This is a genomic window from Nocardioides sp. Root1257 (assembly GCF_001425175.1).
Taxonomy (GTDB): domain Bacteria; phylum Actinomycetota; class Actinomycetes; order Propionibacteriales; family Nocardioidaceae; genus Nocardioides.
Map to the genome: position 1 here is coordinate 1,011,735 of NZ_LMDV01000008.1, position 57,671 is coordinate 1,069,405.

The following is a 57,671-nucleotide window of genomic DNA, read 5'->3' on the forward strand; positions in this document are numbered from 1 at the left end:
GACGGCACCACCACGGCCACCGTGCTCGCCCAGGCGATGGTCCACGAGGGCCTGCGCGCCGTGGCCGCGGGTGCCAACCCGATGGGCCTCAAGCGCGGCATGGACGCGGCGGCCGAGGCCGTCGGCGACGCCCTCAAGGAGGCCGCCCGCGAGGTCGAGTCGGTGGAGGACATGGCGTCCGTCGCCACGATCTCCAGCCGCGACAGCGTGATCGGCGACCTGCTCTCGCAGGCCTTCGACAAGGTGGGCAAGGACGGTGTCATCACCGTCGAGGAGTCCAACTCGATGGGCACCGAGCTCGAGTTCACCGAGGGCATGCAGTTCGACAAGGGCTACATCAGCCAGTACTTCGTGTCCGACCCGGAGCGCATGGAGGCCGTCCTCGACGACCCGTACATCCTGCTGCACCAGGGCAAGATCTCGTCGGTCCAGGAGCTGCTGCCGCTGCTCGAGAAGGTCATCGCCGCCGGCAAGCCGCTCTTCATCCTCGCCGAGGACGTCGACGGCGAGGCGCTGTCGACCCTGGTCGTCAACAAGATCCGCGGCACGTTCAACGCCGTCGCGGTGAAGGCCCCGGCCTTCGGTGACCGTCGCAAGGCGATGATGCAGGACATCGCGACCCTGACCGGTGGTCAGATCGTCGCCCCCGAGGTCGGTCTCAAGCTCGACCAGGTGGGTCTCGAGGTGCTCGGCCAGGCCCGGCGCGTCGTGGTCACCAAGGACGACACCACCATCGTCGACGGTGCCGGTGACGGCGCCGAGGTCGAGGGTCGCGTCAACCAGATCAAGGCCGAGATCGAGTCGACCGACTCCGACTGGGACCGCGAGAAGCTCCAGGAGCGCCTCGCGAAGCTCGCCGGTGGCGTCTGCGTGATCAAGGTCGGCGCCGCCACCGAGGTGGAGCTCAAGGAGAAGAAGCACCGCATCGAGGACGCCGTCTCCGCGACGCGCGCCGCGATCGAGGAGGGCATCGTCCCCGGCGGTGGCTCCGCGCTCATCCACGCGGTGTCGGTCCTCTCCGACGACCTCGGCCTCACCGGCGACGAGGCGGCGGGCGTGCGCATCGTCCGCAAGGCCGCCGACGAGCCGCTCCGCTGGATCGCCGAGAACGGCGGGGTCAACGGCTACGTCGTCACGACCAAGGTCCGCGAGCTCGGCCTCGGCAACGGCTACAACGCCGCCACCGAGGAGTACGGCGACCTGGTCGCCCAGGGCGTGCTCGACCCGGTCAAGGTGACCCGCTCCGCGCTGGTCAACGCCACCTCGATCGCGGGCATGCTGCTCACGACCGAGACCCTGGTCGTCGACAAGCCCGAAGAGGAAGAGCCCGAGGCCGCCGGCCACGGGCACGGCCACGGCCACTGATCGACCCGACGAGTCGGCGCCGACCCACCCAGGTGGGGCGGCGCCGACTCGGCATTTCAGGGCAGCAGGCGGGCGATGAGCTCGCGCCCCGAGGCGCCCCAGGCGACGTAGTCCCCGGAGGTCAGCAGGGTGCTGGTCCCGGCCGTCGCCGTGCCACCGAGCCGGAGCAGCTCGCCGGAGCCGGTCTCGTAGGCGTAGGTGCCCGCGTCGTCACCGGCCGGGACCCGCACCACGATCGCGTCGTCGGTGACGTCGGCGAGCTCGACGTCGCTGCCCTCGACCGCCACGACGGGATCGCCGTCCGGGGTCTCGACCAGCAGCGCACCGTCGGGCTGTCGCGTCGCGACCACACCGGCTGCGCCGCTCGCGTCGTCGACGATGCGCCGCTCGTCGCGGACGTCGCCCGGGTTGGTGAGCGAGGCCGACCACAGGTCGAAGCGCTGCCAGCGTCCGGCATGCGGGAGCGTGATCCACGCACGGCCGGCCTCGACCCAGACCTCGCCGTACCCCACGGTCGCGACGCTCGCGGGCAGGGACGTCCACCGCACCTGCGACCAGGAGCGGGCGGCGCGGTCGAAGACGTCGACCGCGGGGGCGTCGACCCCGGCGGCCTGGAAGACGAGCCGGTCGGTGTCGGCGGCGAGGAGCCGCCCGAGGCGATGCATCCCGGGGAGCCAGCTGGTCCGGTCGGTCGACGGGTCGACCAGGCCGACGCGGCTCGAGGAGCTGCCGGGCCGGGGCGCGTCGAGGACGACCAGCAGGCCGTCGGCGCTGACTCCGGCCACGGAGCGCCCGCGGGTGCTTCCGTCGCGAGCCGGGTACGACGTGACCAGCTCGTAGTCGCGCCCCTCCACGGCCGGCCGGGCCTCACCGACCGAGACGACCGGCACCGTGCCTCCCGGTGCGGACGGTCCCGGCCCGCTGCCGGGACCCGTGCCGCCCACGGCGGCGACGACGGTGACGGCGGCGACGGCGAGCACTGCGGCGGTCGCGCCACCGCGCCGACGGCGTACGCGACGACGGCCGGCGGCCATCACCGCGGTGAGGTCGACGTGGTCGGACGGCGCGTCCGCGACGTTGTCGTGCAGCAGCTGCTTCAGGTCGGTCACCACGGCAGGTTCCCCTCTCCGATCACGGCGAGCTCGTCTCGCGACGCGCTCTCGAACATGGATCGCAGGGACGTGAGGGCTCGCGAGGTCTGGCTCTTCACCGTGCCCTCGCTGCACCGCAGCACCACCGCCGTCTCCCGCACGTCGAGGTCCTCGAAGTACCGGAGCACCACGCACGCGCGCTGCCGCTCGGGCAGTCGGGCGAGTGCGGCCATCAGCGCCGCACGGTCCGAGACCCGGGCGGCGACGTCCTCGTCGGAGCGCCGCTGGTCGTCGAGGTCGGCCGGCCGCTCGGTGCTCGACCGCTTCCGACTGGCGTCCAGGAACGCGCTGACCACGGCCCTGCGGGCATAGGCGAGCTCGCCGCCGCGCCGGGTGAGTCGCGGCCAGGCGACGTACACCCGGATCAGGCCCTCCTGGACGTGGTCAGCGGCGCGCTCCCAGTCGCCGCACAGCAGGTACGCCGTGCTGCGCAGCCGGCGGTGCGAGGCGGCGGCGAACTCCGAGAACTCTGCATCTCGATCCAGGGCATCTCGATCCATGCCCCCAGAACGAGGTGAGCCGCCGATCGGTTGCACGCGATCAGCAGTCCGGTGTCACGTGCGGGCGTTCGACACCGCGCAGGAGGTAGATCGGCTTGCCGGTGCAGGTGGTGCCGGCGTCGACGTAGTGCTCGTCGATCGCCGCCTGCAGCTCGGGCACGCCGGCGTCGGCCCAGGCGTCGAGGTCGACCCACTGGACCAGCCAGGTCGGCGCGTCCGGACCCGAGAGCAGCGCCGTGAGGTCGGCGTAGTCGGGGTCGCGGGTGCGCATCGGCAGGCTCCACAGGTAGGGGTACGGCGAGTCCAGTCCGCTCGTCAGCTGGAGGTCGGCGCGACCGCCGAAGACGACCAGCGTGTCGCCGGGCGCCGCCGCGTCGGCGATCGCCTCGCCGGTGCGCACCTCGTCGAACTCCTGGTGGCCGGTCGCGTTCCAGACGAGCCAGAACGCCATCGCCAGGACGGCGGACCCGATCACCGCGACGACCAGCCCGCGCATCGTGCGCCCCGAGCGGTCCTCACGCCCCGCGAGCAGTGCCGTGCACAGGGCCGCCGCCGGGATGAGGGGGAGCAGGTAGTCCTGCCAGTAGCTGCCGCCCGCGACGAGCGAGGCCACGTCCACGACGACGACGGCCAGGGTCGCGGCGAGCACGGGCGGGTTGTCGCGCCAGAGCTCCCGGACCCGCGCGAACGGGCCGGCCAGCACGACCAGCAGCCCGGACGCCAACGCGATCGCGAGCAGGATCCAGGCCCGCCGCTCGGGGGCGTCGGTCGTCCCGTCGGCGATCACCCGGGCGGCGTCGGCGCGGAAGCCGTAGACCGTCTCCCACAGGACCGACAGCCGGACGCCGGCCGCCGACGTCCAGGCGATGGTGCCCAGGACGGGCACCGCCGCGCCCGCCAGGCCGCCCGCCGCGAGCGCAGCGGCCGACCTGCCGGGGAGCCGTCCGGTCCGCCACTCGACGAGGAGGAGCACGCCGGCGAAGACCAGGCCGGTGGCGAGGTTCTGCTTCAGGCCCACCGCGAGCGCCGCCGCGACCCCGGCCGCGAACGCGAGCGGCCAGGCCCGTCGTCGTACGGCGAGCAGCGTCAGCAGGATGCTGCCCAGCACGCAGGGCAGTGCGAGCAGCTCGCCCTTCACGGCGACCACGTCGATCATCGGGTTGGACAGCAGTGCGGCGGCCAGGGCCGCGGTCCACACCGTCGCCCGCGGTCCGCTCACGGTGCCGGCGACGGCCGCGGCCAGCAGCACGGTCAGCCCGGCGACGAGTGCGCCCAGGATGCGCAGCGTCGTGACGCCGCCGAGGGCGTCGACCGCTCCGAACACGGCGATCAGCGGCGGCGGCCGATCCACCCAGTAGGCCCCGAAGAGGCTGCCCGGCTGCGGGTCCCACGCTCGCGCGACCAGGAGGAAGCCGGCCTCGTCGGCGCGGACCGGGCGGGTGAGGGCGGGCAGGCGCGCCAGCACGGTGAGCGCGACGGCGACCGCGACGGGGTAGCGCCCGAGGAGACGGAGCACGCGGTCAGTCGCGCCCGCGCAGCAGCGAGACCCGCATCTCGCGGAGCTCTCCGGTCACCACGCCATGCACGATCGTCGGGTCGGCCTCCATGACCGCGCGGGCCGCGGCCTCGTCGGGGGCCTCGAAGACGGCGATGCCGGTGTTGACCGTGCCGAGCGTCGGGCCGGCCAGCACGAGCACGCCGTCGGCGAGCAGCTGCTGCAGGTAGGCGAAGTGCTCGCCGAACACGGTCGACTCCTCGTCGGTCATGGTCGCCGCGAAGTCCGGCCGCGGCGGGTGGAGGAGGTAGATCCAGCTGGGCACCGGCCTAGCCTCTCAGGTCCAACCTCCCCGACGTAGCACCCAGGAAACACGCAGGTTGCGATCCGGCAACGTCGCACCCGCAGGCTGTGGCCATGTTGTGGAGGGTTCGTACGACGCTGCCCGATCGGCCCGGGTCGCTGGCCATGCTCGCGGCGACCTGCGGGGAGGCCGGGGTGAACATCCTGGGACTCCAGATCTTCCCGGGGGTGGAGTCGGTGACCGACGAGCTCGTTCTCAGCACCCCGGACGACTGGACCGCGGCGGACCTCGCCGACCTGGTCGGCCGCTCCGGAGGGCTCTCCGTCAGCGCCGGTCCGTGCACCGAGGCCGCCCTGACCGACCAGCCGACGCGCTACGTGCAGGCGGCCCGGACGATCCTGGCCCAGCCGGCCTCGTTCCCCGAGGTGGTGGCCCGCCTCTTCGACGCCGAGTCCGACCCCGGTGCGGGCGCCGACGGCACCCTCGACGTCATGGACATGACCGTCGGCGACGTGCAGGTGCAGGTCCGCCGCTCGGCGCCGTTCACCGCGACCGAGCACGCGCGCGGCTCGGCGATGGCCGACCTGGTCTCCGACGTCCTCGAGCGCACCCGCGAGAGCGCGATGTCGCCGAGCATGGGACGCCGCGTGGGCGGCGGGGCGACGCCCGACTACGTCGCGGAGGGGGACTCGGTCTCGGCCATGATCGAGGGTCAGGCCGTCGGGCTCGCCGTGGTCCGGCCGGCGGCCGAGGAGCCCGACGTACGACCGGTCACGCTGCGCGTCGACCCGGCCTGGCAGCGGCGCGGCATCGGCACCCGGCTGCTCGTCGACGCCGCCCGGCTCGCCAACGCGCTCGGGGCCACCGAGATCGTGCTGACCACGCGCTCCGACAACCAGGCGGTGCTTCCGATGGTGATGGCCGCCGGCCTGAGGGGACGCATCCGGATGGCGTCGGACACACTCACCGTGCGGGTGCCGGTGCGCGACCTCAAGCCGCTTCGTGTCCAGGGGTGAGCCGCCGGTAGGCTGAGGGTGTGGAGCTGCCGGAGAAGTTCGCCCCGCTGGGCCTGACCTACGACGACGTCCTGCTGCTGCCGGGTCACTCCGACCTGGCGCCCGCGGACATCGACATGACCTCGCGGCTGACTCGCGAGATCTCCCTGCGGGTGCCGCTGGTCAGCGCCGCGATGGACACCGTCACCGAGTCGCGGATGGCGATCGCGATGGCCCGTCAGGGCGGTCTGGGCGTGCTGCACCGCAACCTCTCGATCGAGGACCAGGCCTACCAGGTCGACCTCGTGAAGCGGACCCAGACCGGGATCATCTCCAACCCGGTCACGATCAGCCCCGACGCGACCCTGGAGCAGCTCGACAAGCTCGCCGGCGAGTACCGCATCTCCGGCTTCCCGGTCGTCGACACCGACAACCTGCTGATCGGCATGATCACCAACCGCGACCTGCGCTTCACCCCGGTCGCGGAGTGGGCGACGACCAAGGTCGACGAGGTGATGACGCCGATGCCGCTCATCACCGGTCCCTCCGACATCAGCCGCGACGACGCGACGGTGCTGCTGCGCCAGCACAAGCGCGAGCGCCTCCCGCTCATCGACGAGGCGGGCCACCTCACCGGCCTCATCACCGTCAAGGACTTCGTCAAGGGCGAGCAGTTCCCCAACGCGTCGTACGACGGGGTCGGCCGGCTGATGGTCGGTGCGGCCATCGGCTACTTCGGCGACGCCTGGCAGCGTGCCACAACCCTGATCGAGGCCGGCGTCGACGTGCTCGTCGCCGACACGGCCCACGGCAACGTGCGGATGCTGCTCGACATGGTCCAGCGGCTCAAGACCGACCCCGCCACCCGGCACGTGCAGGTCGTCGGCGGCAACGTCGCGACCAAGGAGGGCGCCCAGGCGTTCGTCGACGCCGGCGCGGACGCGGTGAAGGTCGGCGTCGGACCCGGCTCCATCTGCACGACGCGCGTCGTCACCGGCGTCGGCGTGCCCCAGGTCACGGCGGTCTACGAGGCATCGCTGGCCTGCAAGCCCGCCGGCGTCCCGGTGATCGCCGACGGTGGCCTCAAGTACTCCGGCGAGATCGCCAAGGCGCTGGTCGCCGGCGCCGACACCGTGATGATCGGCTCGCTGCTGGCCGGCTGCGAGGAGTCGCCCGGCGACCTGGTCTTCGTCAACGGCAAGCAGTTCAAGTCCTACCGCGGCATGGGCTCGCTGGGCGCGATGTCGAGCCGCGGCAAGAAGTCCTACTCGAAGGACCGCTACTTCCAGGCCGAGGTCGAGAGCGACGACAAGATCGTGCCCGAGGGCATCGAGGGCCAGGTCGCCTACCGCGGCCCGCTCGCCGCGGTCGCGCACCAGCTGATCGGCGGCCTCAGCCAGTCGATGTTCTACGCCGGTGCCGCCACCGTGCCGGAGCTGCAGGAGAAGGGCCGGTTCGTCCGGATCACCCAGGCCTCCCTCCAGGAGAGCCACCCGCACGGCGTCCAGATGACCGTCGAGGCCCCCAACTACTCCGGCCGGTAGACCAGCAGCGCGCCCTCGCCGCCCGGGCCCTCTGAGCGGACCTGGACGTCGTACGTGTCGCCGGCCAGCAGGACCCCCGCGCTCAGGGTCCCCGGACCCGTGCCCGGGCCGCTGCTCATGTACGCCGACCGTCCGCGGAGCAGGGCCCCGCGCCACGACGCGTAGACCATGTCGCCACGCGAGACCAGCACCAGGAGCCTGTCGCCGTCCGAGGTGTCCACCGTCGCGTGGTCGCTGTCGGTGACCCTCGCCAGGGTCCAGGTGCGACCGGCCTCCTCCACGACGGGGTCGACCGGCGTGCCCAGCGCGGTCCGCACGCTGCGCAGCCGCTCGTAGACCGCCAGCCCCACCACGGTCCGGGTGTCGGTGACCACGGGCCCGTCCATGCCGCGCGTGACGTAGGCGCGGACGACGTGGTCACCGGTGGTGTGCTCGTCGGAGGCCGAGCTGCTCGCCGCCGCGTCGACGTCGGCGACCGTGTGGCACTCGCCGGACTGCCAGAGCGAGCCGTCGAGCGTGATCTGCATCCAGAGACCCTTCTCGTCGGCGCGGCAGTAGTCGGAGATGCGTACGTCGGCCAGGTCGCCCGCGTGGGTCACCGTCACCTCGGGGCGCGTGCCCGAGAAGGCAGCGGTCAGCAGGCGCTGCCCGGCGACCTCGTCACGGAAGACGGCACGGTCTCCGTCGGTGGTCCCGGGCGCGAGCCCGGGCGTCGAGTGGTAGATCGCGACGGCCGCCCGGGCGTCGGACGACGCACCGTCGAGCCGGATGCGCAACCGGGTCGCGGCCGTCGGGACGGGCGCCTCGACGGCCTCGTCGCCGCGTGCCCGGGCGATCGGCTCGCCGTCGGCGAGGAGCGTCACCGAGCCGGATCCCAGGTCGCGTCCCACGAGGGAGACGGCGCGGTCGTCGTCCTGCTCCATGACCAGCGCCGGATCCGCCGCCGAGAGCTCGACGGTGCGCGAGAGCGTGTAGGGGAAGCCGAGGATCGCGAGGTCCTCGGGGACGTCGATGCCGATGACGGTCGGGCCGGCCGGCTCGACCGACTGCGGCGAGCGGAGCGTGCCGGCGGCGGCGACCACGGCCACGACGGCAACGGCGGCGACCGCGGCCACGGCGCCGGCCCGGCGACGGCGTACGGCGCGGATCCGCGCCCGCACGGCGACCGGGCGGACGTAGCGCTCGCTGTCGTCGAGGTCGTCGGCGTGCCGGTCCAGGGTCGAGCGGAGGTCGTGGAGCGTGTTCATGCGAGGTCCTCCGTCGTGGTGCTGGTGTCGGTCGCCAGCGCGGGGTCGATCCGCAGCTTCGCGAGCGCCTTGCTGGTCTGGCTCTTGACGGTGCCGACCGAGACGCCCAGCAGGTGGGCGGTCTCGGCCTCGGTCAGGTCCTCCACGTAGCGCAGCACGACCACCGCGCGCTGACGGCGGGGGAGCCGGCCCATCGCCGTCCAGAGGTCCTGGCGCTGGTCGGCGACGTCGTGCGCGCCCGGCCCGGGGTCCGGCTCCGGTGGCTCGGCGTACGCGTGCTCGCCGTTCCACTTGCGCCGCCACCACGTGGCGAAGGTGTTGACCAGGATCTTGCGGACGTAGGGCTCCGGGTCGCTCTCGATTCGGGACCAGGCGAACCAGGCCTTCGTCAGGGCGGTCTGGAGGAGGTCCTCGGCGAGCGCGTGATCCCGCGTGAGCAGGTACGCCGTACGCAGCAGGCGGCTGGAGCGCGCGGCGACGAACTCGTCGAAGTCCGTCTTCGCCGCCACCGCACCTCCCGAGATCGTGGTCGACCGGGATCCGGTCAGGGCTTCCATACCCAGTCCGACCACCTGGGCACCACGGATGGTTGCCCGCCCACCCGGATAGGCTGCACCGGTGACGGACATCGAGATCGGCCGCGCCAAGCGGGCCCGCCGCGCCTACTCCTTCGACGACATCGCGATCGTGCCCTCCCGGCGCACCCGCGACCCGGAGGAGGTCAGCACCGCCTGGCAGATCGACGCCTACCGGTTCGAGATCCCGGTGCTCGCCGCCCCGATGGACTCCGTGATGTCCCCGACGACCGCGATCGCGCTCGGTCGCTTCGGCGGGCTCGGGGTGCTCAACCTCGAGGGCCTGTGGACCCGGTACGACGACCCGGACCCGCTCCTCGAGGAGGTCGCCGGCCTCCAGGGCGTCGACGCCACCCGCCGGCTCCAGGAGATCTATGCCGAGCCGATCAAGGCCGAGCTGGTCACCGAGCGGCTCCGCGAGATCCGCGACTCGGGCGTCACGGTCGCCGGCTCCCTGTCGCCGCAGCGCACCAAGGAGTTCGCCAAGGCCGTGGTCGACGCCGGCGTCGACATGTTCGTCATCCGGGGCACCACGGTGTCGGCCGAGCACGTCTCCTCGCAGGCCGAGCCGCTGAACCTCAAGGAGTTCATCTACGAGCTCGACGTCCCCGTCATCGTCGGTGGCTGCGCCACCCACCAGGCGGCCCTGCACCTGATGCGCACCGGCGCCGCCGGCGTGCTCGTCGGCTTCGGCGGGGGAGCGGCGCACACCACCCGCACCGTGCTCGGCGTCGCGGTGCCGATGGCCTCGGCGGTCGCCGACGTCGCCGCGGCACGTCGCGACTACCTCGACGAGTCCGGCGGCCGCTACGTCCACGTCATCGCGGACGGCTCGATCGGCAAGTCCGGCGACGTCGCCAAGGCGATCGCCTGCGGTGCCGACGCCGTGATGGTCGGCTCGCCGTTCGCCCGCGCCAGCGATGCCCCCGGGCGCGGCTTCCACTGGGGCACCGAGGCACACCACCACGACCTGCCGCGCGGCCAGCGGGTGCAGTTCGAGACCGTGGGCACCCTCGAGGAGATCCTCTTCGGCCCGTCCCGGGTCGCCGACGGCACGATGAACCTGGTCGGTGCCCTGCGCCGCTCGATGGCGACCACGGGCTACACCGAGGTCAAGGAGTTCCAGCGCGTCGAGGTCGTCGTCGAGTGACGGACCCGTCCGGCGCGGTCGTCACGATCCACACCGACGGGGCCTGCATCCCCAACCCTGGTCCTGGCGGGTGGGGCGCGCTGCTGCGGTACGGCGAGCGCGAGCTCGAGCTCTGCGGCGGCGAGGCCGGCGAGACGACGAACAACCGGATGGAGCTCACCGCGCCGATCAAGGCGCTCGAGGCCCTCAAGCGTCGGTCGGTCGTGCACATCTACACCGACAGCACCTACGTCCGCAGCGGCATCACGAAGTGGTGCGCGGGCTGGGCGAAGAACGGCTGGCAGACCTCGGCGAAGCAGCCGGTCAAGAACGTCGACCTCTGGCAGGAGCTCGTCCGGGCGTGCGAGCAGCACGACGTGGAGTGGCACTGGGTCAAGGGTCACGCGGGCGACGAGGGCAACGAGCGCGCCGACCGGCTGGCCGCACGCGGACTGACCGAGGCGGTCGAGGCGGCCCGGGCGTGAGCACCCCACGACACTGGTCGCCTCCCCCGCTCCGCTCCTCCGACTCACGCTTTCGCGGGGACCCCGCATGACGACCCTGCTGGTCGCCGCCGGCCAGGCCGCGTCCGTCTCCGGCGACCTCGCCGCCAACGTCGCGACCGCCGCTCGGCTGACCGGCTTGGCCGCGACCCAGGGGGTGCGGCTGCTGGTGCTGCCCGAGGCGTTCCTGACCGGGTACGACGCGGCCGCGTTCGACAGGCCCCTGCTCGACGCCTCCGACCTCGGCTCGTGGCTCGACCCGGTCCGTGAGGCGGCGTCGGCGGGGACCACGGTCGTCGTCGGCACGGCGCTGCGGCGCGGGGGCGAGCGGCGGCTGTCCCAGGTCGTCGTGCGCCCGGACGGCACCGCCACCGCGCCGTACGACAAGCAGCACCTGGACGGCCTGGAGAAGCAGGTCTTCACCACCGGCGACCACGGTGCCTCGATCACTGTCGACGACGTCGAGCTCGGGCTGTCGATCTGCTACGACGGCTGCTTCCCCGAGCACGCGCAGGCCGCCGCCCGCGACGGCGCGATGGGCTACCTCAGCTCGTCGGCGTACTTCCCGGGCGGCGCGCACCGCCGCGACCTCTACTACGCCGCCCGCGCGGTCGAGAACGGGATGTACGTCGTGTTCTCCGGCCTCACGGGTCGGTGCGGTGCCTACGAGTTCATCGGCGGCTCCGCGGTCTACGACCCGGAGGGCCGGCCGCTCGCCCGGCTCGCCGACGAGGAGGGCCTGGCGATCGCGGAGCTCGACACCGAGGTCGTCGCCCAGACCCGCGCGGCCCACACGATGACCGCCGACCACCGCGACGACCTGGGGCCGCGCGTCCGTGGCTAGCTAGCCAGCTCGGGGAACCGCACCAGCCCCACGTCGTTGCGGGGGCCGAGCGGCTTCTGCGGGCCCTCCATGAGCTCGGGGTCGCCCTCGACGGAGCGGTTGCGGGCCAGCACCAGCTGGTCGCCGTCGAGGACCATCAGCGGTCGGCCGACGAGCCCCGCGTCCTGCGCGTCGTCGAGGGCCCACCGGCCGGCGACCTCGCCGGTCTCGACATCGATCGCCAGCAGGTCGCCGGACTGCCCGGACGACATGGACGTGTAGAGCAGGGTCCCGTCGGGACTGAGGCCGCCGATCCCGAACGACACCCAGTCGACGTCGCCGTGGCGCAGTCCCATGATGTCGACCCGCCGAGTCCAGACGTACTCGCCGGTCAGCGGTCGGTAGCGGCTGATGCCGTGGAAGTCCTCGAAGATGATCTCGTCGCCGACCACGACCATGCCGTGCGGGTTGCCGGACCCGAGGTCGTTCACCCCGATCCGCATCTGGTGGTAGTTCTTGCTGTTGGTGCTCGGCTTGGCCAGCTGGTGGGCGCGGATCTTGCCGGTGTCGGGGTCGAGCACCCACAGGTGGAGCATCTCCTGGGACTGGCTGTCCCACGCGTTGCGGGTGACGTAGCGCCCGTCGACGAGGCTGAGGTCGACGTAGTCGGCCCCCTGCCCACGGGCGAAGTCCGTGACGGGGTGCGTCCACAGGACCTTGCCCGTGGTCGGGTCGACGCCGGCGATGACGTCGGTGCCGATCACGTTGTTGGTGTTGATGGCCAGGCTCACGACGTCGCTGCCGTCGATCGGGGTGATGCCGACGATCTCCGGGTGCTTGCCCGGCAGCCGCTGCAGCCAGACGACCGTGTGCACGCTGCCGTCGTCGTTGACGACGCCCAGGCCGTCCTCGGTGGCGAGGTACTGGACGTCGCCGTCGCTGCGCATCGCCGTCGCGGCGCCGTAGCTGCCGAGCAGGATGTCGTCGACCACCTCGCCGGTCCGGGTGTCGATGGTGACCAGGCGGTCGCCCCAGGCGTCGAGGTCCTTGGCCGCGGTCTCCGGGTAGACGAAGCTCCACCGGTGGTCGCCGTGCGCGGACGTGCCCGTGTAGTCCGGCAGCTCGCCGTGCATGTCGACCGGGGACTTCCACAGCGTCGAGCCGTCGGTCATCGAGATCCCGAGCATGGTGTCCTGCGCCTGGTAGACCGCGACGTCGCCGTCGACGAAGAGCGCCTGCGACCGGACGTCGTAGTCGTCGGACTCGTCGGTCCTGGCGCTGCGGATCAGCCAGACGGGCTCCAGCAGCGGCTCCGTGATCGGGCCGTTGGTGTCGACCGGGTCCGGGAGGTCCGGGTTGGGTGGGAAGGTCGGGCTCGCCGATGCCTCGGCCTGGGGCCGCTTGTCGCCCTCCGGCTCCGAGCCGTCCCCGCTGCAGGCAGCGGTCAGGACGACGGTGAGCGCAGCGATCGTGGCGACCGCCGCCCGGCGGCGGGTCAGATCGTGGTCACCCATTGCTGCACCTTCCCGAAGAGCTCGTCGGCGTCCTGGAAGCCGAGCTGCATGGCGGCGTCCTGGGCCGTCTTGCTGTACGCCGTCCTCGCGAACCGGAGCACGGCCGCGCGGCCGCCCCGCGACTCGACGTACCCGTAGACGGCACAGGCGCAGCCGTAGTTGGTGCTGGTGGTCGCCGGATCCTGGAAGACGTCCGAGTCGACCCCGTTGGCCCCTCGCATGCGGGCCCGGAAGCCGCCGAAGCCCGAGCGGACCAGTGGCCAGTAGAAGCTGTCGGAGCGCAGCCCGGCCAGCCCACCGAGCTCCGCCCACATGGCCAGGCCCTCGGTCGGCCAGGGGTCGGCGTCGCCCCACTGGAACGCCAGCCCGTGGATGGTCTCGTGCAGCGCGACGCCGCGGAGCCGGTCGGCCGACTCGAGCGCCGCCGGGTGCAGGATGAGGCGCGCCCCGGCGTACGCCGCCTTGGACCCCGCGCCCTCGCCGGACTTGGCGGCCTGGGTCGGGTCGATGTAGCCGACGCGCATCGCGAGCCCGTCGCGCTCGCGGATGTTGCGACTGTTGTCGACCTGGCCGTAGAGGCGGCTGTCGGGGTCGGTGAACGCGAAGTAGGCCTTGGTCACGCCCGCCGGCGGAGCGATGACCTCCATCGCCTGCGCGACTCCCTCGTCGATGGTCGGCAGGGCCGCCCGGACCCGGGCGATGTCCTGACCGAGGGCGACCACGAGGACGTGGTCTCCCTCGACGACCTCCCAGTCACCCGGGAGGTCCCACGGGGCCGGACTGGTGGCGTCGGAGGGTGCGTTGTCGATCTCGGAGATCTGGACCGCGGCGTCGGGGTCGTCCTTGACCAGGGTGGCGCTGTAGATCTGCAGCGCCGGTCGGCTGTCGACCCCGGTGATCTGATGGGTCAGCGCCATGTAGGCGTCGACCTCGAGCCGACCGCCACTCGCGTTGATCTGGCGACCCAGGCTCTCGTCGAAGGCGAACCCGATGTCGTCCATCGGGTAGTGCGCCAGGTTGTCCAGCCGCTGCTGCCAGACCGGCCGTCGGATCGACGGCGCGATCGCCTTCAGCGAGTCGACGTCGGCACCACGGACGGCCGCGTTGAGCCGGCCGACGAGGTCGTCGATGTCGGCCTGGGTGATGACGGTGCCGGCGTCCTGCTCGTGGACGATCGGACCGCTCGCCGAGGCGCTGGGCGACGCACTGCCCTTCGTCGACGGCGTGTCACCACCGCCGCCGGAGCAGCCGGTCGTCACGAGCAGCCCACCCGCGCCGAGCAGGAGCGTGCGTCTGTCGAAGCGTGCAGAGTCCGTCGAGCGAGCCATCCCGAGTCCCCCGTGACTGTCTTGGCTACGTGGCCCGGATATACCCCGCCCGCCGTACGCCTGAAACCACGACTGCCGGTGGCGTCAGCGGGGTAGCCGCTCCTCGACGAGACCGCGGTTGCCTCCGACCCCGTCGACCGCGCTCCGCACCGAGGCGAGGTGCGCGCCGGTCGCGTCGACGATGCGGATCGGGTGGCCGGGCGCGTAGTGGTTCCACTGCGTCGGCACGTACGCCGCGCGGGTGACGACCCAGCGGCCGTCGGGCCGCTCGGTGAAGCCGAGGTCGACGGTGATGCCCTCGTAGGCGTCCGGTCGCTCGACCTCGTTCTGGGCGACCATGTTGCCCAGGCCGTAGACGACCCACTTGCCGTGGACCCGGGTGATCGGCTGGACGACGTGCGCGTGCTCGCCGAGCACGACGTCGACGTCCGGCGAGGCGGTCAGGGCCTCGGCGAGCGCGACCTGGTCGGCGTTCGGGAGGTGGTCGTACTCCGTGCCCCAGTGCACGTGCGCGACCACGATGTCGGCACCGGCTGCCCGGGCCCGGGCAGCCTGCTCGAGGAGGTCGTCCCGGGTCTCGGTGAGCTGCGAGACGGCCCACCACTGGTCCTCGGGGGTCACGAACCCGTTGAGGCTGTACGTCGCCGCCACCACGCCGATGCGGACGCCGTCGTCCGTGGTGAGGATGACCGGCCGACGCCGCTCGGCGGGGCTCCGGAAGGTGCCGACGTGCGGGATCCCGTTGGCCTCGAGGAGGTCAGCGGTCTCCACGACGCCGTCGTACCCCTGGTCCCAGCTGTGGTTCGACGCGGTGGTGCACGCGTCCCAGCCCATGCTGGCGATCCAGGGGGCGAACTCGCGCGGAGCGGCGAAGACGGGATAGCTCCGCGGGTGCTGACCGGGGGCCGCGAACGGCACCTCCTCGTGGCAGATCGCGACGTCGGCCCGCTCGATGAGCGGCGCGAGACGCGCGAAGGTCGGGTCGAGGTCGTACCTCGTGCCGCGGCCCGTGCGCGCGTGGTCCTCGGCCGCGCTGAACCAGACGGTGTTGTGCCACAGCAGGTCGCCGCCCATGACCAGGGACACCGTCCGTGGTCCGGGCTCGGCCGCGACCGGGCTCGTCGAGACCGAGGTGGTGCGCGCCGGGCCGCCGATGACCTCGGCCACCTCGTCGAGCGTGCCCGGCGAAGCGGAGCAGGCTGCAAGCAGCGCGATCCCGAGCGCGACGCCGCCGACCGCCAGGCGGCGTCGGATGATCACCCGACCAGTGTGTCGTGGCCGGGCCGGCGTGCGGGACACATTGCCGACATCCGCATTTGCAAGACTGCTCACATGACTCGCTCGAGCGCGCTCGGACCCGACGCCCGCGACCAGGCCCTGGCAGCGATGTCCGGCGTCGCGGGGCAGGGCGAGCTCGACGTCCTGGTCGTCGGCGGCGGGATCGTCGGCGTCGGCACGGCCCTGGACGCGGTCACCCGCGGCCTGAGCACCGGCCTGGTGGAGCAGCGCGACATCGCCAGCGGCACCAGCAGCCGCAGCAGCAAGCTGATCCACGGCGGCCTGCGCTACCTCGAGATGCTCGACTTCGGCCTGGTCCGCGAGGCGCTCCAGGAGCGCGGCCTGCTGCTCACCCGGCTGGCACCGCACCTGGTCCGACCGGTGCCCTTCCTCTACCCGCTGACCCACCGCGGGTGGGAGCGGCCGTACGTCGGCGCGGGGCTCGCGCTCTACGACGGCATGGCGATGCTCGGCAAGGCGGAGATGGGCGTGCCCCGGCACCGGCACCTCTTCCGGCGCCAGGTCGCCCGGATCGCGCCCGACTTCAAGACCGAGACGATCAGCGGCGCGATCCGCTACTACGACTGCCAGGTCGACGACGCCCGGCTGGCCCTGACCATCGCCCGGACGGCCGCCGCCCACGGCGCGCACGTCGCGACCCGCGTCCAGGTCGTCGGCTTCCTGCGCGAGGGGGAGCGGGTCGTCGGCGTACGCGCCCGGGACCTGGAGGCAGGCCCCGACAGCCCCGAGATCGAGATCCGCGCCCGCGTCGTCGTGAACGCTGCCGGCGTCTGGACCGACGAGATCCAGGAGATGGTCGGCGGCCGCGGCTCCCTGCACGTGCAGGCCTCGAAGGGCATCCACCTCGTCGTGCCGCGCGACCGGATCCGCTCGGAGGCCGGCTTCATCGTGCGCACCGAGAAGTCGGTGCTGTTCGTCATCCCCTGGGGACGCCACTGGATCATCGGCACCACCGACACCCCGTGGAGCCTCGACAAGGCGCACCCGGCCGCGTCGAAGGCCGACATCGACTACATCCTCAACCACGTCAACGCCATCCTCCGGGAGCCGCTGGACCACGAGGACGTCGAGGGCGTGTACGCCGGACTGCGTCCGCTGCTCTCCGGGGAGTCGGAGCCGACGTCGCGGATCTCGCGCGAGCACACGGTCGTCACGCCGGTACCCGGGCTCGTCATGATCGCCGGCGGCAAGCTCACGACGTACCGCGTGATGGGTCGCGACGCCGTCGACGCCGCCGCGCACTCGCTGCGCACCACGGTCAACCTCACCATCCGCGACTCGATCACCGACCGGGTGCCGTTGCTCGGAGCCGCTGACTGGGAGACGCGCTCGAACCAGAGAGTGTTGCTTGCGCGGCGCTCCGGATTGCACGTCGCCCGGATCGACCACCTCCTGGGGCGGTACGGCGGCCTCGTCGACGAGGTCCTCGAGCTCGTCTCGTCGCGTCGATCGCTGGGCGCGCCGCTCGAGGGTGCCGAGGACTACCTCGCCGCCGAGGTGGTCTACGCCGTCACCCACGAGGGTGCCCGCCACCTCGACGACCTCCTCACCCGTCGTACCCGCATCTCCATCGAGACGTTCGACCGCGGCGTAGGCGCCGCCCCGGGCGTCGCCGCCCTGATGGCCGGCGAGCTCGGTTGGGACGCCGCCCGCACCGCCGACGAGGTCGACCACTACCGCCGCCGGGTCGAGGCCGAGCGCCAGTCCCAGCTCAAGCTCACCGACCAGGAGGCCGACGAGGCCCGGGTGAAGGTCGCCGACATCGTCTGACGGTCGAATCGAGAGTTGTGACGGTCGAGTCGGGACTTTCGCGCGTTGAATCGGGAGTTCTGGACGCTCGGCGCGCCAGTTCTCCCGACTCGACCGTCAGAAGTCTCGACTCAACCTGCGGGCGCATCCGTTGACAACTAGAACACGTTCCACCGATGCTGGCTCCGTGTGAGATCGAGGTCACACCTGACCCTGGGGAGGGACTCGTGACGCAGGCGCCACCGCCGGCCGACATGAAGATGCAGCGCTCGAGCCGGGATGCGACGACGCTCCCGGGTCATCTCGCCGACTGGCTGGCCACGGTGCTGCCGGACGGCGCGGACCCGGTCGTCACGCTGCACAGCGGCATCGACGCGAACGGCATGTCGTCGGAGACGATCATCCTCGACGTCGACTGGACCGAGGACGGCCAGGCCCGGCACGGCGAGTACGTCGCCCGTGTCGCCCCGGCCGCGCACGACCTGCCGGTCTTCGCGCACTACGAGCTCCAGGACCAGTACGACGCGATGCGCATCGTCGCCGAGCAGACGGCGGTCCCGGTGCCGGCTGTGCGCTGGATGGAGCCGACCGGCGAGGTTCTCGGGACGCCGTTCTTCCTGATGGACCGCATCGAGGGCGTCGTGCCGCAGGACGTGCTGCCCTACAACTTCGGCGACAACTGGCTGCACGACGCGAGCCGCGAGGACCAGCGCCGCCTGCAGGACAGCTCGGCCCGCGTGCTCGCCCAGCTGCACGCGATCCCGGACGCCGCCACCACGTTCGACTTCCTCGACCCGGCCAAGCACGGCCACACCGGCGCGACGCTGCTCGAGCGCAACATCGCCCGGACCAAGGAGTGGTACGAGTTCGCGGTCGCCGACCTCGGTCGCTCGCCGCTCGTCGAGCGGGCGCTGGCCTGGCTCGACGCCCACATGCCGACCACCGACGAGGCCGTCCTGTGCTGGGGCGACTCCCGGATCGGCAACATGATGTACCAGGACTTCGAGCCGGTCGCGGTGCTCGACTGGGAGATGGCCGCCATCGGCCCGCGCGAGCTCGACGTGTCGTGGATGGCCTTCGCGCACAGCGTGTTCGAGTCGATCACCGGCATCATGGGCATGCCCGGCATGCCGCACTTCATGCACCAGGACGACCTCAAGGCCGAGTACGAGCGGATCACCGGGGTCACCCTCGGCGACCTGCAGTGGTACGACGTCTACAACGGCGTCCAGTGGTGCATCGTCTTCATGCGCACCGGTGCTCGGCAGATCCACTTCGGCGAGATCGAGCGCCCCGACGACATCGAGAGCCTCTTCCACTGCAAGCCGCTGGTCGAGCGCCTCCTGGACGAGGCGGGCGCGTAGTCATGAACGACATCACTCCGCTGGACGAGTTCCCCCTGCACCAGGCGCCGCTGCCGCTGGCGTACGCCAACAGCAGCGACCGCAACTTCTACGACCGCTGGTACTTCAACGCGCACGACCGCACGGGCGACATCTTCGTGATCTCCGGGATGGGCTACTACCCCAACCTCGGCACCAAGGACGCGTTCCTCCTGGTCGCCCGCAACGGCAAGCAGACCGCGGTCCACCTCTCCGACGTGATGGACCAGGACCGCCTGAACCCGCACGTCGGCAACTACCGCGTCGAGGTCGCCGACCCGCTCAAGAAGGTCCGGATCGTCCTCGACGAGACGGACGGGATCGCGGCCGACCTGACCTGGGACGGCACCTGCGACGTCATCCAGGAGATGCCGCACGTGCTGCGCTCGGGCAGCCGCGTCACCCTGGACGCCCAGCGCTTCGCGCAGCTGGGCACCTGGAGCGGCACGATCTCCGTCGACGGCGAGGAGATCGCCGTCGACCCGGCCACCTGGCTCGGCAGTCGGGACCGCTCCTGGGGGATCCGCCCCGTGGGGGAGGCGGAACCTCCGGGAGCCCCGGCCGACCCGCCCTTCGAGGGCATGTGGTGGCTCTACGTGCCCATGCAGTTCGAGGAGTACGCCGTCTGCCTGATCATCCAGGAGAGCCCGGACGGCCACCGCACCCTCAACGACTGCACCCGGGTCTGGAAGGACGGCCGCGTCGAGCAGCTCGGCTGGCCGCTCGTGAAGGTCCACTACGCGTCCGGTGGCCGTACGCCGACCGGCGCGACGATCCGCTGCACCACGCCCGACGGCACCCCGCTCGTCCTCGAGGTCGAGTCGCGCCTCGCCGTACCCCTCCACGTCGGAGGCGGGTACGGCGGCGACCCGGACTGGATCCACGGCACCTGGAAGGGCGAGAAGTTCACCGAGCGCGTCACCTACGACATGGCCGACGACGCCGTGAAGGGCCGCTTCATGTTCGGCTGCGTCGACCACGTCGGTCGCGCGACGGTGGACGGCCAGGAGGGCTTCGGCCTCTTCGAGCACTTCTGCATCGGCCGGCACGACCCGTCCGGCTTCGCCGACTTCTTCTCCGTCGCCCCCTAACCGCCTGCCATCCAGGAGACCAGCATGAGCCTCGACCAGAGCACGTTCTTCATCGACGGTGACTGGGCCGCCCCGGCCACCGGCGACACCCTGCAGGTCGTCTCGCCCCACTCCGAGCAGGTCGTCGCGACCGTGCCCGAGGGCAGCGCGGCCGACATCGACGCCGCGGTCGCCGCCGCGCGCCGCGCCTTCGACTCCGGCCCGTGGCCGCGGATGTCGCCGGAGGAGCGGATCGACGTCGTCCAGAACTTCTCGAACCTGTACGCCGGCAAGATGGGCGACATGGCCGAGATCATCTCGACCGAGATGGGCTCGCCGCTGTCGTTCTCGAACCTCGCCCAGGCCCCGGCCCCGTGGATGCAGATCGAGGCGTTCCTCGCCATCGCGCGCACCTTCCCCTGGGAGGAGGCGCGCGCCGGCTCCCTCGGCGAGGTCATCGTGCGGCACGAGCCGGTCGGCGTGGTCGCCGCCATCCCGCCGTGGAACGTCCCGCAGTTCACGATCATGTCCAAGCTGGTCCCGGCGCTGCTCGCGGGTTGCACGATCGTCATCAAGCCGGCGCCCGAGACGCCGCTCGACACCTACCTGATGGCCGAGCTGCTCCAGGAGGCCGGCGTGCCCGCCGGCGTCGTCAACATCGTGGCCGCGGGCCGCGAGGTCGGGGAGCACCTGGTCCGTCACCCCGACGTGGACAAGGTGGCCTTCACCGGGTCGACGGCGGCCGGTCGCGCGATCGGCTCGATCTGCGGCCAGCAGCTCAAGCGGGTCTCGCTGGAGCTCGGCGGCAAGTCGGCGGCGATCGTCCTCGACGACGCCGACCTCGCCGCGACGGTGGAGGGCCTGAAGTTCACCGCCCTGATGAACTCCGGCCAGGCCTGCGTGGCGCAGACCCGGATCCTCGCCTCGCGTGCCAACTACGCCAACGTCGTCGACGCTCTCGCGGCCGGCATCGGCGCGATGCAGGTCGGCGACCCGCTGGACCCCGCCACCGAGATCGGCCCGATGGTCGCGCAGCGCCAGCAGGAGCGCGTCGAGAAGTACATCGCGCTCGGCCAGGAGGAGGGCGCCCGCGTCGTCCTCGGCGGCAACGGCATGCCCGACGGGCTCTCGTCCGGGTGGTACGTGCGGCCGACGATCTTCGCCGACGTCGACAACGGGATGCGGATCGCCCAGGAGGAGATCTTCGGTCCCGTCCTGTCGGTGATCCCGTTCGACGACGTGAGCGACGCGGTCCGGATCGCCAACGACTCCGAGTACGGCCTCGCCGGCACCGTCTGGACCGGCGACGTGGAGGCCGGCCTCGACGTCGCCCGCCAGGTGCGCGCCGGCACGTACGGCGTCAACACCTACACGATGGACTTCTCCGCGCCGTTCGGCGGCTTCAAGAGCTCCGGCATCGGTCGCGAGTTCGGTCCCGAGGGGCTGTCGCACTACACGGAGCTGAAGTCGATCTACAAGCCCTGACGGGGCCGGTTGACATCGGGGCCCGGTGTGTAAAACCCCACACCGGGCCGCCAGTTCATGGTCTTCTGAGAGCCAGGTCACCTAGTCTCGGTCCATGAGCGCCCAGAACCCCAACCCTGCCGGCGATCCGGCCCTCGTCGGGCCCCCCGACCCGGAGCACGACCCGCGCGCGTCGTACGCCCTGGAGCCGGAGTACGTCGCGGCGCTCACCGCCCGCCTGGTGGCGACCAGCGGACGCACCGACGCGGTGCGGTCCCCGCTCAACGACGCCCCGCTGGCGCACATCCCGCAGTCCACGCCGCAGGACGTCGCCACGGCGTTCACGCGGGCCCGCCAGGCGCAGGTGGCCTGGGCGCGCACCTCGCTCGAGCACCGCCAGCACGCGCTGCTCCGGCTGCACGACCTCGTGCTGGACCGGCAGGACGAGATCACCGACCTGGTCGTGCTGGAGAACGGCAAGGCCCGCAAGCACGCGTTCGACGAGCCGCTGCACGTCGCGCTGACCGCTCGCTACTACGGGCGTACGACGCGTCGCCACCTCGAGACCCGGCGCAGTCCCGGTGTCTTCCCGGTGCTGACGCGGGCTGAGGTCAACCGGGTGCCCAAGGGCGTCGTCGGCATCATCTCGCCGTGGAACTACCCCTTCGACCTCGCGCTCATCGACGGCATCGCCGCGATCGCGGCCGGCAACGCCGTCGTCGCGAAGCCGGACGCCCAGACGATGCTGTCCGCGCTGCTCGCCGCCGAGCTGCTCGAGGAGGCCGGCTTCCCGCGTGAGCTGTGGCAGGTCGTCGCCGGCCCCGGCCCCGAGATCGGGGGAGCGATCATCGAGCGCGCCGACTACGTCTGCTTCACCGGCTCGACCGCGACCGGCCGCGTCGTCGCCCAGGCGTGCGCCGACCGGCTGATCGGCAGCTCGCTCGAGCTCGGGGGCAAGAACCCGCTGCTGGTGCTGCGCGACGCCGACCTGGAGAAGGCGGCCGAGGGCGCCGTACGCGCGGCGTTCTCCAGCTCCGGCCAGCTCTGCGTTTCCATCGAGCGGATGTTCGTCGCGGACCAGGTCTACGACCGGTTCGTGGAGCGCTTCGTGGCGCGCACCCAGGCGCTGACCCTCGGCGCGACGCTCGACTGGGGCAACGACATGGGCACCCTCACCTCGCAGGCCCAGCTCGACACCGTCGTCGCCCACGTCGAGGACGCGGTCGCCCAGGGCGCACGGGTGCTCGCCGGCGGCAACCACCGGCCCGACCTCGGGCCCTACTACTTCGAGCCGACCATCCTCGAGGGCGTCACGCCCGACATGACCTGCTTCGGCAAGGAGACCTTCGGCCCGGTCGTCTCGCTCTACCGCTTCCACGACGAGGCCGACGCGATCTCGCGGGCCAACGGCGGCCTCTACGGCCTGAACGCCTCGATCTACAGCGAGGACGGCGCCCGCGCCCGGTTCATCGCCCGGCACATCAAGTGCGGCACCGTGAACATCAACGAGGCGTTCGCGGCGACCTTCGCCAGCCTCGACACTCCGATGGGCGGCATGCGCGAGTCCGGCACCGGCCGTCGTCAGGGCGCCGAGGGCATCCTCCGGTTCACCGAGACCCAGTCGGTCGCGACCCAACGGCTGATGCGGATCGCCCCGTCGTTCGGGATGTCGGACGAGCTGTACGCCAAGGTGATGACCACCAACCTGCGCATCCTCAAGAAGCTGGGGCGCGCATGAGCCTCGACTTCGACGTCCTGGTCGTCGGCTCCGGCTTCGGCGGCTCCGTGACCGCGCTGCGGCTGACCGAGAAGGGCTACCGGGTCGGCGTGCTCGAGGCCGGTGCCCGGTTCGCGGACGAGGACCTGCCCGAGACCTCCTTCGAGGTGACGAAGTACCTCTTCCGGCCGGAGGTCGGGTGCTACGGCATCCAGCGCATCGACGCCCTCCGCGACTGCCTGATCGTCTCCGGTGCGGGCGTCGGCGGCGGGTCGCTGGTCTACGCCAACACCCTCTACGAGCCGATGTCGCCCTTCTACGAGGACCCGCAGTGGAGCCACATCACCGACTGGCGTGACGAGCTGGCGCCCTACTACGACCAGGCGAAGCGGATGCTCGGCGTGGTCGAGAACCCGCTGCGCACGCCGTCCGACGACGTCATGGAGAAGGTCGCGACCGAGATGGGCGTGGCCGACACCTTCCACCCGACCCCGGTCGGCGTCTACTTCGGCGACGAGGGTGCTGGCATGGGCCAGACCGTCGACGACCCGTTCTTCGGCGGCGCCGGCCCGGAGCGGAAGACCTGCATCGGCTGCGGCTCCTGCATGACGGGATGCCGCCACAACGCCAAGAACACCCTGGTGAAGAACTACCTGCACCTCGCCGAGAGCAACGGCGCCACGGTGCTGCCACTCACGACGGTCACCCGGGTCGCGCCCCGCGAGGGCGGCGGGTACGACGTACACGTCCGCTACACGAAGGCGAAGGTCGGCCGGCGCGCGGTCAAGCGCGTCCTCACCGCCGAGCAGGTGGTCTTCTCGGCGTCCGCGCTCGGCACCCAGCGGCTGCTGCACCAGATGAAGGACGAGGGCCACCTGCCCCGGGTCTCGGACCGGCTGGGCTACCTCTCGCGCACCAACTCGGAGTCGATCGGCGGGGTGATCGCCCCGAAGGGCGTCGACGTCGACTACAGCCAGGGCATCGCGATCACCTCGAGCTTCCACCCGGACGAGAACACGCACATCGAGCCGGTGCGCTACGGGCCGGGCAGCAACCTGATGTCGCTGCTGCAGTCGGTGCTCACCGACGGTGACGGCGACGAGCCGCGGTGGCGCACCTGGCTGCGCGAGATGTGGGCGCAGCGGCGCGACATCGCCAACCTCTACGACATGAAGCACTGGTCCGAGCGCACGGTCATCGCGCTGGTGATGCAGAGCCTGGACAACTCGATCACGACGTACACGAAGCGGATCCCGTTCACCCGCCGGCGCTACGTCACCTCCAAGCAGGGTCACGGCGTGCCCAACCCGACGTGGATCCCGGCCGGCAACGAGGCGATCCGGACGATGGCCCAGATCATGGGCGGGTTCCCCGGCAGCGCGGTCGGCGACGCGTTCAACAAGCCCCTGACCGCGCACTTCATCGGCGGCTGCGCGATCGGCGACTCGCCCGAGTCCGGCGTGGTCGACCCGTTCCAGCGGGTCTACGGCCACCCCGGCCTGCACGTCGTCGACGGCTCGGCCGTCACGGCCAACCTCGGCGTCAACCCGTCGCTGACGATCACGGCCCAGGCCGAGCGCGCCATGGCGTTCTGGCCCAACAAGGGCGAGCACGATGCGCGACCCGCCCTGGGCTCGGCGTACCGACGGATCGAGCCGGTCCGCCCGGTCGCGCCGGTCGTCCCGGACGAGGCGCCCGGGGCGCTGCGGCTGCCGATCGTCGGCGTCAGCTGACCGCTCGGCGCACACATCGGGCACGGGTCGAGAAAAGTCCGAAACCCCCGTGACCCACCCTGTGAGCCCTCGTTGAGCCAGCGGACCCGGCAAACATGCTCCCTCCCACCGCCGGGTCCCGTGCTCAAGCACTGTCCTGCAGTTGCATGGGCGGTCAGGACCCGGCCATCCCTCCCTCCCCGGCCGGGTCCTGACAGGAGGAGACTCGATAGGCTGCGGCCATGACGGCGGCTGAGCACGATCTGGTCCTGGTGGTCGACTTCGGGGCGCAGTACGCCCAGCTGATCGCCCGTCGGGTGCGCGAGGCGCGGGTCTACTCCGAGATCGTCCCGCACACGATGCCGGTCTCCGAGATGCTCGCCCGCAACCCGAAGGCGATCATCCTGTCCGGCGGCCCCTCGTCGGTGTACGCCGACGGGGCACCGGCGATCGACACGGCGGTCTTCACCGCCGGCACCCCCGTCTTCGGCATGTGCTACGGCTTCCAGCTGATGGCGCGCGGCCTCGGCGGCGAGGTCGCGCCGACCGGTGCGCGCGAGTACGGCCGCACCGCGGTCTCCGTCAGCCAGGGCGGCACCCTGCTGGCCGACGTCCCCGCCATGCACACGGTCTGGATGTCGCACGGCGACTCCGTGGTCGCGGCCCCCGACGGCTTCGACGTGCTCGCGTCGACCGCTGACACCCCGGTCGCGGCGTTCGAGGACGTCGAGCGCGGACTGGCCGGCGTCCAGTGGCACCCCGAGGTGCTGCACTCCGAGCACGGCCAGAAGGTGCTGGAGCACTTCCTCGTCGACATCGCGCACTGCCGCCAGACCTGGACGATGGTCAACATCGTCGACGAGCAGGTCGAGAAGATCCGCACCCAGATCGGCGAGCGGGGCAAGGCGATCTGCGGGCTCTCCGGCGGCGTCGACTCGGCGGTCGCCGCCGCGATCGTGCAGCGCGCGATCGGGGACCGGCTCACCTGCGTGTACGTCGACCACGGGCTGATGCGCAAGGGCGAGACCGAGCAGATCGAGCGCGACTTCGTCGCCGCCACCGGCGCCGAACTGGTGGTGGTCGACGCGGAGAAGCAGTTCCTCGACGCACTCGCCGGGGTGACCGACCCCGAGGAGAAGCGCAAGATCATCGGCCGCGAGTTCATCCGCACCTTCGAGGCTGCCGAGGCCGAGGTGCTGGGCGACGCCGTCACAGGTGAGCACGCCGACACCGTGGCCTTCCTGGTGCAGGGCACGCTCTACCCCGACGTCGTCGAGTCGGGTGGGGGAGCGGGCACCTCGAACATCAAGTCGCACCACAACGTCGGTGGGCTCCCGGACGACCTCGAGTTCGAGCTCGTCGAGCCGCTGCGCACGCTCTTCAAGGACGAGGTCCGCCTGGTCGGGGAGCAGCTCGGCCTGCCGGGCGAGATCGTCTGGCGGCACCCGTTCCCCGGCCCGGGCCTGGGCATCCGGATCATCGGCGAGGTCACCCGCGAACGCCTCGACATCCTGCGCGAGGCCGACGCGATCGCCCGCGAGGAGCTGACCCGCTCCGGGCTCGACCGCGACATCTGGCAGATGCCGGTGGTCCTGCTGGCCGACGTCCGGTCGGTCGGCGTGCAGGGTGACGGCCGCACCTACGGGCACCCCGTCGTACTCCGACCGGTCACCTCCGAGGACGCGATGACGGCCGACTGGGCGCGGCTCCCGTACGAGCTGATGGAGCGGATCTCGACCCGCATCACCAACGAGGTGCGCGAGATCAACCGGGTCACCGTCGACATCACCTCGAAGCCCCCGGGCACCATCGAGTGGGAGTGACGGAAAGTTTTCCCGAGGAAGCGCGGACAACGCGACGGTGAGCCGCTAACGTTCTCCACGAGCCGCCGGGGACCCGAGACCCCGGCGGTTCTTCAATTCCCGGGGGACGGCCCGTTGAGCGGCACCAGGACGTCGGCGGCGAAGCGTTCCATGGCCTCGAGCTTCTGCTCCAGGCTGGCGTCCAGCCCGTAGTAGTACGCCCACGGCATCGTCCAGCAGTCGGTGACCCCACCGGCGGCGGCCCGCTCGAAGTGCTCGGGCAGGAAGGCGTCGTTGAGGGCGGTGATCACCGCGAAGTCGCCCTCCGCGCCGATCTCCGCGCGGGCTGCTGCGAGTCGCGCGGCGATGCCGGTGGCCTCCTCGATCGAGTAGAGGTCGCCGACCCAGCCGTCGTGACGCGCGGCGCGGCGGAAGGCGATGTCGGACAGCCCTCCGATGATCACCGGGATCGGCTCGCTCGGCGTCGGCTCCATGACCAGCCGCGGCGCGGTGTAGAAGTCACCCTGGAACTCGGTCCAGCCCGGCTTCCACAGCTCGGCCATCAGCGCGAGGGCCTCGTCGGTGCGCTTGCCGCGGGTCGAGAAGTCGTGCCCGAGCAGCTCGAACTCCTCGCGGCACCAGCCGATGCCGACGCCGAGGCTGACCCGGTTGCCGGACAGCACGGCCGCCGTGCCGACGCTCTTCGCGACCTGGAACGGGCTGCGGATCGCCGGCACGTAGACCGAGGTGAAGAACCGCAGCCGTGTCGTGACGGCGGCCAGGGCGCCGATCAGCACCCACGGGTCCGGCCACGCGGCGTCGTGGTCCCAGCGACGGGCCCCGTCCGGCGTGTAGGGGTACGGCGTCGACAGCTCCTCGAGGTCGACGACGTGGTCGGGAACGGCGATCGAGTGGTACCCGAGCGCGTCGGCGGCCCGGGCGAGGGGGATCAGGTGGTCGACCGGCTGGAAGGCGGTGCTGATGGCGAAGCGCACCAGGCCACCCTAGAGCCAAAGTAGAACGTGTTCTCGCCCAATCCCCCTCGTGGGGCCGGCTACTTCGTGAAGAGGCTGACGCCGCCCGGTCCGACCAGCAGGCCGACGATGATCAGCACGATCCCGAAGAGCAGCTGGCCACGGAAGATCGTGACGATGCCGCTCACCACGAGGATGACGGCCAAGATCCAGAGAATGAATGCCACGGGTGTTCCCTCCCTTGGCGCGGTGTCTCCGCGCCGAGGGAACCCGTACCCACTCCTCGCGGAACTAACGCTCCGGTCCAGGCCACGTCCCTAGGGCAGGATCGCGTCGACGTACCCGCCGTCGACCCGCAGTGCGCCCCCGGTGGTGGCCGAGGACAACGGTGAGCTCAGGTAGGTCACGAGGTGGGCGATCTCCTCGGGCTCGATCAGTCTCTGGATCAGCGACTGCGGTCGATGCCGCTTCATGAACTCGCGCTGCGCCTCGTCCCACGGCAGGTCCCGGTCGACGAGCTGGTAGACGAAGTCCTCCACGCCGCCGGTGTGGGTGGGACCGGCGATCACCGAGTTCACCGTCACCCCGGTGCCGGCGGCCTCCTTGGCGAACCCGCGGGAGACCGCGAGCAGTGCGGTCTTCGACATGCCGTAGTGGATCATCTCGGCCGGGATCACCACGGCCGAGTCGCTCGCGATGTAGAGGATCCGGCCCCAGCCCCGGCCCGCCATCCGGGGCAGGTGGTGCCGGGTCAGTCGTACGGCGGCGAGCACGTTGACCTCGAAGAAGCGACGCCACTCCTCGTCGGTGATCTCCAGAGCCGGACGGGACTCGAAGATGCCGAGGTTGTTGACCAGCACGTCCACCTCGGGCAGCGCCGCGACGGCCGTCTCGAAGCCCTCCTCCGAGGCCACGTCGGCGACCACCGGGACGAGCACGGCGTCCGGCAGCTCGGCCCGGAGCTCGGCGATGCCGCGCTCGACCGAGTCGCTCGACCGCCCGTTCAAGCCGACGCGTGCACCCGCCGCGGCCAGGCCGCGGGCGATCGCGAGGCCGATGCCCTGGGTCGAGCCGGTGACGAGGGCGGTGCGGCCCCGGAGGTCGATCTGCACGAGCGCTCAGTCCTCGCGGTAGTCCTCGACGACGTGCATGGCTGCCTCCTCGGCGGACGCGGAGCCGTCATCGATCCCGACGTCGTCCCCGACGAGGTCCTTCTCCTGGTCCTCGCCGAGCCCCTCGTCCGGGTCGACGAGCCGGCCGGCGCGGACGTCGCCGACCTCGCCGTCCTCGAGGTCGTCGTCGGTCTCGGCGTACGGGTCGACGTCGGGCTCCTCCTGGGAGATCCGCTGGTCGATGCTCTCGCGGTGCTCCTCCTCCCAGGGCGTGTTGCCGTAGCCCTGGCCGGCGGAGTACTTCTCCGGCGGGGAGTAGCCGCGGTCCAGCTCGTCCTCGACGTCGGGGTCGCCGAGGTCGTCGATGTTGCCGGGCTGGTCCTCGTCGTCGACGCTGTAGTCGCCGTAGATCTCGCCGTCGTTTTCGCTCACGGGGCCACGCTACTGCGCCGGCGCAACCGGCGCCCCTCACCCGAAATGGCCGATTGCGGGTCGTGCTTCGGCGGGGGACCGTGGAGGCATGGACCCGGACTTCGCGACCCTGGACCGGTGGTGGCGCGCGGCGAACTACCTCTCGGTCGGGCAGATCTACCTGATGGACAACCCGCTGCTGCTGGAGCCGCTGCGCGAGGAGCACGTCAAGCCGAGGCTGCTCGGCCACTGGGGCACCACCCCCGGCCTCAACTTCGTGTACGCCCACCTCAACCGGGCGATCATGGCCCGAGGGCAGCGCATGATCTTCGTGACCGGCCCCGGCCACGGCGGCCCCGGGGTGGTTGCGTCGTCGTACCTCGAGGGCACGTACTCCGAGGTCTACCCGAACGTCGGTCTCGACCTGCGCGGGCTGCAGCGCCTGTTCACCCAGTTCTCGTTCCCCGGTGGCATCCCCAGCCACGCGGCGCCGGAGACGCCCGGCTCGATCCACGAGGGCGGTGAGCTGGGCTACGCCCTCTCGCACGCGTACGGCGCCGCCTTCGACAACCCCGACCTCGTGGTCGCGGCGGTCGTCGGCGACGGCGAGGCGGAGACCGGTCCGCTGGCGACCAGCTGGCACAGCACGAAGTTCGTCGACCCGCGCCGCGACGGCGCCGTGCTGCCGATCCTGCACCTCAACGGCTACAAGATCGCCAACCCGACGGTGCTCGCCCGGATCCCCGAGGAGGAGCTGACCTCGCTGATGCGCGGCTACGGCCACATGCCGCACGTCGTCTCCGGCTCCGACCCGGCCCAGATGCACGCCGACTTCTCGGGCGCGCTGGCGGCGTGCCTCCACGAGATCGCCGACATCCAGGGCGAGGCGCGCGCCGCGTCGGCACCGCTGCCGCGGCGGCCCTGGCCGATGATCGTGCTCCGCTCGCCGAAGGGCTGGACCGGTCCGAAGGAGGTCGACGGCCTGAAGGTCGAGGGCTACTGGCGCTCGCACCAGGTGCCGTTCGCCAACGCGCGCTCCGACAAGGGGCACCGCAAGGTGCTCGAGGAGTGGTTGCGCGGCTACGGCCCCGAGGAGCTCTTCGACGAGGCGGGCGCACCGGCCGCCGACATCGCGGCCCTGCACCCCGAGGGCGACCTGCGGATGAGCGCCTCGCCGCACGCGAACGGCGGCCTGCTGCTGCGCGACCTCCGGATGCCGGACTTCCGTGACTACGCCGTGACGGTCGACCAGCCCGGGACCGGCAGCGCCGAGGCGACCCGGGTGCTCGGCCAGTTCCTGCGAGACGTGATGGCCGAGAACATGGAGACCTTCCGGCTGTTCTCACCCGACGAGAACAGCTCCAACCGGCTCGGTGACGTCATGGAGGTCACCGATCGCACGTGGAACGCCGAGATCCTCGAGTACGACGACCACCTGGCGCCCGACGGCCGGATCATGGAGATCCTGTCCGAGCACACGTGCCAGGGGTGGCTCGAGGGCTACCTGCTCACGGGTCGACACGGCTTCTTCTCCTGCTACGAGGCGTTCATCCACCTCGTCGACTCGATGTTCAACCAGCACGCGAAGTGGCTGGAGTCGACCCGCAAGATCGCCTGGCGACGGCCCGTGGCATCGCTCAACTACCTGCTCACCTCGCACGTCTGGCGCCAGGACCACAACGGCTTCTCGCACCAGGACCCCGGCTTCATCGACCACGTCGTGAACAAGAAGGCCACGGTCGTGCGGGTCTACCTGCCGCCGGACGCGAACACGCTGCTGTCGGTCGGCGACCACTGCCTGCGCTCCAAGCACTACGTCAACGTCATCGTCGCGGGCAAGCAGCCTGCTGTGCAGTACCTCTCGATGGACGACGCGATCGTCCACTGCTCGAAGGGCGTCGGCATCTGGGACTGGGCGTCCAACGACGCCGACGGCGAGCCGGACGTGGTGATGGCCTGCGCCGGCGACGTCCCGACGATGGAGACCCTGGCCGCCGTCCAGCTGCTCCGCGAGGAGTTGCCCGACCTGCGGATCCGCGTCGTGAACGTCGTCGACCTGATGCGCCTGCAGCCGGAGAAGGAGCACTCGCACGGGCTGTCCGACGCCGACTTCGACGCGCTGTTCACGCGCGACCGGCCGGTGATCTTCGCCTACCACGGCTACGCGACGCTGATCCACCGGCTGACCTACCGCCGCACCAACCACGACAACATCCACGTGCGCGGCTACAAGGAGGAGGGCACCACGACGACGCCGTTCGACATGACGGTGCTCAACGAGATCGACCGCTTCCACCTGGCCATGGACGTCATCGACCGGGTGCCCCGGCTGCACGCGACGTCGGGCGCCGCGCGGGAGCGGTTCAAGGACGCGCTCATCCGGCACCGGCAGTACGTCCGGACCGCCGGTGAGGACCTGGCGGAGATCCGTGACTGGGAGTGGGCGGGCCACTGACGTGCGCACCTTGGTCGTCAACCCGGGCTCGAGCAGCCTGAAGGTCTCGCTGCTCAGCGACGGCCAGGACGTGCCCGACGATGGAGGCCCGTACGACGCGGTCGGGGTCCGCTTCGTGCACGGCGGCGCGCACACGTCAGCCGTGCGTCTCGACGACCGGGTGCTCGAGGAGCTGGCGGAGGTCTCCCACCTGGCGCCGCTGCACAACCCGCCGGCACTCGGCGCGGCGCGCGACCTGCTCCGGCAGCACCCGGGGGTGCCGGTGGTGGCCTGCTTCGACACCGCGTTCCACTCGACGCTGCCGCCGGCAGCATCGACGTACGCCCTGCCACGGGAGTGGAACGAGCGCTTCGGACTGCGCCGGTACGGCTTCCACGGCCTCTCCCACTCCTACGCCTCCCGCCGGGCCGCGCACGTGCTCCGGCGCCCGGTCGAGGAGCTGCGCATCGTGTCGTGCCACCTGGGAGGCGGAGCCTCGCTGTGCGCGGTGCGAGGCGGCCGCTCCGTCGACACGACCATGGGGATGACCCCGATGGAGGGGCTGGTGATGCAGACCCGGTCGGGGTCGGTCGACCCGGGACTCCTCTTCCACCTGCTCGACCGCGGAGTCGCCGCCGACGAGCTGGAGCGCGTCCTCGACCGCGAGTCCGGCCTGGCCGGGCTGACCGGCACCTCGGGCGATCTGCGCGAGGTGCGTGCCGCGGCCGATGCGGGTGCGGCCGACGCCGTCTCCGGGCTGGCGGTCTACGTGCACGCGCTGGTGCGCGGGATCGGCGCGATGGCTGCCGCCGCGGGCGGCATCGACGCCCTGGTGTTCACCGGTGGCGTGGGCGAGCACGCACCCGAGGTGCGCCGCGACGCCGGGCGCGCGCTCGCGTTCCTCGGGGTCGGTGTCGACGACCTGCTGAACGCGGAGGCGAGCTCCGACGCCGACGTCTCCGCGGCGGGGAGCACGGTCTCGACCCTCGTGGTGACGGCGCGGGAGGACCTCGAGATCGAGCGCGAGGTGCGCGGCGCGCTGGGGGTCTAGCGGACGCCGTACGTCGTGGTGCGCTCGCGGACCGGGCGGCCGATGCCGGCGCCGATCTCGACGAGCTCCGCCACGGTCTTGGCCGAGCCGTGCTCGGAGCCGGCCATCCGGGAGATCGTCTCCTCCATCAGGGTGCCGCCGACGTCGTTGGCGCCGGCCTGGAGCATCGCGCGGGTGCCGTCGACGCCGAGCTTGACCCAGGACGTCTGGATGTTGCTGATCCGCCCGTGCAGCATGATCCGCGCCATCGCGTGCACGGCCAGGTTGTCGCGCAGCGTCGGTCCCGGCCGGGCCACGCCGGCCAGGTAGATCGGCGCCGACGTGTGCACGAACGGCAGTGGCACGAACTCGGTGAAGGCCGCGCCCCCGGCCTCGAACGACGCGTCCTGGATCCGGGCGAGCACCTTGAGGTGGCCGACCCAGTGGCGCGGGTGGTCGACGTGGCCGTACATCATCGTCGAGGTCGTCGGCAGGCCGACGCGGTGCGCGGTCGAGACGATCTCGACCCAGGTCTTGGTGGGCAGCTTGCCCTTGGTGAGCACCCAGCGGACCTCGTCGTCGAGGATCTCCGCCGCGGTGCCCGGCAGCGAGCCGAGGCCGGCCTCGCGGGCCTTGATCAGGAAGTCCTCGATGGACAGGCCGGTGCGGGCGGTGCCGTTGACGACCTCCATCGGCGAGAACGCGTGCACGTGCATGTCCGGCACCCGCTGCTTCACCGCGGAGACGAGGTCGAAGTACGCCGAGGCCGGCAACTCGGGGTCGATGCCCCCCTGCATGCAGACCTCGGTGGCGCCGAGGTCCCACGCCTCCTCGGCCCGGTCGGCGACCTCGTCGAGGGACAGGGAGTAGGCGTCGGCGTCGGTCCGCCGCTGCGCGAACGCACAGAACCGGCAGCCGACGTAGCAGACGTTGGTGAAGTTGATGTTCCGGTTGACGACGTAGGTGACGTCGTCGCCGACGGTCTCCTTGCGCAGGTCGTCGGCCAGCCGGCACACCTCCCGGAGCAGGTCGCCCTCGGCGGTCATCAGCGTTAGCGCGTGCTCGTCCGACAGGTTGCCCGGGTCCTTCTCGGCCGCCTTGAGCGCGTCCCAACCGGTGGTTGAGGAAGGCGCGCCAGCGCCTGTCTCGAAACCCCCGGTGCGGTCAGCGGCGCTCTGGACCTCGTCCCAGTCGCCGTAGACGTTGGCGAAGTCGGAGCGCCGGTCGTCCGTACGGCCCTCGGAGTCGACGGCCTCGAAGAGGTCGGTGCGCCCGACGCTCGCGAAACCGCCGTCGGGCTCCTGCCACGGCAGCCCGCTCGGGCGTACGCCGGGGCGCGCCAGGCCGTCCTCGGTCGCGAGCGCGGCGACGTGACCCGAGACGCGAGGATCCAGCCACGGCTCGCCCGCTCGGACGTACTCGGGGTGCACGGTCAGCCGGGCCTGCAGGTCGAAGCCGCACTGCGCGGTGATCTCGCGCAGCCGCTCCAGCGAGGGCCAGGGACGCTCCGGGTTCACGTGGTCGGGGGTCAGCGGCGAGACGCCGCCCCAGTCGTCGACGCCGGCGCCGAGCAGGAGCCGGCACTCCTCCAGGTCGACCAGGTTGGGCGGCGCCTGCACGCGGGCCTTGGGGCCGAGCACGATGCGGGTGACCGCGATGGTGGCGCGGTACTCGTCCAGACCGAGGTCGTCGGCGTGCCGCATCGCGGTGTCCGGCTTGGCCCTGAAGTTCTGGACGATGACCTCCTGGACGGAGCCGAAGGCCCGGGAGACCTGGCGCAGCGCGAAGATCGTCTCGGCGCGCTCCTCGAGCGTCTCCCCGATGCCGACCAGCAGGCCGGTGGTGAAGGGGATCGAGAGCCGGCCCGCGTCCTCGAGCACCCGCATCCGGACGTCGGGGTCCTTGTCGGGGGAGCCGAAGTGCGCCTCACCCTTGGTCTCGAACAGCCGCCGCGACGTCGTCTCCAGCATCATCCCCATCGAGGGGGAGACCGGCTTGAGCCGGTTCAGCTCCTCCCACGACATGACGCCGGGGTTCAGGTGCGGCAGCAGCCCGGTCTCCTCGAGCACCCGCACCGCCATCGCGCGCACGTAGGCGAGCGTCGAGTCGTAGCCCTGCTCGTCCAGCCACGCGCGGGCCTCGGGCCAGCGATCCTCCGGCCGGTCGCCCAGCGTGAAGAGCGCCTCCAGGCAACCCATCGCGGCGCCCTGCGAGGCGATGTCGAGGATCTCGTCAGGGGAGAGGAACATGGCGTGCCCGGCGCGGGTGAGCTGACCCGGCGACTCGACGAAGGTGCAGTAGTGGCAGCGGTCCCGGCAGAGCTTGGTGACCGGGATGAAGACCTTGGGGGAGTACGTCACCACGGCCGGCCTGCCCGCGGCGACCAGACCGGCGTCGCGCACCTTCGCGGCGGCGGCCGTCAGGCGGTCCAGGTCGGCACCGGTGGCGGCGAGGAGCACCGTGGCCTCGTCGACGTCGAGAGCGGCGCCGCGCTCGGCGCGCGCGAGCGCCCGACGGACCTGCTGGGGCGTGGGCTGCTGCTCGTTCATCCCTGTCAGGCTAGCGTCACCGGCCAGGACCCCATGTCGCCCTGGCCAGTGACGCACGCCACGCCGGCCCCGGGTCCCCCGACATCGGGCCGGCGCATCGAGCGGCGGTCGACCCGGAGGCCGGCCCGCCCTTCATCGAGAGCGCCTTGTGTCCGAAATGATGCTGCATCCGTGACCGATATTCGTGTCCGAAACCGGCCATGGCAGAGATCGGACTGTCCGATCTTTGCCATGGCCGCTGACGGACACGCCGGGGCGGGAGCCGGCTGGTGTGCTGAGGCATGCGACGATCACGCGGTGGTCTCGGATGCCGGCTCTCGCGCGCCCCATCCGTCCGTGCAGCCGCCCCTGCAGCCCGCCGCGCTGGCAGCGCTGGACGTGCTGCGCATCGGGCTCCGTTCCCGTGTCGACTCGGTCGCCGAGCTGGCGGCGCTCGCCATGCGTGACGAGACCGAGGTGCGACGCGACCTGGCGCTCCTGCACGACGAGGGCTTCGTCGAGCTGCGCGGCGACCGGATCGGCTACTCGGCGCCGGACGAGGTCGTCGCCGACGTCGTACGTCGTCGCGCCGGCGACCTCGGCGCGGACATGCTGCGGCGACTCGCCGACCTCGCGGAGCTGGTCGGCCAGCTGCCGGCGCTGGCGCACGAGTGGGAGAGCGGGGCCGGTGACTCCCACCTGTTCGACGTCGAGGTCTTCCACGGTCCCGAGGCGGTCGTCGACCTCTGGCACCTCCGGCAGGGCCGCGAGACGGCGCGTCGTACGGACGTGGTCCTCCCCGACGCGGCGCGCCTCTACGTGGCCGACCCGGCCATGCAGCAGGTCTGGCACGAGGCGAGCAGGGGATCGGGGCGTCGCGCCCGGGTGCTCGCCTCGATCGCGGACGGCGTGCACCCCGCCGCCCAGCAGCGGATCGACGAGGAGCTGGCGGGCGGGGTCGAGATCCGGCTGATGGAGCGGCCGCCCGGCTGGTTCTGGGTCACCGACGACACCACCGTGGCGCTGCCGCTGGCGTGGGGCGAGAGCTGGCCGACCTCCGTCATCGCGGTCCGCAGTCGCGCGGTCGCCGGGATGGCGAGCTGGTTGTTCGAGCAGCTGTGGGACCGGGCGGTGCCGGTGCGCGCCGGCTCCGCCGCGTGGGACTCCCTGCTCACGCTGATGAACGGCGGCGCGACGCTCGAGGCCGCGTCGCGGGTGCTCGGGATCTCCGAGCGCACCGGACGCCGTCGCGTCTCCGAGGCGATGGAGCACTACAACGTGAGCTCCATGCTCGCGCTGGGCGTGGTGTGGGGCGAGGCCCGGCGCTCCTGAGCGCCGGGCCCGCACGCCACGGACCCAGACGGACTCAGACGGACACGGACTCCGGCTCGGTCGCCGGGTCGGCGCTGTCCTCCGGCGGCACCACCGGCGGCTTGCGGTCCAGCGCGCTGGGCCACCAGATCCGGCCGCCGAGGTCGAGGTTGATGGCCGTCACCAGCACCGACCGGACGATCATCGTGTCGAGCAGGACGCCCAGCGCGATGGCGGTGCCGATCTGGAGCGCGAACGTGAGCGGCATCGTGGCCAGCGCGCCGAACGTCGCCGCGAGGACGATGCCCGCTGCGGTGATCACGCCGCCCGTGGACGCGAGCGCGATCAGCGAGCCGCGACGCGTGCCCTTGGTCGCGGTCTCCTCGCGCACCCGGGTCATCAGGAAGATGTTGTAGTCGATGCCCAGGGCGACCAGGAACACGAACGCATAGAGCGGGAAGCCGGGATCCGTGTGCGGACGGTCGAAGACCAGGTCGAAGACCACTCCCGAGAGACCCAGGGCGGCGGCGAAGGACAGGATCACCGTCCCGATCAGGATCAGCGGCGAGGCGATCGCGCGCAGCAGCCCCATCAGGATCAGCATCACCGCGAGCAGCATGATCGGGATGACGACCTTGTTGTCGCGGGCCGAGGCGTCCTCGATGTCGATCGTGACCGCCGTCCAGCCGCCCACCTGGGCGTCGGCGCCGTCCACCGCGTGCACGGCGTCGCGGACCTCGTGGACGGCATCGATCGACTGGACGTCGAGGGCGTCGGCGGTGAGGTTGACCAGGATCAGCGCCGTGCCGTCCTTCTCGGCGGCGACCACCGGATCCGCGATGCCGTCGATCCCCTCCAGCGACGCGACGACCGCGTCGGCCTGGTCGGAGCTCGCGATGATCTGGACCGGCGAGCTCGCGTCGACCAGCCCGTGCTCGACCAGGAGCTCGTTGCCCGCCACGGACTCGACGTCGTGGCCGGCGACGTAGACCTCGTCGTTCGGGATGCCCGAGGTGTCGAGGCGCAGGGCGCCGAGCGCGACCACGAGCAGGGCGATCGTGGTGAAGATCCAGACCTTCCGGGGCCGCGGTGCGATCCGGTTGCCGGTGCGGGCCCAGAAGCCGGACTCGGTCGGCTCCTCGGTGCCGAAGCGCGGGATGAACGGCCAGAACACCCAGCGGCCACAGATGACCAGCAGCGCGGGCAGCAGGGTGACCATGACGAGGAAGGTGCAGGCCACCGCGACGGCGTTCGCCGGGCCGAGCCCGGCGGTGGAGTTGAGCTCGGCGAACATCAGGCAGAGCAGGCCGACGACGACCGTCGAGGCACTGGCGAAGATCGCCGGCGCGGCGCGGTGGAGTGCGAACGCCATCGCCTCGTGCCGGTCCTCGTGACGGCGGAGCTCTTCTCGATACCGTGCGACGAGCAGCAGGGCGTAGTCCGTCCCGGCGCCGATCACCAGCACCGTCATGATGAACTGCGTCTGCCCGTTGATCGTCATGTCGGCGTACTTCGCGAGCAGGTAGAGCACGCCCATCGCGATCCCGAGACTCACGACGGCGCAGAAGATCGGCAGCGCCCACAGGATCGGGCTGCGGTAGCTGACCAGCAGGATCAGGACGACCGCGCACAGCGTGATCAGGAGCAGCCGGCCGTCCATGCCCGCGAACGCCGCAGCCTGGTCGGCGGTCGTGCCACCGGCGCCGGCGACGTAGACCTCGACGCCCGGGATCGCGGTGATGTCACGGACCTGGTCGGCGACGTCGGGCATGTCCTCCCACAGCGCGTCACCCCGGTTGATCGTGAAGTCGAGCTTCGCGACCTGACCGTCCTCGGAGACGTACGGCGCGGGGATCCCCGCCGCCGTGGCGCTCTGGGGCGTGATGACGTTCGAGACACCCTCGATGTCGGCGATCTCGGTGGCGTGGGACTCGATCGCGGCGAGGTCCTCGTCGGTGAGCCCGGACGCCTTGTAGTAGACGACGGTCGTCACCAGGTCGTTGGGGTCCTGGAACGCCTCCAGCCGCTTGATCGCCTGGGTCGACTCGGCGCTCTGCGGCAGCCAGGACTCGGCCTCGTTGTTCTGGACGCTGGTGAGCTTGCCCGCGAAGGATCCGAAGATCCCGAGCAGCACGAGGACGCCCACGAGGACGAGCCACTTGGTCACGGGTCCGGTCAGCTTGCCGGCGATCTGACGGTGCATGGGAGAACTCTTTCAGAGGGCGGGGACAGGGGCATCGGGGTTTTCCCCTAGTCCGGATGGGCAGTTGGACCGGCGGCTGCGCCCGAACTCATCCGACGGTCCACGTCCCTATTCCGGGAGGGGCCCGTCGCGAGTACGTTCGGCGCATGTACCCCGGCACCCCTGGGCGGCTCGGACGCCCGACAAGCCCGCGCTGGTCATGGCCGGCTCCGGCCGCACCCTCACGTACGCCGAGCTCGACGAGCGGAGCCTGCGACTCGCCCACGTCCTCCAGGACGCCGGCCTCGGCGTCGGCGACGTCGTCGCACTGCTCTCGGACAACCGGCCCGAGGCGTACGAGGCCTACTGGGCGGCGCTGCGATCGGGTCTCTACATCACGGCGGTCAACCACAACCTGTCCGCCGAGGAGGTCTCCTACATCGTGCGCGACTGCGGCGCGAAGGCCCTGCTCGTGTCCCCGGCCAAGAGCGACCTCGCGGCCCACCTCGACGTCGACGTACCGACCACGCTGACGTTCGGGAGCGAGTACGAGGACGCCCTGGCGGCGGCGAGCAGCGAACCGCTCGCCGAGCAGCCGCACGGCGACGACCTGCTCTACTCCTCCGGCACCACGGGCCGGCCGAAGGGGATCAAGCCGCCGCTGCCGCAGATCGCCGTCGACGAGCCGGGCTACGTCTACCCGACGGTCTTCGGAGCCCTCTACGGCTTCGACGAGGACACCGTCTACCTGTCACCGGCGCCGGTCTACCACGCGGCGCCGCTGCGCTTCGGCGGCGTCATCCACGCGCTGGGCGGCACGCTGGTGATGATGGAGAAGTTCGACGCGGAGGGCGCCCTGCGCGCGATCGAGCGCCACCAGGTCACCCACACGCAGATGGTCCCGACGATGTTCGTGCGGATGCTCAAGCTCCCCGACGACGTCCGGGCGTCGTACGACGTGAGCTCGCTGCGGACGGTCGTGCACGCCGCCGCTCCGTGCCCGGTCGACGTGAAGCGCCGGATGATCGACTGGTTCGGCCCGATCATCCACGAGTACTACGCCTCCACCGAGTCCAACGGGGCGACCTTCATCGACTCCGCCGCGTGGCTGGAGAAGCCCGGCTCGGTCGGCACCGCGCTGATGGGCGTGATCCGGATCTGCGGCGACGACGGCAGCCTGCTCGGGCCCGGCGAGGTCGGCACCGTCTACTTCGAGCGCGAGGAGCGCACCTTCAGCTACCACAACGACCCGGAGCGCACGGCGTCCACGCAGCACCCCGAGCACGCCAGCTGGACGACCGTCGGCGACCTCGGCTACCTCGACGAGGACGGCTACCTGTTCCTCACCGACCGCAAGGCGTTCATGATCATCTCCGGCGGGGTGAACATCTACCCGCAGGAGATCGAGGACCTCTTCAGCCTGCACCCGGCCGTCACCGACATCGCGGTCATCGGCGTCCCCGACGACGAGATGGGGGAGCGGGTGGTCGCGTTCGTGGAGGTCGCCCCGGCAGCGACCCCGGGCGACGAGCTCGCCGCCGAGCTCACGGCGTACGCGCGCGAGCACATCGCCCACTTCAAGGTGCCGAAGGAGTTCCACTTCCGCGACGAGCTCCCGCGCACGCCCACCGGCAAGATGGTCAAGGGCAAGCTGCGCGAGGAGTACGCGGGCCCGTAGTCGGGCTCAGTGGTCGGGCTCAGTGGTTGTCGTAGTTGCCGACCTGGCCCTGGGCCTTCCACTTGGCGCGCCGGGCGTCGTGGCCGAGCTTCGCGCCGCCCTTGTCCTTGGCGGTGCCGCGCGGCCGTCCGAGCCAGGTGACGGTGGCGATGAACGCCACCACGACGATGATCGTGATCGTCCAGAACATGTGCGACTCCCCCGAGTAGGTGCTGGTCGGCAGAGACTACGCCGCGCGTCGCCGCTCCCACCGCGAAACGCCGATCATCACCAGCCCTGCCAGCAGGCAGCCGGCGATCGCGTCGACGACGTAGTGCTCGGCGAAGTAGGTCAGCGCCAGGGCCATGGCGAGCGGGTAGAGGAGCAGCAGCCACCGCCACGACGTGCGGAGCCGCGAGATGCCGTACAGCGCCACCAGGCAGGCGATGCCGCAGTGCAGCGACGGCATGGCGGCGACCTTGTTGGCCATGCCGAACATGACCATCGTCTGCCGGTGCAGGTCGAGGCCGCCCAGCTCGATGCCCGACCAGCCGCGGCTGGTGATCCGGTGCACCTCCGGCAGGTAGCCGTCGCGCGAGGCCATCCACGGCGGCGCCATCGGGTAGAGGACGTAGATCGTCAGCCCGGCGTACAGCAGCGTGATGTAGCGCCGCAGCCAGCGCACCCACTCGTCGCGGTTGCGGACCCACAGCACGCCGGCCAGCACCAGTGCGACCAGGAAGTGCGACGCGTAGACGGTCGTCAAGACGGCGTCGTGCCAGTGCGGGGGCAGGGTCTTGAGGCACGGGTCGCCGCACCATGCGTGCTGGAGGCGCACGGTCGGAGCGGTGCCGAGACCGAGCCACTCGTCGACGCGGATCGGCATCGAGTAGTGCGGAGCGATGCCGATCTCGTCGGCCAGTCCGCGGCCCAGCCAGTAGCCGACCATCAGCAGCAGCGGCTTCCACCAGTCGCGCCAGAAGTCGAGGTAGGGCCGGGGCTCCTCGGCGTACCAGGCGATCGTGCCGACCCAGATCCAGAGGATCACCCCGGCCGGGTCGTTGGGGATGCCGACCAGCAGGCACCACGCCAGCAGCACGACGACGTACGTCGCCATCGCGGTCCTGCGGGTCACTCGCCCCCCTGATGGATGGCCCGGTAGATCGTCCAGTCGCCGGTGCTGGCCCGCAGATCGTAGTGATCGGCGAGCACGCCGTCGGCGACCGAGGCGTCGATGCCCCACGAGCCCAGCGACGTGCCGGCCACGACGACCCAGGTCGGCCGGCCGTCGCCCGCGAGCAGCGCCGACAGGTCGTCCAGGTCCGGGTCGTGCACCCGCACCGGAAGGCTCCAGAGGTCGGGGTAGGGACTGCTCATCCCGGTCGCCTGGAGGATGTTGGGGCCGCCGAACGCGACCACCGCCGTGTCGCCCGGCCGGGCGTGGGCGTCGAGCCACGCGACGGCCGGCTCCTCGGGCCGCGCGATCGGCTGCACCGCCACCCAGACCAGCGCGGCGACGGTCGAGGTCGCGACGACCCCGTACGCCGCGGTGACCAGCCGCCCGGGGTGGGCGGCCCGCTGCGCGGCGGCGGCCGTGAGCAGCACGAGTCCGGGCACCAGGCCCATCAGGTAGTGCAGCCAGTAGCTGCCGCCACCGAGGACCACGAAGAGCTCCCAGGCGAGCACCGCCAGGGCCGGCCACCACAGCCAGGACCCGCGCGCCCGGCGGGCGAGCGCGATCGCCAGGAGCGGTGCGCCGGTGGCGACCAGCGCGAGCAGCATGCCGCCGAGCCGGGTGGTCGTCGACCCGGTCGCCGAGGCGGCGATGACCGCCGCCGCGTCGTGGCGGAACACCACGACGGCGTCCCACAGCTCGCCCGGTGCGGTCCCCAGGAGTGCGGCACCGGCTACGGCCACGGCGACCGTGACCAGGGCGCCCGCGGCGACCGCGCCCAGCGCGCCCCACCGCCGCCGCGCCACCAGGAGCACGATGGCCAGCACGAACACGTCCAGCAGGCTCTGCTTGACCAGCGCGCCGCCAGCGCCCAGGACGCCGGCGAGGACCGCCCACGGCAGCCAGCGCTCCGACCGGCTCGCGGCGACCACCGCGGCGCTGCCGCCGATCAGGAACGGCAGCCCGAGCAGCTCGCCGTTGACGACCGTCCCGCCGAAGAGAGGGGTGACCGTGAGGAGCGCGGCGGTGGCCGCGGTGAGCACCGGGGCCGCGGGCCGGTCCGGCGCGGCGAGCCGTCCGAGCAGCCCGCTCAGCAGCACCGCGGCGACGACGGCCACGATGCCGAGCGCCCGGAACGCCCACCCGCCTCCGGCAGCGTCCGCGAGCGCCGCCAGCGCGATCAGGCCCGGCGGCCGGTCGACGAAGTAGTCGCCGTAGAGCGACGACCCCGGCGACCACTGCCCGGCGAGCAGCAGGAGACCGCCCTCGTCGGGGCTGAGCGGGCGGCCGGCGTACGGGACCGCGGCGAGGCCGGCGACGGCAGCCAGCAGCCCGACCTGGACGCGCGGACTCACGCGAAGGAGAAGGCGAGCAGGACCGCTCCGACGAGCACCGCGCCGGTCAGCAGGAAGCCCAGGTTGAACGCCGGGAGCGGAGCACTGGTGCGCATCGCCCGCTCGACCCGGGCCCACCGCACCATCGCGAAGAGGGTGACGAGCCCGCCCAGCAGGACCAGCAGGATCGCGAGGACGTCGCGCACCCAGGTCGTCTCCGGCAGGCCGATGGCGTGCAGCGCGACGCCGCCGGCCAGCATCGCCAGCGCGGTGCGCACCCAGGCCAGGAAGGTGCGCTCGTTGGCGAGCGTGTAGCGGGGGTCCGGCTCGCTGCCGGCGTCGTAGACCCAGTGCGGCCGACGTTGCGTCATGGCCCTCATCCTTCCGTATGCCGGGCACCCTAGGCTCGCCGACGTGACTTACGAGTTCGACACCCACACTGCGGTCCACCCGAACGGCGACGGCACGTACGCCGCCGAGCTCGCCGCGGGCTGGGTGGTCGGCGGTGGCGTCAACGGCGGCTACCTGCTCGCCGTGATCGGTACGGCGCTGCGCGCGACCTTCCCGACGAAGCCCGACCCGCTGGCCGTGTCGGCCTACTACCTCGCGGCCGGGACGCCCGGGCCGGCCGAGGTCGCGGTCGACGTGCGCCGTGAGGGCGGCAGCGTGGCGACCGCCTCCGTCGAGCTGCGTCAGGAAGGCCAGGCGAGGATCGCCGCGCTCGCGACGTACGGCGACCTGGACCGTCTCGGCGACGACGTCCGGACCACCGCGGAGGAGCCGTTCCTGCCGCCGCCCGACGAGTGCGTCGCGAACACGCTGGCGCCGGAGGAGATCCTCACGATGGCGCCGATGATGGGGCGCTTCGACATGCGCTTCCACCCCGACCACGTCGGCTGGGCGGTGGGGCAGCCCAGCGGCAGGGGCGAGATCTCGGCGTGGTTCCGGCTCGCCGACGGCCGCGAGCCCGACCCCGTCACGCTGCTGATGGTCCTCGACGCGCTGCCGCCGGTGACCTTCGACCTCGGGATGATGGGCTGGGCGCCGACGCTGGAGCTGACCGCGCACGTCCGCGCCAAGCCCGCCCCGGGCTGGCTGAAGGTCCGGCACGCGACCCGCAACATGGCGGGCGGCATGTTCGAGGAGGACTGCGAGGTCTGGGACTCGACCGGCCGCCTGGTCGCGCAGAGCCGCCAGCTCGCCCGCCAGCCGCGCCCGATCCCCTGACCCGACCACCCCTCAGTCGAAGGACCGGCGCGGCACCGAGACGATCCAGCGACGGCGAGGATGCTCGGTGACGTTCCAGAGCCGGTCGGTGCGCTCGTCGTACGCGAGGTCCTCGGGTCCCATCGGCAGCGCCTTGCGCCGCTCGCGGAGGTCGCCGGGCTCGCCGGACCACAGCGAGCCGAATCCCCACGGACCGTGCGACGACGAGACGTAGAGCCGGCCGCGGATCCGGGCGACGCCCTGGGCGCGGACGACGTCGTGGTCGGACACGGTGACGGCACCGCCGTCGATCGGCATCTCGGCGATCCGCCGGGTCTGGCGGCGGCCGCCGTACTCCCCGACGACGAGGTTGGGCGGGTCGGTCGAGTCGTCGACGGTGAGGAACGAGAAGCGCAGCGGCTCGTCCCCCTCGTCGACCTCGGGTGACAGCCGGAACCGCACCGGCAGCAGGTGGTCGCCGTCAGCGCCGCGAACGACGTCACCGGCATCGCACACCCACAGGCCGGCGCGGGTGGCCGCGACGTACAGCTGCGACCCGTGCCAGCCGAGCCCACCGGCGTGGATGCGCAACGGCTCGTGCCCGTCGGCCGTGGGGAGCACGAGGCTGACGTGCTGGTAGCGGCGCCGACGCAGGTCGACGAGGGACAGCCGCGAGCCGCCGCCCTTCGCGTACCAGGTCGTCGCCACGAGCCCCCGGTCCGGCGACAGCGCGATGCCCTGCGGCCACCACTCGCGGTCGGCACGGTCGGCGCGGTCCCAGGTCCAGGCGCGGTGCCGCGACAGGCAGGGCGCCAGCGTGCGGCGCAGCCGTCGGTCGAGCGGGACCCTGGCCAGGCCGACCCGCCCGCCGTGGCGCGCCACGAGCGCGTCGACCTCGGCGGTCAGGTCCGGGGTGCGGGTGAGGTGCACCAGCGGAACGGTAGCCGGACCGATAGCGTCGGCGACATGGCCGCGGTGGTGGGTGCAGCGATCATCCGCGACGGTCGCGTCCTGGCCGCCCGTCGTACGGCGCCGCCCGCGACCGCCGGGCGCTGGGAGCTCCCGGGCGGCAAGGTCGAGCCGGGGGAGACGCCCGACGAGGCGCTGGTCCGCGAGATCCGGGAGGAGCTCGGCTGCACGGTCGCCGTGGTCGGGTGGCTGCCGGGCGCGGTGCCCATCGGCGAGCGGCACGAGCTGCGGGTCGCGGTCGTCGACCTGGTCGACGGCGAGCCCGAGCCGCACGAGCACGACGCCGTCCGCTGGCTGGCCGCCGACGAGCTCGAGGACGTGGACTGGCTCGAGCCCGACGTACCGTTCCTGGCGCACCTCCCGCTGGGATGAAGGCGGCTGGGATGATGACGTCGTGCGGGGCATCTTCTTCGGTGAGGACGACGCGGCGGCCGTGGTCGCGCGGCTGACGTCGGCCGGCTTCGAGGCGCGGCTCGAGCGCGAGCGCCTGGCCGGCGAGGACGACGACGAGGACCACCCCTGGGCGGTGCTGACCGATGCACCCGAGCTGGTGCTGGAGCTGCTGGTCGACGAGTTCGAGGGCTGGCTGGACACCGACCCGGCGGAGCAGGTCGCGAGCCCGCCGCTGCAGCTCCCCACGGGGCCTCGGAAGATAAAGCGCCCGCCCGGTGGTTGAGGGGGTGTCCGACCCCGACCCTAGGATTCCCTCATGAGCTTCGACCAGCGCCTCCTGCTCGTCCACGCGCACCCCGACGACGAGTGCATCGGCAACGGCGCCACGATGGCGAAGTACGTCGCCGAGGGTCGCGGCGTCACGCTGGTGACCTGCACCGCCGGTGAGATGGGGGAGATCCTGGTCCCCGAGCTGGAGCACCTCGCGGCCGACAAGGAGGACCGCCTGGGCGAGCACCGCAAGGGCGAGATCGCCAACGCGATGCAGGTCCTCGGCGTCACCGACCACCGCTGGCTGGGCGGCTTCGGACGGTTCCGCGACTCCGGCATGAAGTGGCACGACGACGGCTACGCCATCCCGGCCGATGACATCCATGACAACGCGTTCTGGGCGGCCGACCTGACCGTCGCGGCCGACTACCTCGTCGAGATCATCCGCGACGTCCGGCCGCAGGTGATGGCGACCTACGACCCGTTCGGCGGCTACGGGCACCCCGACCACATCCAGGCCCACCGGGTCGCGATGTACGCCGCGCAGCTCGCCGCCGTGCCGTCGTACCGCAAGGACCTCGGCGAGCCGTGGGAGATCGCGAAGATCTACTGGAACGCGATGTCCGAGAGCCGGATGCGGGCCGGGCTCCGGGCGCTGCGCGACGCCGGCGACTCCACGAGCTTCGAGGGCATGGACCCCGACGGTCCGCTGCCGCCGTTCGTGACCGCCGACGAGAACCTCGCGGCCGCCGTCGACGCGCAGGAGCACGTCGAGCAGAAGCTGGACGCGCTCCGGGCCTACCCGACCCAGGTCACCACCGACGGTCCCTTCTTCGCGCTGTCCAACAACGTCGGCAGCACCGCCTGGGGCATCGAGTACTACCGGATCGTCAAGGGCCAGCTCGGCGACCTCGGCGAGGACGGTCTCGAGACCGACCTCTTCTCCGGCATCTGATGCGGTTCGTCGTCGCTCTCGGCTCTCTGCTCGCCGGGGCCGCGACGGCGATCGCGACGGTCGCCCTCCACCAGCTGGTCTGGGGGCTGGCGCTGGCCGTCGTCGCCACGGCCGTCACCGTCCTGGCGCTGCCGCCGGGCTGGTCGACCCGGCTGGCCTTCGTCGTCGGTTTCGACGCCATGCTGGGCTGGCTGACCGTGCCGCGCGCGGAGGGCGACTACCTGATCAGCCAGAACTGGCAGGGCTACGCCGTGCTCGGCTTCGGCATGGTGCTGCTCGTCGTCGGGGTCTCGACCCTGCCCCGTCCGGGTCGGTCGGTGACGGACGCTCCTTAGGATGTGCGCGTGACGAAGACCCCCCGAGATGCCAGCGGCCGCGAGTCCGCCGGCGGCAAGGTCGTGGTCCTGCTCCTGGGCGGCCTGCTGGTCCTGGTCGGGGGCGCGTACGCCGCGGCGTACTTCGCGGCCGGCGACAAGGTGCCGCGCGGCACCACGGTCGCGGGCGTCGAGATCGGTGGCCTGACGCCCACCGCGGCCGAGGACGAGCTCACCGCCGGGCTCGAGGACCGGGTCGACCGGCCGATCCCGGTGAGCGTCGACGGCACGACGGCGACCATCGACCCGACCGACGCCGGCCTGACGGTCGACGTGGCCGCCACCGTCGACCAGGCCGGTGGCGGGAAGAGCTGGGCTCCCGGCGACCTCTGGGACTACTGGACCGGCGGCGACGAGCAGGACCCGGTCGTGACCGTCGACCAGGCGTCCTTCGACAAGGCGCTCGACGGCCTGGCCGACGAGGTGGGCACGGCAGCGACCGACGGCGCCGTGGCCTTCAAGAAGGCACGCATCGTCGTCACGGACCCGGCGCCCGGGGAGGGCTTCGACCCGGAGGCGGCGCGGACCGCGGTGCTCGGCTCCTACCTCTCGGAGGACGACGAGGTCGCCGAGCTGGAGACGACCGTGGTCCAGCCCGACATCGACGACGCCGACGTGCAGAAGGCCCTGGACACCTTCGCCAACCCGGCCATGTCCGGCCCGGTGACGCTGGTCTTCGGCGACTCGCCGGTCGAGCTCCAGCCGCGCGACTTCTCCCGGGCCCTGGCGATGAAGGCCGAGGGCGGCGAGCTGGTGCCGGACCTCGACACCGACCGGCTCACGAAGCTGGTCGAGTCGGACGTGAGCGAGAAGGACAAGCCGGTCGACGCCACCGTGGAGCTGGTCAACGGCAAGCCACGCGTCGTGCCCGCGAAGCCCGGGGTCACCTTCGACCCGGCCGACGTCAGCAGCGCCTTCCTCGAGCTCGTCAGCCGCAACGGCGACGACCGCAGGATGAAGGTCGAGGCGACGGTCGCCGAGCCCGAGTTCACCACCGCTGACGCCAAGGCCCTCGGCATCAAGGAGCGCGTCTCGACGTTCACGACGTACTACCCGTACGCCGAGTACCGCAACGTCAACATCGGGCGTGCGGCGGAGCTGATCGACGGCACCGTCCTCAAGCCGGGCGACACCTTCTCGCTCAACGACATCGTCGGCGAGCGCACGGTCGAGAACGGCTTCACCACCGGCTTCATCATCAGCAACGGCCTCTTCAAGGAGGACCTCGGCGGCGGCGTCTCGCAGATGGCGACGACGACGTTCAACGCCATGTACTTCGCCGGGCTCAAGGACATCGAGCACAAGCCGCACTCCGTCTACATCGACCGCTACCCCGAGGGCCGGGAGGCGACGGTCGCGTGGGGCTCGGTCGACCTCCGGTTCCAGAACGACACCGACCACGGCGTGCTGGTCCACGCCACCGTGCAGCCGGGCTCGAGCTCGTCGCAGGGGGTCGTGACGGTCTCGATGTACTCCACCAAGACCTGGGACATCACCAGCAAGACCTCGCCGCGCTACAACTACCGCTCGCCGGGCACCCAGACGCAGAACACCGAGGACTGCGTCCCCAACACGGGCTACGACGGCTTCGACGTCGACGTGACGCGCTACTTCCACCACGTCGGCGACGACGCGGTCGTGAGGTCCGAGAAGTTCCACACCAGCTACATCGCCTCCGACACGGTCATCTGCAAGCCGCCCAAGAAGGGCTAGGGCGCCACGGCGCCAGCACCCCGCGTGACCGTCGCCACGTCGCCTCGTTGACGGTGCATGCGACGCCTCCTCGGACTCCTGCTGGTCCCGTTGGTCCTCGGACTGCTCAGCCTCGCCGCGCCGACGTACGCCGCACCGCCGACGTTCCCGACGTCGCCCTTCGGCGAGCCGACCGGCGCGAACGACTGGGACTGCACGCCGACCGCGCAGCGACCGACGCCGGTGATCATCGTGCACGGCACCTTCGGCGACCGGAAGAGCCTGCTCGACGACCTCTCGGCGGCCATGGTCGACCGGGGCTTCTGCGTCTTCTCCCTCGACTACGGCAACCGCGGGACCGGTGACATCGCGGCGTCGGCGCGACAGCTGAAGAAGTTCGTCGGCAAGGTCCGCCGGGCGACCGGCGCTGCGAAGGTGTCGATGGTCGGGCACTCGCAGGGCGGCATGATGCCGCGCTACTACATCAGGTTCCTCGGCGGCGCGAAGGTCGTCGACGACCTCGTCGGCCTCTCACCCTCCAACCACGGGACCACGATCGTGGGCGATCCCGGCAACCCGCTCACCGGGGCGCTCTGCCCGGCGTGCGACCAGCAGGCCGCGGGCTCGCCGTTCCTGACCCGGCTCAACGCGGGCGACGAGACGCCCGGCACGGTGAGCTACACCCAGATCACCACCCGCTACGACGAGGTCGTGGTGCCCTACACCTCCGCCTACCTGGCCGCAGGTCCGCGCACCACCAACGTCACCGTCCAGGACCTGTGCGCGGCCGACCTCGCCGAGCACGTCACGATCCCGATGAGCCGGACGGCGATCGCGGTCACCCTGAACGCGCTCACCCGGCGCGGTCCGGCCGACCCGGGCTTCAGGCCGGACTGCTGAGCGCCCGCGCGAAGGCCGGCCAGACCGGCAGCCGCGGCACCAGGGTCGCCTGGATGGCGTGGTAGACGTCCGGCTTGCCGACCCAGGTGCCTGACGCCGGCCGGTTCGCCGGGTCGAGCTCGTGGTGCCACGACCCGTGCTCCCGGTCGACGAGGTAGCGCTCGGCGTACCCCCACCACTGCTCGGCGCAGATCTCGTAGACGCGGTCGCCGCTCACCTGGGCGAGCGTCGCCGCCGCGGCGATGGCCTCGGTGGCGACCCAGTGCATCCGCTGCCGCACCACGGGAGTGCTGTCCCAGTCGACGGTGTAGACGAAGCCGGCGGCGCCGTCGACCGCCCAGCCCTCGCGGACGCCCGCGTCGAACAGCGCGACCGCGTCGTCGAGCATCCAGGCCGGCGCGGCGTCGCCGAGCGCGGCCCGCAGCGCCAGCGTCAGCCGGCTCCACTCGAACCAGTGGCCGACCGTCGCGCCGTACGGCCGGAACGGGTGCGCGGGCTCGTCGCGGTGGTAGTCGGGCACAGGCCGCCACTCAGCGTCGAAGTGCTCGGGGATCCGCCAGTCGTGGGACCGCGCGAACCCGTGCACGACCCGGGTCACGATCCGCTCGGCACGCGCGACGTCGCCGACCGCGAGCAGCGCCTCGACCGTGTGCATGTTGGCGTTGACGCCGCGGTAGGCGTCGAGGGTCGTCCACGACTCGTCCCACTCCTCGACGACCATCCCTGCGTCCTCGTCCCAGAAGCGGGTGTCGAGCACGTGCAGGGCCTCGGCCAGCAGGTCCTCGCCGCCGGGGCGACCGGCGATCGCGGCCGACGACGCCGCGAGCACGACGAACGCGTGCTCGTACGCCGTCTTGGTGCGGGTCACCGGCCCGTCCGGCCCGACCGCGGCGTACCAGCCCCCGTGCGCCGGGTCGCGGAACCGCCCGGCGAGAGCGGCGATCCCGTGGTCGACGAGCTCCGCGGCGTACGGCCGCCCCATCAGGTGCGCCAGCGCGAACACGTGGGTCATCCGGCAGGTGATCCACAGCTCGACCGGCCGCTCCAGCTCCGGCCGGCCGTCGTCGTCGAGCCACGCGAACCCGCCGTCAGGGTGCACCGACGCGCGTGCGAACTCCAGCAGCCGGTCGGTCTCCTCCGCGAGCTTCATCGGTCGAGCCTCATGGGGTGAGCCTATGGAGGTCCCGGGGGAAGAGCGTCACCTCCCGGATGTTGGCGACGCCCGTCAGCCGCGCGGTCCAGCGCTCCAGCCCGATCGCGAACCCGCCGTGCGGCGGCATCCCGTGCTCGAACGCCTGCAGGTACGACGCGTAGGTCGCCGGGTCCTCGCCCCGCGCGCGGATCGCAGCGTCGTACGACGAGGGACGGTGCAGCCGCTGCCCGCCGGTGACCAGCTCGAGCCCGCGGAAGAGCAGGTCGAAGCTGTTCGACCACCGCGGCTCGGGCGACGGGTGGGTGTAGAACGGCCGCTTCGCCATCGGGTAGCCCTCGACGGCGAGGAAGTCGCTGCCGTGCTCCGCGAGCGCCCACGCGCCGAGCGCCCGCTCGTGCTCCGGGGCGAGGTCGGGCTCGTCCTCCGGGGCGCCGACCAGCGCGAGGGCGTCGCGGAAGTGGATCACCGGGATCTCGTCGGGCACCACCGGCAGCGCGGCGCCCGCGCGCTCGACCGCTTCCGGGGCGTGTTGGTGGATGCCCGCGACCATGCCGGCGAGCACCTGCCGCAGCACGGCGAGCACGTCGTGGTGGTCGTCGATGAACCCCAGCTCGACGTCGAGCGACACGTACTCGGCCAGGTGCCGCACGGTGTCGTGCGGCTCGGCGCGGAAGACTGGGCCGACCTCGTAGACGCGCTCGAAGACGCCGACGAGCTGCTGCTTGTAGAACTGCGGACTCTGCGCGAGGTACGCCGGCCGGCCGAAGTAGTCGACCTCGAAGACGTTGGCGCCGGACTCGGTGGCCGACGCCACGAACTTCGGGGTCTGCACCTCGGTGAAGCCGACTGAGTCGAGAGTCGACCGGAAGCCCCGGACCGACGCGGCGGCCAGCTCCCAGCGGGCCCGCTGTCCCGGGTGTCGCCAGGCGACCGGGGCGTGGTCGAGCAGCGTCGGCAGCGAGGCGTTCAGCTCGGGCCGCCACAGCTCGACCGGTGGGGTGGCGGCCGGCTCCGTGAGCAGAGTGATCTCCGGGTCGGTGACCTCGACCCCGCCGGGAGCCTGGGCGTTCGCGGCCAGGGTCCCGACGACCTCGACGGTCGTCTCCTCCGGCGGCAGCGCGGTGCCGCCGCGGACGACGACCTGGGCGAGGCCGGAGCGGTCACGCAGCACGAGGAACGCGACGGCCGAGAGCTCCCGGCGCCGGTGGACCCAGCCGCGGAGCCGGACGGTGTCGCCCGGGGTGGTGGTCGGCAGTGATGAGCAGAGAGTGCGTTGCACGGTTACCTCCAGTGGCAGGAAAGCCCTGGAGGTGTGGGCGGGGGCGAAGTCGCGGTGCCACCACACCTTTGCCAACGGATCGCTGGCCTCTCGTCGGCACGCCGGACGCGCGGGCGTCCGGATCTCCGCCGGCTCGCGGGAGGGTTGTCAGGCCTCGGGATACCGCGGCCAGCGTACGCTGCGCCGCGTGGTCGTGCACTTCCGATTGACGTCGCCTCCGGCGATCACCAAGCAGCTCGTGCACCTGCTCTCGGACCAGGCGTGGGTCACGAACGTCACGCTGCAGGAGGGGGCGGTCGTGCGGCCGCCGGGCGACCTCGTCGAGTGCGACGTCGCCCGCGAGAAGGCGGGGGTGCTGCTCAACCAGCTCCAGGGCCTGGGGCTGGACCGCTCCGGCGGCATCATCATCACGACTCCCACCGGCGCACCGTTCGACGCCGCCCGTCGGCTCGAGGCGGCCGCGCCCGGACACCCCGACGACGCGGTCATCTGGGAGGCGGTCGAGGCGCAGGCCGAGGCGGGGGCGGTCCCGACCGTCTCGTTCCACGTCTTCCTGGTGCTGGCGGTGGCACTGGCCTCGATCGCGGTCATCACCGACTCCGCGGTGCTGGTCGTCGGCGCGATGGTCGTCGGCCCCGAGTACAGCGCGGTGGCGGCGTGCTGCGCGGGCATCGCGCTCGGTCGGTGGAGCCTGTTCGCCCGTGGGGTCCGGCTCCTGGTGCTGTCGTTCCTCTTCGCGATCGCTGTGGTCGCGCTGCTCGCCCTGGCCGCCAAGGGGCTCGGGATGATCACGCTCGACGAGGTGACCCGCCCGCGGCCCAACACCGGCTTCATCTGGCACCCCGACCAGTGGTCCTTCATCGTCGCGCTGATCGCCGGCGCGGCCGGCGCACTGGCGCTGGCGCTGTCCAAGACGGCAACGCTGGTCGGCGTCTTCATCAGCGTCACCACGGTTCCGGCGGCCGGCAACCTCGCACTCGGCCTGGCGTTCTGGGACCGCGGCGAGATCGACGGCTCGGGGGCGCAGCTGCTCGTCAACATCGGCGGGATGGTGATCGCCGGTGCCGTGGTGCTCCTGCTGATGCGGTGGTGCTGGCCCTGGTTGACCTCCGCGTCCGAGCGGGTCTTCGGGCGGCAGTCCGACCTCGCGAACGACTAGCCGGGCGACCGGGGCAGCGCCAGGTAGCGGTAGGCGTGGTGGGTGACGAACCCCAGTCCCTCGTAGAGCGCCAGGGCGGGGGCGTTGTCGCCCAGCACCTGGAGGTACGCCGTGGTCGCGCCGTGCACGGCGCCCCACTCCAGCAGCTCCGCCATCACCGCGACGCCGAGTCCCTGGCGCCGGTGCTCCGGATCGACCTCGATGCCGCGGAACCCGACCCAGTCGTCGGCGTACGCCGCGATGCCGCTGGCCCGGTCGCCGAGCCGGACGGTCACCAGCCCACCGTCCTCCTCGTACGACACCGGTGGTGGGGGTGTGAGCGCAGCGAGCCTCGAAACCACCCGACGGCTGGCCTGCGCCACCGACGCGACCTGGAAGAGCGTGTCCGCGTCGTTGCTCTCCGGCACCCAGCCGTGGCCGCGGAAGAGCGCGTCCTCGGCGGAGTCGGGCAGCACCGCGGCGATCGGCCGGCCGGTGCGGGTCGCGTAGAACTCGACGACGCGCTCGTAGTCCCCGTCGGCACCAGACGGCGCGACGGCCAGCACCGAGTTCGCGCGACGGGCGGTCGACGTGGGGGAGTGCCGCAGGGTCCAGTCGCCGAGCGGCTCCGTGGCCAGGTCGGGGAAGAGGGCCAGGGCGCGGCGCTGGGCATCGAGCGGGGTGACCCGGTGCCGGACCGACGGACGCGGCGGCACCGGCTTGCCGGAGACGATGTCGGCGATCGCGATCGGCACCGCCGGACCGCTCTCGGGCTGGACGACGCAGGTCCCGTCGGCCCACGACAGGCAGGTGCCGAGGACGTCGGTGAGCGCCGGTCCGCCGGACGGCCCGGTCTCGCCGCGGAGCACCCGCCGCACTACGACGCGCTGCCCGACGACGTGTGGACCAAGCATGTGCTTGGTCACATCGTGAGGCGGGTCCACGGACGACACGGTCGGGATACTAGGCTGTCCCCGAACGCGTGCTCCCGTCATGTCTCCAGGAGGAATCGGTGACCTACGTCATCTCCCAGCCGTGCGTCGACCTCAAGGACCGGGCCTGCGTTGACGAGTGCCCCGTTGACTGCATCTACGAGGGCAAGCGGATGCTCTACATCCACCCCGACGAGTGCGTCGACTGCGGTGCCTGCGAGCCGGTCTGCCCGGTCGAGGCGATCTTCTACGAGGACGACGTCCCCGAGGAGTCCAAGGGCTACTACGACGCCAACGTGCACTTCTTCGACGACCTCGGCTCGCCGGGCGGCGCCGCCAAGATGGGCGAGATCGACCACGACCACCCGATGATCGCCGCGCTGCCGCCGCAGGAGACCGGCCACTGAGCTCGCCGGAGAAACTCGGTGGTTGAGGAGGCGCGCCAGCGCCGTCTCGAAACCCGCGTCTCCAGCAGGCTCCCCGACTTCCCCTGGGACGCCCTGGTCGAGCACGCGGAGCGTGCCCGCGCCCACCCGGACGGGATCGTCGACCTCTCGATCGGTACGCCGGTCGACCCGACGCCCGCGGTGGTCCAGGACGCGCTGCGGGCGGCCGCCGACTCGCCGGGCTACCCCCTGACGATCGGCACGCAGGCGACCCGCCAGGCGTGCATCGACTGGCTGTCGCGCCGCCACGGGGTGACCGGACTGGGCCTCGACGGCGTGCTGCCGACGATCGGCTCGAAGGAGCTGGTCGCGGCACTGCCCGGCCAGCTCGGCATCGGCCCCGGTGACCTCGTCGCGTGGCCCGAGCTCGCCTACCCGACGTACGAGGTCGGTGCGGCGCTCGCGGGTGCCCGCGGGGTCGCGACCGACTCCCTGACCTCGCTCGGACCCGAGACCCCGGCGCTGCTGTGGATCAACTCGCCGTCCAACCCGACCGGGCGGGTGCTGCCGCCCGAGCACCTGAAGAAGGTCGTCGACTGGTGCCGCGAGCGCGGCACGATCCTGGTCTCCGACGAGTGCTACCTCGAGTGCGCCTGGGACGCGACGCCGATGTCGGTGCTGCACCCCTCGATCAGCGGCGGCTCGCACGAGGGGATCCTCGCGGTCCACTCGCTCTCGAAGCGCTCCAACCTCGCGGGCTACCGCTGCGCGTTCGTGGCCGGCGACCCCGCCCTGGTGGGCGAGCTGCTCGCGGTCCGCAAGAACCTCGGCCTGATCATGCCCGGCCCGCAGCAGGCCGCGATGGTGGCCGCCCTCGACGACGACGAGCACGTGGTCGAGCAGCACGCGCGGTACGCCGCGCGCCGCGCCAAGCTCCGCGAGGCACTGGAGACGGCCGGCTTCCGCGTCGACCACTCGGAGGCGTCGCTCTACCTGTGGAGCACGCAGGACGAGGACTGCTGGACGACGATCTCGTGGCTGGCCGAGCGCGGCATCCTGGCCGCGCCGGGCTCCTTCTACGGCTCCGCCGGCGCGCGGCACGTCCGGGTCGCGTTCACCGCGACCGACGAGCGCGTCGACGCCGCGGTGGGCCGACTGGCTGGCTAGCTCGCCAGCCCGATGGTGGCGTCGTGCCCGTCCGGCGTCAGGTAGTGCCCGTCGTCGAAGAGGATCACCCCGTTGCACAGCCGGCACCAGCCCTGGTCGCCGTGGTGGTCAGAGGTCACCTGGGCGGTGCAGCAGTCGGCTGAGTCGCGGTCCGGGCAGGTCGGTGAGTGGGTGCACATCGTCGGTCTCCAAGGGAACGTGGTCTACGTCTCCATCGGCACAGTGTCGGTGAAGCCTGAGCGGTTGTGTCCGCTCACTCCCAGCATGCGCCTGCCCACGGACATCCGCAGGTGCTTCTCCACACCCGGCGCGTCGTGGCCTAGGGATAGACGTCGACGTGCACGTGGTCGCGGTGCTCCAGGACGGCACGGTCGCCCGGCCCGTCGGGCGCCACGTAGCGCCGCCAGCCGTCGCCGGACTTCGAGCCCGCCGTCCAGATCCGGCCGTCGAAGATCACGGTCCTGATGTCGAGCCGGTCGGCCTGCGCCACGAGGTACTGGGCGATCGCCCAGCCGCGGATCTTGTTGTCCGCGCTGATCGGGCGGACGAAGATGTCGACGGCCCGGCCCTCGTAGTGGGCCGAGCCCGGCATGTGGCCGCTCTGGACCCCGCCGGGCGCGAACCCGCCGAGCGGCGGGTCGTCGAAGACCTCGGAGACCTCGCGGCGCACCACCTCGGCGCGGTGGGTCAGCCCGGTGCGGGTCAGCCGCACCGACGCGCCGTCGGGGGTGCCACCGAGCCGGCAGCTGAAGGCGTGCCGCGAGTTGCCGGTGAGGGCCGAGGCGAGCACCCGCGCGTCCGCCTCGTGGTCGGCGTACGCCTCCGGGAAGCCGGAGCGCTGCACCCGCTGCGCGGCGACCGTGACCCGCATCGACTCGTAGCCGTCGAGCTTCGCGAGCTCGTCGTAGAACCTGTTGGTGGCGTAGTAGGGGTCCTGGATCTCGGCGCGGGTGCCCCAGCCCTGCGACGGCCGCTGCTGGAAGAGGCCGAGCGAGTCGCGGTCGCCGGACTCCAGGTTGTAGAGCTTCGACTCCTGGTACGCCGTCGCCAGGGCGATCGTCGCGGCCCGGGCGGGCATGCCCCGGTCGACCGCGACGGCGGTGATCAGCGCGGCGTTCTCGGCCTGCTCGAGGTCGAGCGTCACCGTGCGCCCGCCGACGCTGGCGGTGCACTCATCCGGCTGGAAGAGGGGGGTCACCTGGCGGACCAGGCCGTAGCCGACGACGGCGGCGACCCCGACACCGGCGAGGCCGACCACGGCCACGCCCGTGCGGAGCTTCATGGAGACAGTGTGCGGAGGCGGGCCAAGCGCCTGGAAATCCTCAGCGCAGTCCTCAGTTGGCGTGCAGGGCCGCGTTGAGCTCGACGCCGTCGCTCTTCCACGGCACGGCCTCGATGGCGCCGGTCACCGAGTTGCGACGGAAGAGCACGTTGCTGGCGCCGGAGAGCTCGAGCGCCTTGACCACCCGCGTCCGGCTGTGCGCCGGGTCGAGGTCGGGGACCGTGACCTTGGTGCCGGCCGTGACGTAGCAGCCGGCCTCGACCACGCAGTCGTCGCCGAGCGAGATGCCGATGCCGGCGTTCGCGCCGAGCAGGCACCGCTCGCCGATCGAGATCACCTGCTTCCCACCCCCCGAGAGGGTGCCCATGATCGAGGCGCCGCCGCCGACGTCGGAGCCGTCGCCGACCACCACGCCGGCGGAGATCCGGCCCTCGACCATGCTCGCGCCCAGCGTGCCGGCGTTGTAGTTGACGAAGCCCTCGTGCATCACCGTCGTGCCCTCGGCCAGGTGCGCGCCGAGGCGGACCCGGTCGGCATCGGCGATCCGGACGCCGGCCGGGACGACGTAGTCGACCATCCGGGGGAACTTGTCGATGCCGAAGACCGTCAAGTGGCGGCCGTTGGCCTGCAACCGGGCGCGGGCGCTCTCGAAGCCGGCGACCGCGCACGGGCCGGCGCTCGTCCACACGACGTTCGCGAGCAGCCCGAAGATGCCGTCCAGGCTGACCGAGTGCGGCGTGACCAGGCGCGAGGAGAGCAG

53 protein-coding genes (2 of these 53 cut by a window edge) are annotated in these 57,671 nt (G+C 71.9%); 27 read left to right on the top strand and 26 right to left on the bottom strand.

Features of this window, described 5'->3' with window-relative positions; genetic code table 11:
* Window positions 1–1,365: the 3' portion of a chaperonin GroEL gene (gene groL / locus ASC77_RS12895; protein ID WP_056153159.1), read on the top strand. The gene continues 255 nt to the left of window position 1, outside the view; 1,365 of the gene's 1,620 nt are visible here — the last part of the coding sequence; the start codon falls outside the window, past its left edge; the stop codon is at window positions 1,363–1,365.
* Window positions 1,366–1,421: 56 nt separating this feature from the next.
* On the opposite strand, the gene ASC77_RS12900 is transcribed toward groL, so the two are convergent.
* Genes ASC77_RS12900 through ASC77_RS12915 form a run of 4 tightly spaced genes read right to left on the bottom strand, consistent with a single transcriptional unit; the run spans window position 1,422 to window position 4,836 of the window.
* Window positions 1,422–2,474: a hypothetical protein gene (locus tag ASC77_RS12900; RefSeq protein ID WP_156391057.1), complete on the bottom strand. Its 1,053-nt coding sequence runs from the start codon at window positions 2,472–2,474 to the stop codon at window positions 1,422–1,424.
* A complete protein-coding gene (locus ASC77_RS12905; protein WP_056153165.1) occupies window positions 2,471–3,016 on the bottom strand; it encodes a SigE family RNA polymerase sigma factor in 546 nt (181 codons plus the stop codon). The genes ASC77_RS12900 and ASC77_RS12905 overlap by 4 nt, the downstream gene beginning before the upstream one ends.
* Before the next feature lie 40 nt (window positions 3,017–3,056).
* Entirely contained in the window at window positions 3,057–4,532 is a 1,476-nt protein-coding gene (locus ASC77_RS12910; RefSeq protein ID WP_056153167.1) for a hypothetical protein, read from the bottom strand.
* A gap of 4 nt (window positions 4,533–4,536) precedes the next feature.
* Entirely contained in the window at window positions 4,537–4,836 is a 300-nt protein-coding gene (locus tag ASC77_RS12915) for a YciI family protein (RefSeq protein WP_056153170.1), read from the bottom strand.
* 92 nt (window positions 4,837–4,928) lie between these two features.
* Here ASC77_RS12915 and ASC77_RS12920 point away from each other — a divergent pair, with 92 nt between their 5' ends.
* Window positions 4,929–5,831 carry a GNAT family N-acetyltransferase gene (locus ASC77_RS12920; protein ID WP_056153173.1) on the top strand — a complete coding sequence of 301 codons (903 nt, stop codon included), beginning with the start codon at window positions 4,929–4,931 and terminating at the stop codon, window positions 5,829–5,831.
* A gap of 20 nt (window positions 5,832–5,851) precedes the next feature.
* Window positions 5,852–7,354: an IMP dehydrogenase gene (guaB, locus tag ASC77_RS12925; RefSeq protein WP_056153176.1), complete on the top strand. Its 1,503-nt coding sequence runs from the start codon at window positions 5,852–5,854 to the stop codon at window positions 7,352–7,354.
* Here guaB and ASC77_RS12930 read toward each other — a convergent pair.
* Complete coding sequence (locus ASC77_RS12930; protein ID WP_056153179.1) at window positions 7,339–8,601, bottom strand: hypothetical protein; 1,263 nt, start codon at window positions 8,599–8,601, stop codon at window positions 7,339–7,341. The genes guaB and ASC77_RS12930 overlap by 16 nt on opposite strands.
* The gene (locus ASC77_RS12935) at window positions 8,598–9,158 is read right to left on the bottom strand and encodes a SigE family RNA polymerase sigma factor (RefSeq protein ID WP_082574670.1); all 561 of its coding nucleotides are present in this window, start codon (window positions 9,156–9,158) and stop codon (window positions 8,598–8,600) included. Before ASC77_RS12935 ends, ASC77_RS12930 begins: the two co-directional genes overlap by 4 nt.
* Window positions 9,159–9,219: 61 nt before the next feature.
* Here ASC77_RS12935 and ASC77_RS12940 point away from each other — a divergent pair, with 61 nt between their 5' ends.
* The 3 genes from ASC77_RS12940 to ASC77_RS12950 all read left to right on the top strand — a co-directional run bounded on the left by ASC77_RS12940 (window position 9,220) and on the right by ASC77_RS12950 (window position 11,652).
* The gene (locus ASC77_RS12940; RefSeq protein ID WP_056153182.1) at window positions 9,220–10,326 is read left to right on the top strand and encodes a GuaB3 family IMP dehydrogenase-related protein; all 1,107 of its coding nucleotides are present in this window, start codon (window positions 9,220–9,222) and stop codon (window positions 10,324–10,326) included.
* Window positions 10,323–10,790 (top strand): ribonuclease HI, encoded by a 468-nt coding sequence (gene rnhA / locus ASC77_RS12945; protein ID WP_056153186.1) that lies wholly within the window; start codon window positions 10,323–10,325, stop codon window positions 10,788–10,790. Before ASC77_RS12940 ends, rnhA begins: the two co-directional genes overlap by 4 nt.
* Before the next feature lie 67 nt (window positions 10,791–10,857).
* On the top strand, window positions 10,858–11,652 hold the full coding sequence (locus ASC77_RS12950; protein ID WP_056153188.1) for a carbon-nitrogen hydrolase family protein: 795 nt from the start codon (window positions 10,858–10,860) through the stop codon (window positions 11,650–11,652).
* Here ASC77_RS12950 and ASC77_RS12955 read toward each other — a convergent pair.
* From ASC77_RS12955 to ASC77_RS12965, 3 genes are all read right to left on the bottom strand, one after another.
* Window positions 11,649–13,145: a PQQ-binding-like beta-propeller repeat protein gene (locus ASC77_RS12955; protein ID WP_056153192.1), complete on the bottom strand. Its 1,497-nt coding sequence runs from the start codon at window positions 13,143–13,145 to the stop codon at window positions 11,649–11,651. The two genes, ASC77_RS12950 and ASC77_RS12955, sit on opposite strands and share 4 nt — an antisense overlap.
* A complete protein-coding gene (locus tag ASC77_RS12960) occupies window positions 13,127–14,473 on the bottom strand; it encodes a hypothetical protein (RefSeq protein ID WP_056153194.1) in 1,347 nt (448 codons plus the stop codon). The genes ASC77_RS12955 and ASC77_RS12960 overlap by 19 nt, the downstream gene beginning before the upstream one ends.
* Before the next feature lie 84 nt (window positions 14,474–14,557).
* On the bottom strand, window positions 14,558–15,733 hold the full coding sequence (locus ASC77_RS12965) for a CapA family protein (protein ID WP_056153197.1): 1,176 nt from the start codon (window positions 15,731–15,733) through the stop codon (window positions 14,558–14,560).
* Window positions 15,734–15,805: 72 nt separating this feature from the next.
* On the opposite strand from ASC77_RS12965, the gene ASC77_RS12970 reads away from it, so the two are divergent.
* From ASC77_RS12970 to guaA, 7 genes are all read left to right on the top strand, one after another.
* Complete coding sequence (locus ASC77_RS12970; protein WP_056153200.1) at window positions 15,806–17,542, top strand: glycerol-3-phosphate dehydrogenase/oxidase; 1,737 nt, start codon at window positions 15,806–15,808, stop codon at window positions 17,540–17,542.
* Window positions 17,543–17,748: 206 nt separating this feature from the next.
* Window positions 17,749–18,885 (top strand): phosphotransferase family protein, encoded by a 1,137-nt coding sequence (locus ASC77_RS12975; protein ID WP_156391058.1) that lies wholly within the window; start codon window positions 17,749–17,751, stop codon window positions 18,883–18,885.
* 2 nt (window positions 18,886–18,887) lie between these two features.
* The gene (locus tag ASC77_RS12980; RefSeq protein ID WP_056153201.1) at window positions 18,888–19,994 is read left to right on the top strand and encodes a hypothetical protein; all 1,107 of its coding nucleotides are present in this window, start codon (window positions 18,888–18,890) and stop codon (window positions 19,992–19,994) included.
* A 24-nt stretch (window positions 19,995–20,018) separates the two neighbouring features.
* Entirely contained in the window at window positions 20,019–21,458 is a 1,440-nt protein-coding gene (locus ASC77_RS12985) for an aldehyde dehydrogenase (RefSeq protein WP_056153204.1), read from the top strand.
* Window positions 21,459–21,552: 94 nt separating this feature from the next.
* Entirely contained in the window at window positions 21,553–23,175 is a 1,623-nt protein-coding gene (locus ASC77_RS12990; RefSeq protein WP_056153207.1) for a succinic semialdehyde dehydrogenase, read from the top strand.
* Window positions 23,172–24,887 (top strand): GMC oxidoreductase, encoded by a 1,716-nt coding sequence (locus ASC77_RS12995; RefSeq protein ID WP_056153210.1) that lies wholly within the window; start codon window positions 23,172–23,174, stop codon window positions 24,885–24,887. The genes ASC77_RS12990 and ASC77_RS12995 overlap by 4 nt, the downstream gene beginning before the upstream one ends.
* A 221-nt stretch (window positions 24,888–25,108) precedes the next feature.
* Window positions 25,109–26,689, top strand: a complete 1,581-nt coding sequence (gene guaA / locus ASC77_RS13000) for a glutamine-hydrolyzing GMP synthase (protein ID WP_056153214.1) — start codon at window positions 25,109–25,111, stop codon at window positions 26,687–26,689.
* A gap of 92 nt (window positions 26,690–26,781) precedes the next feature.
* Here guaA and ASC77_RS13005 read toward each other — a convergent pair whose 3' ends face one another.
* The 4 genes from ASC77_RS13005 to ASC77_RS13015 form a co-directional block, all read right to left on the bottom strand.
* Complete coding sequence (locus tag ASC77_RS13005) at window positions 26,782–27,663, bottom strand: TIGR03619 family F420-dependent LLM class oxidoreductase (RefSeq protein WP_056153218.1); 882 nt, start codon at window positions 27,661–27,663, stop codon at window positions 26,782–26,784.
* A 59-nt stretch (window positions 27,664–27,722) separates the two neighbouring features.
* Window positions 27,723–27,869, bottom strand: coding sequence for a GPGG-motif small membrane protein (locus ASC77_RS27225; RefSeq protein WP_200944975.1), 147 nt, complete (start codon window positions 27,867–27,869; stop codon window positions 27,723–27,725).
* Window positions 27,870–27,959: 90 nt separating this feature from the next.
* Window positions 27,960–28,754, bottom strand: a complete 795-nt coding sequence (locus ASC77_RS13010) for an SDR family NAD(P)-dependent oxidoreductase (protein ID WP_056153221.1) — start codon at window positions 28,752–28,754, stop codon at window positions 27,960–27,962.
* A gap of 6 nt (window positions 28,755–28,760) precedes the next feature.
* Window positions 28,761–29,186: a DUF5709 domain-containing protein gene (locus ASC77_RS13015; protein WP_056153224.1), complete on the bottom strand. Its 426-nt coding sequence runs from the start codon at window positions 29,184–29,186 to the stop codon at window positions 28,761–28,763.
* A gap of 88 nt (window positions 29,187–29,274) precedes the next feature.
* On the opposite strand from ASC77_RS13015, the gene ASC77_RS13020 reads away from it, so the two are divergent.
* The gene (locus ASC77_RS13020; protein ID WP_056153227.1) at window positions 29,275–31,620 is read left to right on the top strand and encodes a phosphoketolase; all 2,346 of its coding nucleotides are present in this window, start codon (window positions 29,275–29,277) and stop codon (window positions 31,618–31,620) included.
* A 1-nt stretch (window position 31,621) separates the two neighbouring features.
* Window positions 31,622–32,650 carry an acetate/propionate family kinase gene (locus ASC77_RS13025; protein WP_056153230.1) on the top strand — a complete coding sequence of 343 codons (1,029 nt, stop codon included), beginning with the start codon at window positions 31,622–31,624 and terminating at the stop codon, window positions 32,648–32,650.
* Here the strand turns inward: ASC77_RS13025 and ASC77_RS13030 are convergent.
* Window positions 32,647–35,178, bottom strand: a complete 2,532-nt coding sequence (locus ASC77_RS13030; RefSeq protein WP_056153233.1) for a bifunctional FO biosynthesis protein CofGH — start codon at window positions 35,176–35,178, stop codon at window positions 32,647–32,649. The two genes, ASC77_RS13025 and ASC77_RS13030, sit on opposite strands and share 4 nt — an antisense overlap.
* A gap of 336 nt (window positions 35,179–35,514) precedes the next feature.
* On the opposite strand from ASC77_RS13030, the gene ASC77_RS13035 reads away from it, so the two are divergent.
* Entirely contained in the window at window positions 35,515–36,489 is a 975-nt protein-coding gene (locus ASC77_RS13035; RefSeq protein ID WP_156391059.1) for a hypothetical protein, read from the top strand.
* A gap of 34 nt (window positions 36,490–36,523) precedes the next feature.
* Here the strand turns inward: ASC77_RS13035 and ASC77_RS13040 are convergent, their stop codons facing one another.
* The gene (locus ASC77_RS13040; protein WP_056153238.1) at window positions 36,524–38,671 is read right to left on the bottom strand and encodes an MMPL family transporter; all 2,148 of its coding nucleotides are present in this window, start codon (window positions 38,669–38,671) and stop codon (window positions 36,524–36,526) included.
* 199 nt (window positions 38,672–38,870) lie between these two features.
* Between ASC77_RS13040 and ASC77_RS13045 the strand changes: the two genes are divergently transcribed.
* Window positions 38,871–40,328, top strand: coding sequence for an acyl-CoA synthetase (locus ASC77_RS13045; RefSeq protein WP_056153242.1), 1,458 nt, complete (start codon window positions 38,871–38,873; stop codon window positions 40,326–40,328).
* A 19-nt stretch (window positions 40,329–40,347) separates the two neighbouring features.
* On the opposite strand, the gene ASC77_RS26655 is transcribed toward ASC77_RS13045, so the two are convergent.
* The 4 genes from ASC77_RS26655 to ASC77_RS13060 are packed head-to-tail and all read right to left on the bottom strand — an operon-like array spanning window position 40,348 to window position 43,186.
* The gene (locus ASC77_RS26655) at window positions 40,348–40,518 is read right to left on the bottom strand and encodes a hypothetical protein (RefSeq protein ID WP_156391060.1); all 171 of its coding nucleotides are present in this window, start codon (window positions 40,516–40,518) and stop codon (window positions 40,348–40,350) included.
* A gap of 36 nt (window positions 40,519–40,554) precedes the next feature.
* Window positions 40,555–41,442 carry a phosphatase PAP2 family protein gene (locus tag ASC77_RS13050; protein ID WP_056153246.1) on the bottom strand — a complete coding sequence of 296 codons (888 nt, stop codon included), beginning with the start codon at window positions 41,440–41,442 and terminating at the stop codon, window positions 40,555–40,557.
* On the bottom strand, window positions 41,439–42,836 hold the full coding sequence (locus ASC77_RS13055) for a hypothetical protein (protein WP_056153249.1): 1,398 nt from the start codon (window positions 42,834–42,836) through the stop codon (window positions 41,439–41,441). Before ASC77_RS13055 ends, ASC77_RS13050 begins: the two co-directional genes overlap by 4 nt.
* Entirely contained in the window at window positions 42,833–43,186 is a 354-nt protein-coding gene (locus tag ASC77_RS13060; protein ID WP_235547628.1) for a YidH family protein, read from the bottom strand. The genes ASC77_RS13055 and ASC77_RS13060 overlap by 4 nt, the downstream gene beginning before the upstream one ends.
* Window positions 43,187–43,229: 43 nt before the next feature.
* Here ASC77_RS13060 and ASC77_RS13065 point away from each other — a divergent pair, with 43 nt between their 5' ends.
* Window positions 43,230–44,042: a thioesterase family protein gene (locus ASC77_RS13065; protein WP_235547630.1), complete on the top strand. Its 813-nt coding sequence runs from the start codon at window positions 43,230–43,232 to the stop codon at window positions 44,040–44,042.
* Between the two features lie 12 nt (window positions 44,043–44,054).
* On the opposite strand, the gene ASC77_RS13070 is transcribed toward ASC77_RS13065, so the two are convergent.
* Window positions 44,055–44,951, bottom strand: coding sequence for a hypothetical protein (locus ASC77_RS13070; RefSeq protein WP_056153253.1), 897 nt, complete (start codon window positions 44,949–44,951; stop codon window positions 44,055–44,057).
* A gap of 36 nt (window positions 44,952–44,987) precedes the next feature.
* Here ASC77_RS13070 and ASC77_RS13075 point away from each other — a divergent pair, with 36 nt between their 5' ends.
* The 6 genes from ASC77_RS13075 to ASC77_RS13100 are packed head-to-tail and all read left to right on the top strand — an operon-like array spanning window position 44,988 to window position 49,574.
* Window positions 44,988–45,362, top strand: a complete 375-nt coding sequence (locus tag ASC77_RS13075) for a (deoxy)nucleoside triphosphate pyrophosphohydrolase (RefSeq protein ID WP_056153256.1) — start codon at window positions 44,988–44,990, stop codon at window positions 45,360–45,362.
* A gap of 22 nt (window positions 45,363–45,384) precedes the next feature.
* Entirely contained in the window at window positions 45,385–45,666 is a 282-nt protein-coding gene (locus ASC77_RS13080; protein ID WP_056153259.1) for a hypothetical protein, read from the top strand.
* A gap of 33 nt (window positions 45,667–45,699) precedes the next feature.
* Window positions 45,700–46,608, top strand: coding sequence for an N-acetyl-1-D-myo-inositol-2-amino-2-deoxy-alpha-D-glucopyranoside deacetylase (mshB, locus tag ASC77_RS13085; protein ID WP_056153260.1), 909 nt, complete (start codon window positions 45,700–45,702; stop codon window positions 46,606–46,608).
* Entirely contained in the window at window positions 46,608–46,943 is a 336-nt protein-coding gene (locus ASC77_RS13090; RefSeq protein WP_056153263.1) for a hypothetical protein, read from the top strand. Before mshB ends, ASC77_RS13090 begins: the two co-directional genes overlap by 1 nt.
* A 9-nt stretch (window positions 46,944–46,952) precedes the next feature.
* Complete coding sequence (locus tag ASC77_RS13095) at window positions 46,953–48,695, top strand: VanW family protein (RefSeq protein WP_056153266.1); 1,743 nt, start codon at window positions 46,953–46,955, stop codon at window positions 48,693–48,695.
* A gap of 57 nt (window positions 48,696–48,752) precedes the next feature.
* Entirely contained in the window at window positions 48,753–49,574 is an 822-nt protein-coding gene (locus tag ASC77_RS13100) for an esterase/lipase family protein (RefSeq protein ID WP_056153268.1), read from the top strand.
* Here ASC77_RS13100 and ASC77_RS13105 read toward each other — a convergent pair.
* Window positions 49,558–50,724, bottom strand: a complete 1,167-nt coding sequence (locus ASC77_RS13105) for an AGE family epimerase/isomerase (protein ID WP_056153270.1) — start codon at window positions 50,722–50,724, stop codon at window positions 49,558–49,560. The genes ASC77_RS13100 and ASC77_RS13105 overlap by 17 nt on opposite strands.
* Before the next feature lie 10 nt (window positions 50,725–50,734).
* Window positions 50,735–52,006: an aspartate--tRNA(Asn) ligase gene (aspS, locus tag ASC77_RS13110; RefSeq protein ID WP_056153273.1), complete on the bottom strand. Its 1,272-nt coding sequence runs from the start codon at window positions 52,004–52,006 to the stop codon at window positions 50,735–50,737.
* 187 nt (window positions 52,007–52,193) lie between these two features.
* Between aspS and ASC77_RS13115 the strand changes: the two genes are divergently transcribed.
* A complete protein-coding gene (locus tag ASC77_RS13115; RefSeq protein ID WP_056153276.1) occupies window positions 52,194–53,165 on the top strand; it encodes a DUF389 domain-containing protein in 972 nt (323 codons plus the stop codon).
* On the opposite strand, the gene ASC77_RS13120 is transcribed toward ASC77_RS13115, so the two are convergent.
* Window positions 53,162–54,058 (bottom strand): GNAT family N-acetyltransferase, encoded by an 897-nt coding sequence (locus tag ASC77_RS13120; protein ID WP_156391061.1) that lies wholly within the window; start codon window positions 54,056–54,058, stop codon window positions 53,162–53,164. The genes ASC77_RS13115 and ASC77_RS13120 overlap by 4 nt on opposite strands.
* 98 nt (window positions 54,059–54,156) lie before the next feature.
* On the opposite strand from ASC77_RS13120, the gene fdxA reads away from it, so the two are divergent.
* Together fdxA and dapC are read left to right on the top strand one after the other, a co-directional pair.
* Window positions 54,157–54,483 (top strand): ferredoxin, encoded by a 327-nt coding sequence (gene fdxA / locus ASC77_RS13125; RefSeq protein WP_056153280.1) that lies wholly within the window; start codon window positions 54,157–54,159, stop codon window positions 54,481–54,483.
* Between the two features lie 18 nt (window positions 54,484–54,501).
* Entirely contained in the window at window positions 54,502–55,629 is a 1,128-nt protein-coding gene (gene dapC, locus ASC77_RS13130; RefSeq protein WP_056153283.1) for a succinyldiaminopimelate transaminase, read from the top strand.
* Here the strand turns inward: dapC and ASC77_RS13135 are convergent.
* The 3 genes from ASC77_RS13135 to dapD all read right to left on the bottom strand — a co-directional run.
* Window positions 55,626–55,808 (bottom strand): DUF5999 family protein, encoded by a 183-nt coding sequence (locus ASC77_RS13135; RefSeq protein WP_056153286.1) that lies wholly within the window; start codon window positions 55,806–55,808, stop codon window positions 55,626–55,628. The two genes, dapC and ASC77_RS13135, sit on opposite strands and share 4 nt — an antisense overlap.
* A 140-nt stretch (window positions 55,809–55,948) precedes the next feature.
* A complete protein-coding gene (locus tag ASC77_RS13140) occupies window positions 55,949–56,911 on the bottom strand; it encodes a hypothetical protein (protein ID WP_056153289.1) in 963 nt (320 codons plus the stop codon).
* Between the two features lie 52 nt (window positions 56,912–56,963).
* A protein-coding gene (dapD, locus tag ASC77_RS13145; protein WP_056153291.1) for a 2,3,4,5-tetrahydropyridine-2,6-dicarboxylate N-succinyltransferase crosses the window boundary here: on the bottom strand, window positions 56,964–57,671 show its 3' portion. 252 nt of this gene lie beyond the right edge of the window; 708 of the gene's 960 nt are visible here — the last part of the coding sequence; its start codon lies beyond the right edge, outside the window; the stop codon is at window positions 56,964–56,966.

Coding starts and splice junctions, on each gene's coding strand:
- ASC77_RS13105 (WP_056153270.1), bottom strand. CDS start 50,724: ATGAAGCTCGCGGAGGAGACCGACCGGCTGCTGGAGTTCGCACGCGCG.
- ASC77_RS12985 (WP_056153204.1), top strand. CDS start 20,019: ATGAGCCTCGACCAGAGCACGTTCTTCATCGACGGTGACTGGGCCGCC.
- ASC77_RS13120 (WP_156391061.1), bottom strand. CDS start 54,058: ATGCTTGGTCCACACGTCGTCGGGCAGCGCGTCGTAGTGCGGCGGGTG.
- ASC77_RS12995 (WP_056153210.1), top strand. CDS start 23,172: ATGAGCCTCGACTTCGACGTCCTGGTCGTCGGCTCCGGCTTCGGCGGC.
- ASC77_RS12950 (WP_056153188.1), top strand. CDS start 10,858: ATGACGACCCTGCTGGTCGCCGCCGGCCAGGCCGCGTCCGTCTCCGGC.
- ASC77_RS13135 (WP_056153286.1), bottom strand. CDS start 55,808: ATGTGCACCCACTCACCGACCTGCCCGGACCGCGACTCAGCCGACTGC.
- ASC77_RS12960 (WP_056153194.1), bottom strand. CDS start 14,473: ATGGCTCGCTCGACGGACTCTGCACGCTTCGACAGACGCACGCTCCTG.
- ASC77_RS13060 (WP_235547628.1), bottom strand. CDS start 43,186: ATGACGCAACGTCGGCCGCACTGGGTCTACGACGCCGGCAGCGAGCCG.
- ASC77_RS12920 (WP_056153173.1), top strand. CDS start 4,929: ATGTTGTGGAGGGTTCGTACGACGCTGCCCGATCGGCCCGGGTCGCTG.
- ASC77_RS13040 (WP_056153238.1), bottom strand. CDS start 38,671: ATGCACCGTCAGATCGCCGGCAAGCTGACCGGACCCGTGACCAAGTGG.
- ASC77_RS26655 (WP_156391060.1), bottom strand. CDS start 40,518: ATGTTCTGGACGATCACGATCATCGTCGTGGTGGCGTTCATCGCCACC.
- ASC77_RS12935 (WP_082574670.1), bottom strand. CDS start 9,158: ATGGAAGCCCTGACCGGATCCCGGTCGACCACGATCTCGGGAGGTGCG.
- ASC77_RS12955 (WP_056153192.1), bottom strand. CDS start 13,145: ATGGGTGACCACGATCTGACCCGCCGCCGGGCGGCGGTCGCCACGATC.
- guaA (WP_056153214.1), top strand. CDS start 25,109: ATGACGGCGGCTGAGCACGATCTGGTCCTGGTGGTCGACTTCGGGGCG.
- ASC77_RS13045 (WP_056153242.1), top strand. CDS start 38,871: ATGGCCGGCTCCGGCCGCACCCTCACGTACGCCGAGCTCGACGAGCGG.
- mshB (WP_056153260.1), top strand. CDS start 45,700: ATGAGCTTCGACCAGCGCCTCCTGCTCGTCCACGCGCACCCCGACGAC.
- ASC77_RS12970 (WP_056153200.1), top strand. CDS start 15,806: ATGACTCGCTCGAGCGCGCTCGGACCCGACGCCCGCGACCAGGCCCTG.
- ASC77_RS13075 (WP_056153256.1), top strand. CDS start 44,988: ATGGCCGCGGTGGTGGGTGCAGCGATCATCCGCGACGGTCGCGTCCTG.
- ASC77_RS13030 (WP_056153233.1), bottom strand. CDS start 35,178: ATGAACGAGCAGCAGCCCACGCCCCAGCAGGTCCGTCGGGCGCTCGCG.
- ASC77_RS13140 (WP_056153289.1), bottom strand. CDS start 56,911: ATGAAGCTCCGCACGGGCGTGGCCGTGGTCGGCCTCGCCGGTGTCGGG.
- ASC77_RS12980 (WP_056153201.1), top strand. CDS start 18,888: ATGAACGACATCACTCCGCTGGACGAGTTCCCCCTGCACCAGGCGCCG.
- ASC77_RS12930 (WP_056153179.1), bottom strand. CDS start 8,601: ATGAACACGCTCCACGACCTCCGCTCGACCCTGGACCGGCACGCCGAC.
- ASC77_RS13090 (WP_056153263.1), top strand. CDS start 46,608: ATGCGGTTCGTCGTCGCTCTCGGCTCTCTGCTCGCCGGGGCCGCGACG.
- ASC77_RS12990 (WP_056153207.1), top strand. CDS start 21,553: ATGAGCGCCCAGAACCCCAACCCTGCCGGCGATCCGGCCCTCGTCGGG.
- ASC77_RS13020 (WP_056153227.1), top strand. CDS start 29,275: ATGGACCCGGACTTCGCGACCCTGGACCGGTGGTGGCGCGCGGCGAAC.
- ASC77_RS12905 (WP_056153165.1), bottom strand. CDS start 3,016: ATGGATCGAGATGCCCTGGATCGAGATGCAGAGTTCTCGGAGTTCGCC.
- ASC77_RS13100 (WP_056153268.1), top strand. CDS start 48,753: ATGCGACGCCTCCTCGGACTCCTGCTGGTCCCGTTGGTCCTCGGACTG.